The sequence below is a fragment of the Streptomyces sp. NPDC026062 genome, from assembly GCF_055568375.1.
In genome coordinates this window covers 1-44,574 of record NZ_JBVHOQ010000051.1, presented here as the reverse complement: position 1 = coordinate 44,574, position 44,574 = coordinate 1, and the positions used below count along the sequence as shown (strand labels likewise).

Here is a 44,574-nt window from a genome sequence, read left to right as displayed (position 1 = left end):
CCCGTCGAGTACGAAACCAACTACTACACCGAACTCACGAAACCCCAGGTCACAACCACAATCTGAGATCTCTACCGAACCCGGGGCGATTCAGCGCGCTGCCGGACTCACTTGCCACCCCGCTCAAGCGGAAGCGGTTGAAGGCCTGGATGTTGTCGTTCGGGACATCGACGCGGTTGGGGAGCTGGATGCCGCCCAGTTGGACCGAGGGCACCGACACAGCGGTCCCCACCAGGCCGCTGTGATCGATGGTCTTGAGCCAGAGCGACTTCGACCCGTCACCGTTGTCCACGTACGAGTGGCCGAGCTTCCATCGGTCCACGTTCTCGTACGTGGACTCACCGTTGCGGATCTGGGTGGTGATCTCGGTGAGCTGTTTGCGCGTCCAGAAGGTGGGTGAGTTCTGGCCAGGGCACTTGGTGTCGGCCTTACAGTTGCGGTCCCACGGGACATCCGGCCAGTCGGCTGCCGTCTCGTCCTTCAGTGCGGAAGCCGAGCAGTCGGTGAGATCCCCTACACAGCGCTCGGCGGTGGTGAAAACCACGCGTCCGGCAGCCTTGGTCGTGTACGTCTTACCTTCGCGCTGCCCGTAGTCGATGCGCTTGAGATAGCCGCCACGGATGTACGACTTGCCGTTCTCCGTAGTCTTGAGGCCCTGGGTGTAGTAGTTCGTCTCCGTGCCGTAGAAGTACGACATGGTGTTGCCGTGCGGGTCCACCACGTAGTCGAGGTTCCAACGCCACGCCTGGTTGCAGAAGGCATCCGCGAAGGTGGCCTTGTAGCAGGGCTCACCGGCATCGTCGCCATACACCGGTACTGTCCAGGCGGAGTTGGTGGTCTCGTTCCCGGATACGTAGTCGGGGAGCTGGTTGCGACCGAAGAAGTACTGGGTACCGTCGGTGGACGTGACCTTCCAGTACTCGCCGTCGTTGTCGCCGTTCGTGGTCCCGGTGACCTTCTCCACCTTGGAGAAGTCGTCGGAACTGACATGCCACGCGCCTGTGGTGTCGTCCTTGATCAATTCGCCCGAGGTGCCGCCGGAAAGAGAGATGGTGGCATTGTCGAAGCCCCAGCACTGGTCGCTGTTGGTGTCGTCGTGCCCGTCCTCGGCACAGGGCTTGTAGCGGCGTTCGATGAACCCGGGCTCGTAGCTGAAACCCTCACCGATCCACGAGCCCTGGTTGTTGGTGGTGGAGGTCTGCCCGTCCACGGACTGCGAGCTGTAGGAGAGGGAGACCGCCGGAGCCAGACCACCCGGCACCGGCGGAGCGGTGATCGGGTAGGACCAGTTGAAGGCGCCGGAGGAGTTGGAGACGCTCCACTGCGAGGACGGCTGGAGGGAGGTGGCGCCGAAGTCACCCTGATCGCCGGCAGCCCCGGCCGTCGCGGCCAGCACGGTCACCGGCAAGGCGGAGAGAGAGTCCTGCGCGGAACTCGCTGCCGCCGGCGCCGGAGCGGCGGAAACCTTCGCACTCAGTGTGGTGGTGGTCGTGTCGTTGGCCGTGGCCAGTGGAGTCGCCGTGGCGCACTTCGGCCGGTCGGGCGTGGTGAGCACACACTCCGGATAGGTCACCAGGCGCAGCCGGGATCCGTAGCCGCCGCCGTATGCCTCGGCGAAGTCGCCGTAGTCGAGGGACACCTCGACCGGTCCGCTCCTGGCCATGCCGTCGGCGCGGGCGATCGTCATCAGCGGGCCGTCGACACCCGCCGCCGTTGCCTTCCTACGGTCCAGGACCGAGACCCGGACGGACCGGGGGCTCGTGGTTCCGGTGGCTGCTGCCTTCAGCGGCAGGCCATCGGCCTGCGTGCCCTTGGACCCCTTGGCGCCCACGACGACCTCGTCGGTCGCTGCCTTGGGCCAGTGTGTGACAGCAGCCTTCGTCACCTTGGCCTGGGCCGCCTGGTCGGTCCTCGTCCGCTTGCGGACGATGCCGTTCCTGCCGGTGACCGGGTCGTCCAGATTGGTCTGGGGGCCGGGCAGCGTCAGTCCGTCGTGCGCGGCTGCTTGCGGTGCGTACTGCGGGAGCAGGCCGAGAGACAGGGCAACAGCCGCAGTCAGCACCGCACCACGGACTGAACGGGTAGATATCCGGAAATAGCGTCTTCCAAGAGGCGATGCTCGCATGGAAACTCCGTCAGAAATGGGATCGGTGCGCTGAGGACGGGACGCGGTCGGGGCCAGGGCAGGGGCCGGGTTCTGTGGTCCGGCCCCGGCCCCGACCGCGGTGATCTGATCACGACAGGGTCGCCTCGACACTGGTGTCATCGGGGAGAACGGTGACGGTGTTGACGAGGCTGGCATCCAGTGCGCCTTGGAACAGGCGCACTTCATCGACCGCACCGGAGAGGAAGGAAGTGGACGTGGCTCCGTCGAGCTTGCGTCCCACCTGAACCGAGGAGGTGGTGAAGTCCCAGGTGTTGTCCCACGGAACGCGTGCGCTCTCGACTCCGTTGACGTACAGCACCACGTCTCCGAAGACCGCTGAGTAGACGAGGGCAAGATGGTCGCCCTCGGCCCCGGTGCTGGGCAGGAATCCCGTCGCCTTCGCGGTCGTGGTCACGGGTGTGGCCGAGTCCGCATCCGTGGCAGTGAGGACCCACCGGCTGTCAGCGGCGGAGTAGCCGACAGTGATCGCGCTGCCTTGGGTGCCCGAGAGCCCCAGCACGGTTTGGTCCTTCGTGGGTGACACGGAGGACAGCCGGGCACGAGCGGGTCAGCGCGAAACTGTCCTGCTTGGAAAGCAGACCGGCCGGCCGGGCCGCGTAGGCGTCGGTGCCGTTCAACAGCAGATGGCCGTCGCCCCACACAGGCTCCTCGGGAAGGGACTCCACGCAATCGGGATCCGCTTCCGGGTCACAGCCCGGAGCCGGGACATAGATGGATGCTCCGCCGCCGAGCGTGAGACCGGTGCCGCCGTACGCCTCAGGGGCAATTCCGTCCGGCGCGGTGTCGACATCCCAGTAGGCGAGCTGCTGAGCCACGATGCCGCCAAGGTCCGCGCTCTCGGGACCGGTCACCACCCGGTCGTAGACCTGCACATCAGCGATGCCGCCCTTGAGGTGGGCGGTGTAGCCGTCCAGAGCAAGCCGCCGCCCGATCTGAAGCGTGCCTGCCGCATTCCACGGAGTCGTCCGCTTCACGGTAGTGGCGATCGCCGCGCCGTTCACGTAGAGGCGCATCACGCCGGTGACACTGTCGTAGGAGCCGACGAGGTGTGTCCAGGCACCCGGCACCACTCTGCCTCCGGTGACCTGCCAGTCGCTCATGGACTCCATGTCGTTGAACGGCATACGGAAGACCCAGCTACGGGAGTCGGCGTCATAACCCAGGTCGAAGCCTGGCAGGCCGGTACCGTCCTGGCTGATCACCGTCTCGTCCCGGTTCGGCACCTCGGGCAGGTTGACCCAGGCGCTCACCGAGAAGGCGGAGTCGGTGTTCACGATGTGCGCGCCGGCGTCGAGGTACGCGCTCTCAGTTCCGTCAAGTGCCGCGTAGGTGTCGGACGCGCCGAGCGGCCCGGGCTTGGCGCCGAAGGCTACTCCGGTGCCGGGTGCAGCGCTGGGCGAGGAACCGGTGCCGGCCGCTGAGGTGGCTCCCTTGACATCCCCGAGCGTCCATCCGCCCATGGGGGCGCGACCGTCGCTGACGAGGAACTGGTATCCCATGGGCGTCTTCTGCGCATTGCCGGCGGCGTCCACCGCTTTGGCATCCAAGGTCCATGTGCCCTCGGAGGACGGCATGAACTTCACGGTCGCCGGGCCGCCGGGTGTGTCCGTGTTCACGGTCGACCACGCGGAGCTGCCCTTGAACCGGTACCAGTACTGCACGACGTCGGTGGACGGCGAGTCGAAGGTGAAGGTTCCGTAGTCACCGACACCCGGGTGCCAGACGTCATCGTTCGGGTACTGCGTGGAGGTGATCACAGGAGCTTTCGGTGCGGTGGCGTCGTACCTGAACTCGCACCTGGTGGCAACTCCGGCGGAACTCCACGGCCCCCAGGCGGTGCCGTCGGAACCCTGCACATCCCAGCCGATCGTGATCGCGGGGTTGGACGGAAGGCTGAATCCGGCGTCGGAGTCCGTACTGAGGTCGGAGCCGACCTTGTACTTGAACGAGGCCGAGCCCGTCTGTCCGGTGCCCGTCGTCGTATGACTTGCGGTCGTGGCGTAATGATCGACCTGCGTCGTGCCGTTCATCCAGAAAACATGGAATCTGGCCTTCAGGCTCTCCGACTTCCCTGCAGTGTCGTTGTGGTCGTTGTCCTTGATGGTGGCGCTGAGAACCGGGGCCTCGGAGGTGTAGTGCTCGTCGGCAACTCCGTACTCGCATTTGCCACCGGGGGACATGGTGAGATCACTCATGGCGGGCGCCAACGGCGGCCGGTTGTAGTTCACTTCCAGCTGGGCGTTTCCGCAGAATCTCTTCCAGTACGAGTAGTCGACCTCGTCGCCGGCGCGCAGCCGGAAGGTGGTGGTGTCCCAGCCGCTGTCGGCAGCCTTCTGGACAGTGCTCTTGACGTTGAAGCGCACATTCTGATTGGACGACGTGCACGAACCTGCCGGATTAGTGGGCGATTTGCTTTCGATCACCTCCTTCAAAGAGGGCTGGTTGCCCCAGTTGGTCGAGGAACTGATCGCGCTCGCTCCGGTGGAGTTGGCCCGGCCGAGCTGCACGCTCTTGGCCGATGAGCTGTACGTGTGAACCATCGTCACCGCGAACTCCGCCGTGATGATGTCCTTGCCCTCGAAGAACGCGGTGGGCACGGCGAAGAACTGTCGCTTGGTGTCGGCGGAGCTCGCACACATGGTCGAGACGTCGGCCGGGCAACGCCCCACCCCTTCGTCCTTGCCGAACTTCCAGAACTCCGCTGACGCGTAGTGCGACGACACCATCGTCCAGCCACTGCGGCTGGCAGTCTTGAACACCGGGTCGATGTAGACCGGGTATACCGTGTCATCCCCCGTCAGCAGCGAGCTGTCCGGAGTCAGGGTCATCATGTCCTGGCTGACCTGCACGTCCACGTCAGCGAACCGAGTACCGACGGGCGGCGCCGCCGCCAGAGTCTCGCCCGCAGGCTCCAGGTCCGCAGGCGATGCGTCGCCGGGCTCGGTGCCCTCGATTCCACGGCTGTCCCACATCAGTGGGGCGGGCGCTTCGAAGACGGTGCCTCCGGCCGCATCCGTCGCGGTCAGGCCGCCGTCCTCCGACTCCCGCACATCGACCGAGGTGGTACTGATCGGCAGTTGGAGCTGTGCCAGATCCGGATTGTCCGCCGCCTCGGCATCCTTGACGACAATCAGATGTGAGAAGCCCTCGGCACTCGCGGACACCTGTAGGTCGACGCCCGACATCACGTCTGCGTAGGTCGCGGTGGATCCTTCGACCGTGGGCTCGGGCAGCTTCTCGGGCCAGTCCAGCGACAGCACACGGCCGTCCTTCTGGATCGTGCCGAACGTAGTGCCGCCACCGCCGGAGAAGGACATAGCCGTCACGGAAGCCTTCGGCGCGTACGACCCGTCCCTCTGCCTGACGAGCGTGGTGTCGATATCCGTCCACTCCCCGTTCTTGCGGGTGCGTACGGGCTGCACAGCCGTGGTGGTGGTGAACGTCCCGTCGGGATTGGCCACTGTCGAGCTGCGCTCATCACGCAGGTTCAACACCTCAACGGGCGCGTCGGACTCTGCGGCTGCGTCCTGCGCAGCTTCCGCCCCAGCCGCAGTGCGGCTCTCCGCCGACGCTGACGCTGCTGCTGCTGCCGGGAGGTCACCTGGCAGCAGTGGAATGCCGAATGCTCCGGCCATCAGGGCCGTCAGCGTCACCACGAGAAGGGGACCACGGCGGAGCCGACGCCCTTCGACAGCATGTCTCTTCACGTGCGCCTTCTGCTCTCTCTCGCTCTCGTGGCTGTAGCGTCGCTCGTGTTCCATGCCGGTCACCCGAAGGTCGCGAATGCGGTGCCGATGTCCGAGAGACCGCCGACTCCAGGCTGGAAGGTCTTGGTTCCCGTCTGCGTGGTGCCGTCGATGTCGGTCCACGGCATCGTGTACAGAACGCCCTTGGACGTCGCGGGGTCCTTATTGAGAATTGGCCATCGGAGACGGGCTATGCCGTCCCCGCAAGGGCCAGGCAGGTGGACTCGACTCTCCACGCCTCCACACCAGCGCTCCCCCACTCAGAGCCACGACCCGTCCGACGAACTGCTCAGGAGGACGCGTCCACCAGGCCAGCCGAATCCACCAACCCCACGCGATCGAGCAACAGTTGAAGTTCGGGAGACACCCCCCGCAGCCTCCTGCCGCCCGCCCGGCGTGCGATCACGGACAGCCGGGCGACCGCCTCGACGGGGGCCAGGTCCGGTTGCAGGATGCCGCCCACGTCGCAGTCCACGACGGCGGCGCGCGAAGCAGCCAACATTGCTTTCAGGCCGGCGCAGAGGCGCGGCGCACAGGCCCGGGTGACGCGTCGGGAGAGGACGAGTACGGCCGGCGGCAGAGGATCCATACCGGGGAGACCTGCGCCGCGGCCGAAAACTCATCGGGGTGCCGCGGTGCTTTTCAGCTGACGGGGAAGACCCCGGTGTCCAGGTCCAGACCGAACGGTTCGGGGAGCGTCAGCTTCCCGCCGTACTCGACCGTGTCAAGCACCCGGTAGGTGCCGTCTGCGGGTTCCCCGTACAGCGTGGCGGTGGGACGGCCCGAGTGCCAGGGGTCCAGGAGGAGAAAGAGCTCGACGTCCGCCTTCGCGTAGCCGTGCACCTTGCCGATGCGGTCGTGGTTCGCGTTGGCCTGCGAGGTGATCTCGACGACGAGCCGGGCTTCTTCGGCGGGGACGCGGTTGCCCGGGCCGGTGGCGATGGCGCGCGGTACGACGACGAGATCGGGGATGTAGAGACCCGCGCGGCCGGGCACCGGGACACCGAGGGTCTGGTAGATCCCCCAGTCCTCCGGGATGACGGTGTAGAGCCTGCGCTGCAGTAGCTCCGCGGTGGTGTTGTGGTCCTTGGACGGCGGTGGCGACACAGTGACGATCCCCTCGATGATCTCCACCTTGCAGCCCTCGGGCGCGTCCGTCTCCTCCCAGATCCGGACGAGGTCGTCCCACTCCTGGCCGTGGCCCGATGCGGGATCGACGGTGAGTGCGCTCATGGCGGTCTCCTCCTATCGGTGCGTCACCGAGTCCAGCATGCCGAACGGGACCGGCGGCGGTCCACCGATCCCGTTCACCCGTATGAGGAAATCGCAGGTCAGGGCATAGATCAGGCGATACGTTCCCGCACCACCGGCGTGGCGGCGAACGGGGTGCCCGTCGGGGCGATGTCGTACGCGTCGGGCAGGGCGCCCAGCGCGTACTCGAACTTCTCCGGGGTGTCCGTGTGCAGCGTCAGCAGCGGCTGGCCGGCCGTGACCTCGTCGCCCGGCTTGGCGTGCAGTTCGACGCCCGCGCCGGCCTGTACCGGGTCCTCCTTGCGGGCGCGGCCCGCGCCGAGGCGCCAGGCGGCGACGCCGATGTCGTAGGCGTCCAGGCGGGTCAGCACGCCGGAGGCGGGGGCCGTGACGACGTGCTGTTCGCGGGCGACCGGAAGGGTGGCGTCCGGGTCGCCGCCCTGGGCGGAGATCATCCGGCGCCAGACGTCCATCGCGGAGCCGTCCGCGAGGGCCTTCTCCGGGTCGGCGTCCTTGAGGCCGGCCGCGTCCAGCATCTCGCGGGCGAGGGCCAGGGTGAGGTCGATGACGTCCTTGGGGCCGCCGCCGGCCAGGACCTCGACCGACTCACGGACCTCCAGGGCGTTGCCCGCGGTGAGGCCGAGAGGGGTGGCCATGTCGGTGAGCAGGGCGACGGTGCGTACGCCGCTGTCGGTGCCCAGGGCGACCATGGTGGAGGCCAGTTCGCGGGCGTCCTCGATGGTCTTCATGAAGGCGCCGGAGCCGACCTTGACGTCCAGGACCAGCGCGCCGGTGCCCTCGGCGATCTTCTTGGACATGATCGAGCTGGCGATGAGCGGGATCGCCTCGACGGTGCCGGTGACGTCGCGGAGCGCGTACAGCTTCTTGTCGGCGGGGGCCAGGCCGTCGCCCGCCGCGCAGATGACGGCGCCGGTGGTGTCGAGGACGTTCAGCATCTCCGCGTTGGAGAGGTGGGCGCGCCAGCCGGGGATGGACTCCAGCTTGTCGAGCGTGCCGCCGGTGTGGCCGAGGCCTCGGCCGCTGAGCTGCGGCACGGCGGCACCGCAGGCGGCGACCAGCGGGGCGAGCGGCAGGGTGATCTTGTCGCCGACGCCGCCGGTGGAGTGCTTGTCGGTGGTCGGGCGGGAGAGCGTGTCGAAGTTCATCCGCTCGCCCGAGGCGATCATCGCGGCGGTCCAGCGGGCGATCTCGGTGCGGTTCATGCCGTTCAGCAGGATCGCCATGGCCAGCGCGGACATCTGCTCATCGGCGACCGCGCCGCGGGTGTACGCGTCGATGACCCAGTCGATCTGCTCGGGGGTCAGCTCGCCTCGGTCCCGCTTGGTGCGGATGACGGAGATGGCGTCCATGGTCTGGATTCCTTCCGGCCGGTACGTACGTACGCGATCAGTACGTGATGAGTACGCCTGAGCACGCGTGAGTCCGGTTGACTCTACGCGCATAGAGGGGAAAAGAGCCGCCGGGTGGGCCCCTGCGGGCCCACCCGGCGGGTTGCTATCCGAGGTGGCTCGGCCCGAAGGCCTGCGGCAGCATCTCGTCGAGTGTGCGGAAGCCGTCCGGGGTCTCCAGGACGAGTTCCGGTCCGCCGAACTCGTACAGCAGCTGGCGGCACCGGCCGCACGGCACCAGGATCGAGCCGGTGCCGTCCACGCAGGTGAAGTGGGTCAGCCGGCCGCCGCCGGTGGCGTGCAGCTGGGAGACCAGTCCGCACTCGGCGCAGAGCCCGATGCCGTACGAGGCGTTCTCGACGTTGCAGCCGACGACGGTGCGGCCGTCGTCGACCCGGGCCGCGACGCCGACCGGGTAGCCGGAGTACGGCGCGTACGCCCGGGACATGGCCTCCCGGGCGGCCGTGCGCAGCGCCTCCCAGTCGGCCGCGGCCATGGTCTCCGCGGTCACTTGCCCTCGCCCTTGCGGTAGGGCATGCCGTCCGCCTTCGGCATCCTCAGCCGCTGCGAGGACAGGGCGAGCACGAGCAGCGTGGTGACGTACGGGGCGGCGTCGACGAACTGGCTCGGGACCTGGTCGGTCAGCGCGTACCAGGTGAACAGGAGCGCGGAGCAGGCGGCCGAGATCACCGCGGCCACGTACTTCTTCCGGTACAGCTGCCAGAAGGCCGTGATCACGAGCAGGATCGCCAGGAGCAGCAGCATGGCGTGCACGTTCTCCGCGCCGCCGCGCAGCTTGAGGCTGTCGGTGAAGCCGAAGAGCCCGGCGCCCAGGGCCATGCCGCCCGGCATCCAGTTGCCGAAGATCATCGCGGCGAGGCCGATGTAGCCGCGGCCGCCGGTCTGGCCCTCCTGGTAGATGCTGGTGGCGACGATGGAGAGGAAGGCGCCGCCGAGTCCGGCCAGCCCGCCGGAGATGACGACGGCGATGTACTTGTACTTGTAGACGTTCACGCCGAGGGTCTCGGCGGCCACCGGGCTCTCGCCGCAGGAGCGCAGCCGCAGACCGAACGGCGTGCGCCACAGCACCCACCAGGTGACGGGGATCAGCAGCAGGGCGACGACGGTCAGCAGGGAGAGTCCGGTGACGAGCCCTCCGATGATGCCGGCGAGGTCGGGGACGAAGAACCGGTTGTGGTGTTGCTGGAGGTCCTGGAGCCAGTCCGAGAGGCCCGGGATGGTGATCTTGTCGATCTCGTCCAGGCGGGGGGACTGCTTGGAGGAGCCGCCCGGGTCGTCGGCGAAGGTGAAGTTCGACAGGTAGCGGGTGACGCCGACGGCGAGGATGTTGATCGCCACACCGGAGACGATGTGGTTCACGCCGAAGGTGACGGTCATGACCGCGTGCAGCAGACCGCCGAGCGCGCCGCCGATGATGCCGAACAGCACGCCCACCCACGGGCCCCACTGGAATCCGGCCCAGGCCCCGAACCAGGTGCCGAGGATCATCATGCCTTCGAGCCCGATGTTGACCACGCCGGCCCGCTCGGCCCACAGGCCGCCGAGACCGGCGAGGCCGATGGGAACGGCCAGCTCCAGGGCGCCCGCGACCTGACCGGCCGAGGTGATGTCGTCGGCGCCGCTGATCAGGCGGACGAGCGATACGAGGGCGAGCGCACCGGCGATGATCAGCAGGACGACGGGCAGGGAGAGCTTGCGGCGGCCGCCCTTCGAGGGGGCGACGCGTGCGGCGGAGACTTTGCTGGTGCTCACAGGGCCGCCTCCTTCTCGGTCGTGAGGGCGTGGCCGGCGGCGAGCTCTTCGCCGACCTTCTGCTGCTGACGGCGGGTCCCGTAACGGCGGACCAGTTCGTAGCTGATGACGACGGAGATCACGATCAGACCCTGCATGATCGTGGCGATCTCCTTCTCGAACCCGAACTGGTCGAGCGGGGAGGACGCCTTGTCCAGGAAGGCGATCAGCAGGGCGCTGAGGGCGATGCCCACCGGGTGGTTGCGGCCGAGCAGCGCGATGGTGATGCCGGTGAAGCCGATGCCGACCGGGAAGTCGAGGCTGTACGTGTGGGTGTCGCCGAGCAGGGTCGGCATGCCGGCCAGACCGGCGACCGCGCCGGAGATCAGCATGGAGGTGAGGATCATCTTCTTGGCGTCCACACCGGATGCCTGGGCGGCGCTCTCGCTGGCGCCGGTGGCGCGCAGGTCGAAGCCGAAGCGGGTGCGGTTCAGGACGAACCAGTAGACGAGGCCGCAGCCGGCGGCGACGAAGGTGAAGCCGTAGATCTCGCCGGACTCGGCGCCCAGGGACAGCCCCGGGAACCAGCCGGACTCATGGATCTCGCCGGTGGTGAGGTTGTTGGACCCGGCGGCCTGGTCGCCGAAGTTCTTCGGCAGGATCAGCCAGGCGATCAGCGAGGTCGCGATGGAGTTGAGCATGATCGTCGAGACGACCTCGCTCACTCCCCGGGTCGTCTTGAGGATGCCCGCGATGCCTGCCCAGAACGCGCCGACCAGCATCGCCACGATGACGATCAGGGCGATCTGGAACGGTCCGGGAAGGTTGACGCTCGCGCCGACGAGCGCGGCCATCATCGCCGCGAGGCGGTACTGGCCGTCGACGCCGATGTTGAAGAGGTTCATCCGGAAGCCGACCGCGACCGCGAGGGCGGCGAGGTAGTACGTACCGGCCTGGTTGATGATCAGCACCTGCACGTCCGAGTACGACGCCTGCTCGAAGAGCAGCCGGTACAGCTCGAACGGGTCGCGGTCCGACACCAGCAGCACCAGGGTGCTGAGCACGAAGGCTACGACCAGGGCGAGTGCCGGCCCGGCGAAGCCCAGGATCAGCCGGTCCTTGTCGAGTTTCTTCATCAGGCCTCGTCCTCCGGTGCTGCTTCGAGGTGACCTGCGGCGGCACCGGTCATGGCCGAGCCCAGTTCCTCGGGGGTGATGGTGGCGGGGTCGGCGTCAGCGACGAGCTTTCCGCGGTACATGACGCGCAGGGTGTCGGAGAGCCCGATCAGCTCGTCCAGGTCCGCCGAGATGAGCAGGACGGCGAGGCCTTCGCGGCGGGCTTCGCGGATCTGGTCCCAGATCTGTGCCTGTGCGCCGACGTCCACGCCGCGGGTGGGGTGGGCGGCGATCAGGAGCTTCGGTGCGTGGCTCATCTCGCGGCCGACGATCAGCTTCTGCTGGTTGCCGCCGGAGAGGGACGCCGCGGTGACCTCGATACCGGGGGTACGGACGTCGTACTCGCGCACGATCCGGACGGTGTCGTTGCGGGCGGCCTTGGGGTCCAGCAGGAAGCCCCGGCTGTTGGGCTTCTCGCTGACGTGGCCGAGGATGCGGTTCTCCCAGAGCGGCGCGTCCAGCAGGATGCCGTGCCGGTGCCGGTCCTCGGGGATGTATCCGATGCCGCTCTCGCGCCGCTTGCGGGTGGGGACGCGGGAGATGTCCCGGTCGCCCAGGGTGATCACTCCGCTGTCCGCGGCCTTCATCCCGATGAGTGCGTCGATCAGCTCGGTCTGGCCGTTGCCCTCGACGCCCGCGATGCCGAGGACCTCGCCCTTGTGGATGGTGAAGTCGACGTCGGACAGGACGTCGCGGACGACTCCGTCCGGGTCCGTGATGCTGAGGGAGAGCCCCTCGACGCGGAGCATCGGCTCGTCCGTCACCGTGGACTCACGGGTCTCGGGCGAGGGCAGCTCGCTGCCGACCATCAGCTCGGCGAGCTGCTTGGTCGTGGTCTGCGCCGGGTCCGCCGTGCCCACGGTCGTACCGCGCCGGATCACCGTGATGTCGTCGGCGACCGAGAGCACCTCGCCGAGCTTGTGCGAGATGAAGATGACGGTGAGGCCCTCGGCCTTGAGCTCGCGGAGGTTCGCGAAGAGCGCGTCGACCTCCTGCGGGACGAGCACCGCGGTCGGCTCGTCGAGGATGAGGATGCGGGCGCCCCGGTAGAGGACCTTGAGGATCTCCACGCGCTGCCGGTCCGCGACCCCGAGGTCCTCGACGAGTGCGTCGGGCCGGACGCCCAGACCGTACGCGTCGGAGATCTCCTTGATCTTCTTGCGGGCGGCGGAGCCGATGCCGTACAGCTTCTCGCCGCCGAGGACCACGTTCTCCAGGACGGTGAAGTTGTCGGCGAGCATGAAGTGCTGGTGCACCATGCCGATGCCGCGCGCGATGGCGTCGCCCGGGTTGCTGAACGAGACCTGCTCGCCGTCCACGGCGATGGTGCCCTCGTCCGGCTTCTGCATGCCGTAGAGGATCTTCATCAGGGTGGACTTGCCGGCACCGTTCTCGCCGACGAGGGCGTGGACCGTGCCCTTGCGGACGGTGATGCCGATGTCGTGGTTGGCGACGACGCCGGGGAAACGCTTGGTGATGCCGTGCAGTTCTACGGCAGGGGGGCTGCTGGACGCGTTGATGACGCACTCTCCTTGGCCGGACAGGAGCGGGAGCGGAGGGGCAGAAGGGCGGGGTGAAGTTATCGCGCCAGAAGGACGTCTACACGCGTAGCGTTGCCGAATCGTCAAACGCATGCGCACAGCGCGGCCGGAACAACGGGTTCGAGGCCTGTCCGAGAGAGCACTGCATCGGCATCGGGCGGAACTTCTTCCAGGAGTACCCCTCAGGCCCGGAGCAGCGATGCCGCGTGCTCCGGGCCCGAGGGGATCCAGCCGTACGACCGGGGTCGTTACGGGGCGTTACGGGGTGGTCTTGACGGTGATCTTGCCGTCGATGATTTCCTTCTTGGCCTTGTCCACGGCGGCGATGACCTCGGTCATCTTGGTGAACGCCGGGTTGGACATGGCCAGGCCGACGCCGTCCTTGTCCAGGCCGTAGCGGACCTCACCGGACTGGGGCTTGCCGTCCTGAACCGACTTGATCAGGTTGAAGACGGAGTCCTCGACGTCCTTGGTGACGGAGGTCAGGATCGACTCCTTGTAGGCCGCGAGGCCCTTCTGGCTGTACTGGTCGGAGTCGACGCCGATGTTCCACTTGCCCGCCTTGGAGACGGCCTCGATCGCACCGGAACCGGCCAGGCCGGCCGCCGAGTAGATCACGTCGGCGCCCTTGTCGAGCTGCCCCTGGGCCGCGGCCTTGCCGAGGTCGGGCTTGGAGAAGCCGTCGAAGTTCGGCGGCTGGGTCAGGTACTGGGGGACGACCTTCACCGCGGAGTTGGTGTCCTTGACGCCCTGCGTGAAGCCGGCCTCGAACTTCTTGATCAGCGGGGTCTCGACACCACCGATGAAGCCGACCGTCTTGGTCTTGGTGACCTTGGCGGCGGCGACACCCGCGAGGTAGGAGCCCTGCTCCTCGTTGAAGACGATGTTCGCGATGTTGGGACCGGTCACCGAGGCGTCGTCGATGATGCCGAAGGTGACCTTCGGGAACTTCGGCGCGACCTTCTTGATGGCGGGCGCGTACGCGAAGCCGACACCGATGACCGGGTTGTTCCCGGCGCGGGCCAGCGAGGTGAGGCGCTGGACCTTGTCCGCGTCCGACTCGCCGTCGGAGGGCTCGGCCTCGGTGCCCTTGACGTCGAGGTCCTTCTCGGCCTTGGCCAGACCCGCGTACGCGGCGTCGTTGAACGACTGGTCGCCGCGGCCGCCGATGTCGTAGGCGAGGGCGGTCTTGCTGCCCTTCGAGTCGGTGCTGCTGCTCGACGAGGATGAGTCGTTACACGCGGTAACGCTGAGCGCGAGTGCCGCGGACATGGCACCCGCAGCGGCAATCCTAGTGATCCGGCGCAAGGGAAGGCTCCTTCAAACCTGACCGAAGCGCCTCTTCCGGCGCTGGTTTCGCCGCGATCGTAACGCGCGTAGATGTCAGATAATGACCTGTACGACAGCCGTTATCGGATCGTCGTGAACCAGAAGTGACCTGTCCGGTTACGGATGGTTGCCGTCAAGCAGGGCGGAGGCGGTGAAGAGCTCCACCCCGACGGTGATCGCCTCCTCGTCGGCGTCGAAGTTGCCCCGGTGAAGGTCCAGTCCGCGTGTGTCACCGGGCGTGCGCACCCCGAGGCGGGCCATCGCGCCCGGCACCTGCTCCAGGTACCAGGAGAAGTCCTCTCCGCCCAGGCTCTGCTCGGTGTCCTCGACGGCGTACGGACCCCGGCGGGCGGACATCGCGCCGGCGAGGAGGTCGATCGCCGCCGCGTCGTTCACCACCGGCGGGACGCCCCGGACGTAGTTGATCACCGTCTTGGCCCCGTGCATTCCGGCCACCTCGTCGATCGCGGCGTGCACCAGGTCGGGCGCCTCGCGCCACGCCTTCAGATCCAGGCAGCGGACCGTGCCCGACAGCTCGGCGTGCTGCGGGATCACGTTGCACGTGTGCCCGGTCTCCAGGCGCCCCCACGTCACCGCGAGCCCGGACCGCGCGTCGACCCGGCGGGCCAGCAGCGCGGGCACCTCGGTGGCGACCTTGGCGGCGGCGGTGACCAGGTCCGTGGTGAGGTGCGGGCGGGCGGTGTGGCCGCCGGGCCCGTCCAGGGACAGCTCCAGCCGGTCGCAGGCGGAGGTGATGGCCCCGACCCGCAGCCCGATCCGGCCGACGTCGACCTTGGGGTCGCAGTGCACCCCGATGATCCGGCCGACGCCCTCCAGCACCCCGGACTGGATCGCGTCGGGTGCACCCCCGGGCAGCACCTCCTCCGCCGGCTGGAAGATCAGCCGCACCGGGTTGGGCAGCAGCCCCTGCCGGTCCAGTCCGGCGAGCACGAGGCCGGCGCCGAGGACGGTGGTGGTGTGGATGTCGTGGCCGCAGGCGTGCGCCCGGTCGGGCACGGTGGAGCGGTACGGGACGCCCGCCTTGGTGTCCGGGATCGGCAGTGCGTCGATGTCGGCCCGCAGCGCGAGCATCGGCCGCGTCGTCCCGCTCCGCGTCCCGACGTCACACATGAGCCCGGTCCCGGAGGCGAGCACCTGTGGCTCAAGCCCGGCCTGCTCCAGCCGGGCCTTGATGGCCGCGGTGGTACGGAACTCCTGATTGCCCAGCTCGGGGTGCATGTGCAGATCGCGGCGGAAGGCGATGAGCTCGGCGCGCAGGGGGTCGGGCAGGGTGCCGGGCAGGGCCCGGCCCCCGGGCAGGTCGGCATCGGACTCACGGGACATCAACTGGTTCACCCGTTCAAGATTAGGCCCCTCGACCCGTCAACTGACTACAGATCAACAAAAGTTCAGCCGCATAGAGGAACAAAAGACGGCGTCGGCATGTGTGACATGAGAGGGCGACGGGTACACTCTGCGAATTTTTCCCTGTACGGCCCCCGAATCCACGGCCTACGCTGCGTCTTCACCGACGAATACGCATATGGATACACGTTCGTCGTACGAATGAGCGGCATCCGGTCGGGGCCGTGGGACGAGGGGGGCCTCGGCAGTGCTCGACACAGCGGAACAGCACGTTCAGGCGTGCCCGGAATGCGGGTCGGAGATCCGGACGGACCACAGGTTCGTACCGTGGTGTGCCGCCTGCGACTGGAACGTGGACCCGGGGGCACCCGAGGAACCGGCCGGGCGGCTGGACTCCCTGCGGCGCCGGCTGGCCCGGCAGCACGGCGAGAGCCTGCTGGCCGAGGTGACGACGGACGGGCCCCTGCGTCCCCGGCGCGACGCGGCCGGTGTCCTCGCCCTCGTCCTGGCGCTGGCCGTTCACGCCGTCACCGCCGCTCTGCTCGTCGGCGGACTGTTGCTGGTGACGCTCGGCTGGGGCAGCGCGCTCCCCCTGCCCGGCGCCGTGTGCCTCTTCCTCGCCTGGACCCTGCGCCCCCGGTTCGCACGGCTGCCCGAGGACGATCCGGTGCTGCGCCGGTCCGACGCCCCCGAGCTGTTCGCCCTGATCGACGAGATCGCCGCGACCGTGGGGACGACAGGGGTGCACACGGTCGCGGTCACCGGCGAGTTCAACGCGAGCGTCTCGACGTACGGCCTCCGGCGCCGCCGGCTGCTGACCATCGGACTCGCGCTCTGGGAGACGCTCACCACCGAGCAGAGGATCGCGCTGCTGGGACATGAGCTCGGCCATTACGCCAACGGCGACACCCGGCACGGCCTGGTCATCGGCAATGCGCTCGGCTCACTGGACACCTGGCTGTACATGCTGAGCCCGAGCCACCGGCCCACGCTCATGGAGGCTGTCCTCAAGGCCCTCTGGCTGCTGCCCCGCCGCGCGGTCCTGGGTGCCCTGACGGTCCTCGACCATCTGACCCTGCGCGCCACCCAGCGCGGCGAGTACCTGGCCGACTCCTTCGCCGCCCGGTGCGGCTCCACGGAGGCCGCCGCCGGGCTGATGGACCGGCTGCTGGCCGGCGACGCCGCCGCCGCCACGCTGTAGCGCGAGCCGAACGCCCTGCGGACCCGCCGCAACGGGTCCCCGGCACACGATGAGGCCTGGAGCGGCCTCTGGGAACGCCTGGCCGAACGCGTGGCCTCGATCCCGGAGAGCGAGCACGAACGTCAGCGCCGCCGCAGCGCGCTGCGCGGTCACAGCGTCGACGCCACCCATCCCCCGACACATCTGCGCCGGCCCCGGGCCAGGGCCTCGTCCCCGTCCCGGCCTCGCCCCGGACAGCGGCCCCGTCCTCGTCCCCGTCCCGGCCGGCGACCCCGGCCCCCGGGCCCCGGCCCCCGGGCCCCGGCCCCGACCTCGACCGCGAAGACATCCGTCCGGCCGGATCACGCCTCCGTCGTCACCGCCGTAACCCGCCAAGGTGCCAGCCGCTGGACGTCGCGGGCCGTCTCCGTGACCCCGGCCAGGAAGCCCTGGGCCCTCGGGGACGCCGTTTCGCGGAGCCATTCCGGGGCGATGTCGCAGACCGCGACCTTCACCTCGGTGCCGGCCAGGGCCAGCGGCAGGGTGTGGACCACCGTGGAGGGGAAGCTCAGGACCGTGCGGCCGATCGGGCCTCGGCGGGCGATGAGTTCGAGGGGGAGGTCGGGGCGGACGATCTCCAGACCGGTCGCGGCCTCCAGGGCGTGCAGCTTCTCGGTGGATTCGCGGCGGTGGGCGAAGTAGCGGGTGGCACCGTGCGTACGGGCCAGGGCCGCCACCGCCTCCAGGTACTGGCCCCGGTCGACCACGCCCGTCTCGACGAGCGAGGTGCCGACCAGGTCCGCGCCCTTGGTGAGCAGCGGCGGGCCGAAACGGGAACGGGTCCAGGAGAAGGTGTTGGGGATGAGCGTGATGCCGGGCGGCGGGACCACCGGCATCGCGGTGAAGAGCTCGACCTCGCGCGCCGACGACGGGGTGAACCGGCGGCGGGCGGTGGCGGAGACCGGTGCCAGGGCCAGGTCACGGGGGCTCGTGCCGCCTCGGCGGTGCCAGCGCACCAGGCGCTCGCCCCGGGTGATCAGGGCGACGAACTCCATGGTGGCGGTGCCGTCGTCGACCACGGTGAGCCGCCGGGGGCGGACCAGGGAGAGCAGGAGCTGTACGTAGCGGGAGAAGGGGTCCCCGATGACGATGTGGTCGGCGCTGCGGACGAGCCGGGTCAGGGCGCGCAGCGACTTCAGGGGGGTACCCGAGTCGCCGCGCGCCTCCTGCCAGCGCACGGTGATGCCCTCGTCGCGGGCCAGCTCCGCCATCCGGCGCAGCTGACCGCGCGACATCGGGTCGACCGGAGGGAGGACGACGACGGTGACGTCCGGGACGACCCGGCCGCCGCCTCCCTCTGTGTGGGCCCACTCCAGGACGTTCAGGAGCTGGACCGGGCTCTCGACGAAGGCGAGGTTCACCGGTCTGCCCGTCAGACCGCGACCGGCTCGGCGGCCTGGGCCGTCTCGCCGCTCTCTGCCACGACGCCCGGGACCCGGCGGAGCTTCTTCATCGGGCCGAGCTCCGACTCGTACACCTTCTTGACTCCGTCGCCGAGGGACGCCTCGATGGTGCGGATGTCGCGGACCAGGCGGGTCAGGCCCTGCGGCTCGACGGAGGCGGCCTGGTCGGAGCCCCACATGGCGCGGTCGAGGGTGATGTGGCGCTCGACGAAGGCGGCGCCGAGGGCGACGGCGGCGAGGGTCGTCTGGAGGCCCGTCTCGTGGCCGCTGTAGCCGATCGGGACGTTGGGGTACTCCTGCTGGAGGGTGTTGATGACGCGGAGGTTCAGCTCCTCCGCCTTCGCCGGGTACGTCGAAGTGGCGTGGCAGAGAAGGATGTTGTCCGAGCCGAGGACCTCGACCGCGTGCCGGATCTGGCGCGGGGTCGACATGCCGGTGGAGAGGATCACCGTGCGGCCGGTGGCGCGCAGGGAGCGCAGGAGCTCGTCGTCGGTGAGGGAGGCGGAGGCCACCTTGTGGGCGGGTACGTCGAACTTCTCCAGGAAAGCGACGGCCTCGGTGTCCCACGGGGAGGCGAACCAGTCGATGCCGCGCTCGGCGCAGTGCTCGGAGATGGCCCGGTACTCGGTCTCGCCGAACTCGACGCGGTGGCGGTAGTCGATGTACGTCATCCGGCCCCAGGGGGTGTCGCGCTCGATGTCCCACTGGTCGCGCGGGGTGCAGATCTCCGGGGTGCGCTTCTGGAACTTGACGGCGTCGCAGCCGGCTTCGGCGGCCACGTCGATGAGGGCGATCGCGTTGTCGAGGTCGCCGTTGTGGTTGATGCCGATCTCGCCGGTGACGTAGACGGGGTTGCCGGGGCCCGCGGTGCGGTTGCCGAGGGTGCGCAGTCGGGAGGTGCTCATGAGGGTGTTCCTTACTTACTTGGCGGGGGTGGGAGTGATGAGGGCGGGGCCGAGCAGCCAGGCCGCGATCTCGCGGACGGCGCCGAAGCCGCCGGGGGTGGTGGTCACGGCGCGCGCCGCGGCGCGTACCGAGCCGTGCGCGCTCGCGACGGCCACGGGCCAGCCGGCGAGTGCGAAGCAGGGGAGGTCGTTGACGTCGTTGCCGACGTACAGGACGCGTTCGGGGGCGATGGACTGTTCGTCGCACCACTGCTTGAGCGCGAGGTCCTTGCGGTCGATGCCGTGCAGGACGGGGACGCGGAGCTTGTGGGCGCGGGCGGCGACGACCGGGTTCTGTTCCGTGGAGAGGATCAGGAGGGGCAGGCCGGCCTTGCGCAGGGCGGCGATGCCGAGTCCGTCGCCCCGGTGGACGGCGACGGTCTCGCGGCCGTCGGAGTCGATGAGGACCCGGTCGTCGGTCTGGGTGCCGTCGAAGTCGAGGACGACCGCGTCGATGTCCTCGCGGGTGGGCAGCGGGGCCGGGTCCAGGAGCGGGGCCAGGGCGCGGGCGCGGGCCAGGTCGTGCGGGTCGTCGATCTCCAGGACGCGGGCGGGGTCGGTGCGCACCAGGGCGGTGTGGCCGAAGAAGCGGTGGCGGTGGGTGCGGAATCCGGCCGCGTCCATCGCGTAGGCGGCGCCCGTTTCGAGCAGGTCCTCCGGGCGGTCCTGGCGGCGGGGGCGGACCTTCTTGTCGTGGTTGACGCCGTAGTTGTGGTCCTCGACCGCGCTGCCGTCGCGCCAGAGGAAGCCGTGGAAGGGGGCGACGGTGACGGCGGTGTCGGCGCCTTCGCGGGCGACCGCGGCGGCGACGCCGTCGATGTCCTCGCGGGCGACGAAGGGGCTGGTGCACTGGACGAGCAGCACCACGTCCACGGTCCGGCCGTGCTCCGCCTCGTACGTGTCCAGGGCGTGCAGGACGGCGGCCTCGCTGGTCGCGGTGTCGCCCGCGATGGCTTCGGGGCGCTGGACGCAGTGCAGCCGGGACGCTTCGCCGAGTGCCTCGCCGGCCGCGCGGGCGGCCTCGGCGACGGCCGGGGCGTCGGTCGTCACGACGACGTCGGTGACCTCGCTCGACGCGAGGCAGGCGCGGACCGCGCGCACGACCAGCGGTACGCCGCCGACCTGGGCGAGGTTCTTGGCGGGTACGCCCTTGGATCCGCCCCGGGCGGGGATCACGGCGAGCACGGTGGGCTGCTCGGTGGGCTGCGTCATCGCTGCTCCAGGAGGTGTGTGGGTGGAGGGGACGGCTGCCGGCCCCTCTTCGTGGGTGTTCACAGCTCGCCCATCCGCCGGATGACGGGGGCGACCCGCTGGACGCCCTGGCGGTACGCGCCCCGGGCCGCGTCGCGGACCGCCTCGCGCACCGCTCCCCTGACCCGGCCGGTCTCCCGGGGCGCCGCCGCGCCCGGCAGCGGGTGGCCGTCGGGGGCCAGGTGGTGGCGGGCGAGGATGCCGGGGAGGTAGCCGGGGGCGGTGGCGGGTGTGTAGTACGGCGCGAGGTCGGGCAGCCGGTCCCGCGCCAGCAGGGCGGTGACCCGGGCACGGGCGGCGTCGTAGGCCGTGGCGTAGCCGCCGTCGGCGGCGACGCCCTGGCCGGCCAGCCATGCGGCGTCGGGTCGCGGATGGGCGCCGCCGTCGAGGTGGTCCCAGGAGGTGAGCAGGCCGGAGCCGACGAAGTGGTGGTTGCCGAGGGCCTCGCGCACCCCGAGGTCGGTGAGGACCGCGGTGGGGATGCGCCGGTGCAGGGACTCCAGGGCGGCGGTCGAGGAGACGGTGACCAGCAGGTCGGTGCGGTCCAGGACCTCACCCATGTGCCCGTACACCAGGCGGAAGTTGGGCGGGAGGCCGCCGGGCAGCCTCTCGGCGAGGCGCTGGTACGGAAGTTCCTCGATGTGCGTGGTGTGTTCGCCGGGCCTGGAGCGCAGCTTGAGCAGCACCTCGCGCCGGGGGTGCAGCCTGGCGTGCTCGACGAGCCTGCGCAGCAGGTACGTACGGTCGGCGCGGGAGGCCGGTACGGAGGGCTGGGCGGCGAACACGACGGTGTCGCGGCCCTGTTCGGGGGTGTGCGGGGCGCCGCCGAGGAAGGGCAGGGCGGCCTCCGTGACGGCGGACGCGTCGGCGCCCACGCCCTCGTACACCGCGCGGAAACGGTCTGCGTCGTGGCGGGAGTTGGCGAGGACGACGTCGGCGCCGTGGCGCAGCAGCAGGCCGTCGGCCAGCTTCTCGTAGACGACGCCGACGTAGCCGGTGACGATCACGGGCCGGGTGGGGAGCCGGAGTGCGGCGAGGCCGTGCAGCATCGCCTGGACGGCGCCGCCGACGAGGGCTAGGACGACCAGGTCGTATCCTTCCTCGCGCACGGCGTGCAGGAACTCGACGGCCGTCACCTCGCGCACCCGGCCGCGGTCGATGCCGACGTCGCCGACCTCGGCGAGCTGGCGCGGTGTCGGGGTCGCCCGGCCGCGCAGCAGCAGTCCGCTGATCTCCGTACGGGGTGTGGGCGCGCCGCCGTCGCCCGTGGTCAGCCGGCGCGCGGTGAGCGCGCCCCACTTCCATCGGGTGTCGGAGTCGGCGAGTACGGCTACCCGGAGGGCGGTCGTCTTTTCGGTACGTGGGGGCACGTCCAAGACGTTAGGAAGGCCCGGGGGTCGGCAGCCCAACGCGAAAGCAACAGGGGGTTAACAGCCCGCCGACGATTGCCGAACCGGCCGCCCGGCTTGTTGGAAAGACCGGCGGAATTCCCCTGCGGGCCTCTCGGTTAACGAATTCGACGGGCGTCGTTCACCTGCCGTCCGCACAGCCGACAGGACTCATGCGCGGCCCGGAACTAGCGTGATGCGGGTGGTCAAGCTCTCCGTCATCGTGCCGTTCTACAACGTGCAGACATACGCGCCCGACACTCTCAGAAGTCTGCTGGCCAACGCCCGCGACGACTTCGAATTCATCCTCGTCGACGATTGCTCGACCGACGGGACGGCGGACCTTCTGCACCGCGCCCAGGAAGAGATTCCGGGGGTGGTGGTGCTCAGACACGAACAGAACGGCGGACTGGCCACCGCGCGCAACACCGGCCTGGACGCGGCCCGCGGCGAATACCTCGCCTTCCTGGACGGCGACGACTGGCTGGCGCCCGGCTACTACGCCGAACTCGTGGCCCGCGCGGAGCGCCTGGCCTGCGACTTCGTCCGTACGGACCATGTCCAGGCCACCGGCCGGGCGCGGACCGTGCAGCGCGCGCCGCACGGCCTGAGAGACGTGGTCCTGGATCCCCGCGCGGCGATCCTGCCCGCCACCCGGTCCACGATGGTCGACTATCCGTACGCCTGGGCCGGGATCTGTCACCGCCGGCTGCTGGACCGAGGCCTGCTGCGTTTCACGGACGGGCTGCGCACGGCGGAGGACCGGCCGTGGATCTGGCGGCTGCACCGGGAGGCGGAATCCTTCGCGGTCACCGGAATGCTGGGCCTCTTCTACCGGCGCGGGGTCTCCACCTCACTGACCCAGATCGGGGACGTGCGCCAGCTCGATTTCATCCGGGCATTCGACCAGGTCGTACGGGAAACCACCGATGATCCCGACGCGGATTCCCTGCTGCCGAAGGCCGTACGGACCTATTGCGCCGTCATCGCACATCACCACAGCTCGATCGAAAGGTTCGAACCCTCCGTGGCCCGGACATTGAAATCGCTCAGCTCGGCGGCCCTGAAGCGTATGCCGCAACAGGTCCTCGACGAGGCGCTGGATTCGATGGACGGGCAGCGCGCGACGCTGCTGCGCCGACTGCGCCGCCGGCCGCACACCGCGAAGGAGGCCGCTGCCGCATGAGCACCACCGTGCGCACCACGCGCGTCTTCGTCGCCTCCACCCTCTACGGCGTGGCCACACTGGCCGCCGCGATGGACGCGGGCCGCTTCGGGGCCGCCGACCGCTCGCTCCTCCTGCTCTCCAACAACGCCTCGATCCCCGAGACTTCGCCGTCCGTCGACACGATGCCCGGCTTCGGCGCGTTGCGCGGGCGCTTCGACGGCGTGCTGTCGTGGAACGAGGCCATCGCGCCCTTCCACCCCGGTGCCTGGGAGCCGAGGGAGGACGACGTGCCGCTGTGGGAGCGCCATCTGCGGCTCGTCTGGGGTCTGGGTGAGCACCGTGTCGAGCTGGTCGTGGAATCGATCCAGGTCAGCCCGGCCCGGTCGATCTGCCAGATCTTCGCCTCGGCCCCGATCGACGTGTACGCGGACGGCCTGATGAGCTACGGCCCCACCAGGAACAAGCTCGACCCGCTGATCGGCACCCGGGTCCGCCGGCTGCTCCACCCGGATCTGGTGCCGGGTCTGACGCCGTTGCTGCTCACGGAGTTCGGCGTCGAGCCGGAGACGCTGAGCACGGACCGTCTGCGGTCGGTCTTCGCCGAGCTGGCCGATGTGCCGGCCGGGATCCCGCCCGTGGAGGCGCCGGCCCTGTTGCTGGGCCAGTACCTCTCGGCGCTCGGACTGATCGGGGCCGCGCAGGAGGAGGAGCTGCATCTGCGGATGATCCGGGGCGCCGTCGCGCTCGGGCACACCCGTCTGGTGTTCAAGCCGCATCCCACCGCGCCGGAGCAGTGGGCGCACGCGATGGTGACCGAAGCGCGCGCCCTGGGCGCCGAACTGACCGTGCTGGAGAGGGGATCCGGCCGCGCCGGTGCGTCGGGGGCATCCCTGCTCGCGGAGGTGCTGTACCAGCGGATGCGGCCGGCCCTGGTCGTCGGCTGCTTCTCCACGGCCCTGCTGACGGCGGCCGTGTTCTACGGGCTGCCGGTCGCCAGGACCGGCACGGACCTGCTGCTGGACCGGCTCGCCCCGTACGAGAACAGCAATCGGGTGCCGGTGACGCTGGTCGACGCGCTGCTGCCGGACCTGGACGACGCGCAGGCCGTACGCGGATGGTCGCCGCCCTCCGAGGAGCAGGTGGCCGAGCGTGTCTCCCCGCTGCTCACGGCGGTGGGCTTCGCGATGCAGCCCCGGATCCACCCGGAGCTGCGCCCGGCGGCCGAGCGCTATCTCGCGGAGCACCTGGACGACCGCACCTGGCGCTACTTCAAGCGCCGCCGCCTGACCACCCTGGCCCTGCCGGGGGCGGTCCCCGCCCAGCTGGCCTTCATCCCCCGCAGCCCGGCCCTGCGGAAGGTGGCGCGCCGGGCAAGGGCGTTGAAGCGGGCAACGCTGGGGTGAGCGCGAGGGCCGGGCGCCGCGACGGTGGTGGTGCCCGGCCGTTCCTCGCAGGACACGCGAGAGGCCCCGTCCGGTCGCTGGAACCGGACGGGGCCTTCGCTCGGGTGTCGTGGCGGAGGCACGGGAGAGCCCCGTGCGCGGCGGCAGGAGCGGGAGCAGCCTGCCGGCGCGCCCCGCCCCTCTCCTCCCCTCCCCCGTACGGTCAGACGGGGACGCCCGCGCGGATGAACCGCAGGTCCGCCGCGTTCGCCTCGGTGACCTTCCACAGCTCCCGCTGTCTGCCGTGCACATCGGCCACCGCCGCCGCGTGGTCGTCGAGCAGCCCGGCCGCCCGTTCCACCAGCCGCGCACCGAGGTGCCGGTCATGGACGGAGATGCCCCACTCGGGCCGCTCGATGTCGGCGAGGAAGTACGCCATCTTCGGGTGCGAGATCAGGCTGATGACAGGTGTGCCGCAGCCGAACGGGATCATGCCCGCGTGCCCGCGCATCCCGATGACCAGCTTCGTCCGGGCGTACGTGTCACGGATCTCGTCGTTGCCGAAGTCGTACATGGGGATCACCGGCAGCGAGATGCCGTGCTCGCGCCGCAGGTCGAAGGCGATCCGTTCGTCGTCGAGGGAGTGGGCCACGCACTTCACCTCGGCATGGGCGCCGAGTCCCTTCACGGCGGTGGCCATCTCGGCGAGGAAGTGCCCGTAGTCGTGGCCGAAGCGGAGCCCCGCGCGGTCGTACGCGGCGTTGACCAGCACGGTGTTCTCGCGCTCGGCGGGGTCGGTCCAGCCCTCCACCAGCTGCCGGGTGACGGTGGTCGGACAGGGCTGGAAGCGGACCTTGTCGTGCAGGGACGGTGGCAGCAGCGCGCGGACCTTCTCGATCGAGCCGTGGTTGCGCAGCCCGAAGAACGAGGCGCGCTCGACCAGCTTGCGCAGCGAGGAGAGGAACCGGTCGCGGCCGTGTCCGTAGGCCTGGCCGTCGAAGGCGTTGAACCCGACCGCGTACACCATGACGGGTACGTCGATCCGCTCCAGCATCTCGTCGGGGACGTTCCACTGCCAGCCGCTGTTGCCGTTCGGCGCGGTGTCCGGGATGAAGAGCCCGCCGCCGCCGATGACCAGTCCGCGACGGGCGTTGACGCGCTCCAGGGCCGCCTCGTCGAACAGCCGGTGGGCGTGGACGGACTGCCAGCGGGCCGGCCCGGTGTCGCGGCCGAAGGCCAGCCGGACGCTTTCCGGGAGCAGCTTGTCGCCGGCGTTGCCCTGCCGGTCCATGTAGAAGGCGACATGGGCGAGTTGCTGGTCGGCCGGTGCCTCGGCGGGTGTCTCGGCGTCCTGGGTGCGCAGGTGCATCAGCCGGTTCGCCCGGTGGGTCGGGTCCACGCCGAGCCCGTCGAGGGCGTACCGCGCGGCGGTGGTGTCGTCGCCGTGGATCCAGGCGATCTGGGCGAGGCGCGAGAAGGCGGTGGCGGCCCGGTTGGGGGCCGCGGCGGCCAGCAGGAGCTGGATGCGGGCCTCTTCGTAGCGGGAGACGCTCAGCAGGGCGTTGCCCAGCACCTCGTGCGGCCAGGCCTCGTCGACGGGGATGTGGACCCCGCCGAGCAGGTCGGCCGCCTCCTGGTACTCACCGGCGGCGATGTGCGCGGCGGCGACCTTGCGGGCGCTCTCGGGGTCGGCGGTGCGCCGGACGTGCGGGGTGCCGTAGTGCACCAGCAGGTCGTGGTGCTTGGCGCCGGGCAGCGCCAGGTAGGCGGCGTGGAACGCGGCGTCGGACAGCTCGAACTCGTGCCAGCGTTCCTCGGCCCTGCCGTAGCCGGCCTCGCCGCCCTGCCACGGCTTGTGCCTGCCGGTGAAGTGCAGGATCGCGGTGGTGTCGGGCACCGGGAGGTCGCCGGAGAGGCGGCGCTTGACGAAGTTGTAGCGGGCGTCGAGCTGGACGAAGTCGCCGTCGAGCACGGCGTTCAGGATGCCCTGGTCGTGCTTGTCGAGTTCGTAGGTCCCCTTGCGGCCGACGTCGTCGATCCTCGCGCAGAACTCGTCGCTCAGATACTCGCGCTGGATGACCAGCAGCCCGCTGTTGAGCTTGTGCTGCCCGTAGAAGAACTGAGGGACGGCGGCGAGTCCGTCGCGCAGCTTCAGCAGGTCGCCCAGGTCGCCGAGGACCACCATGTCGGTGTCCAGGGTGATCACGGTGTCGTAGTCGCGCACCCGGAAGACGTCGAGGATGAAGTAGGCCTTGCGTACGAGGTAGTTGTCCTGGTCGCCCTTGGCGTACGTGTCGTAGTGCGCGGCGTCGACCCGGCGGAAGTCGGTGCGCGGGTGCAGCGCCCGGATCTGTGCGACGGACGCGGGGCGCAGCCCGTCGTGCAGGACGATGAAGTCCTCGCAGACCGCCGGGTTGGACAGGGCGAGGCTGCGCAGCAGGGTGAGGAAGCCGGGCAGGTAGTTCTCGTCCACGAAGCTCGCGAAGGCGACGCGGCGCTTGCCCGTGAGGGCGTTGGCGGGGGCGCGTGGTGCGGGCGCGGTGGCAGGGGGCGTCGTCGTCATCGCAGTCGGATCCTCGTATCGGTGACGCTCTGGGCGCGTTCCATGACCCACGCCTTTTCGCTGGTGTACTCGTGGACGGAGGTGATGGGCATCTTCATTGCGGCGGGCAGCCGGTAGGCGCCGCTCTCGTAGAAGTCGAAGCCGATCAGGTCCAGTTGGGTGCTGACGTCCAGGTGGTCCAGCAGCCACAGCATGTTGAAGCCGCTGGTGGGGATGGCCGGCCAGACATCCGTGCCGACCCTGCCGATGTTGCGCAGCGGCCAGCGCAGGGATTCGTCGCCGAGGTACTGCTGGGCACCGGGCACCAGCCGGTTGCGCAGCGAGTACTTCCAGTCGCCGGAGACCCCGCCGAAGACGAGCCGGGTGTGGACCTTCTGGTCCCAGTTGAAGCCGTGCTTGTGGATGGTGGCGTGGATGTCGGTACGGCGGCCGGTGGCCTCCGGGTCGATCCGGTACGAGTTGAAGCGGACGACCAGGTCGTACGCGTCGATCTCGGCGCCCATCGAACCGGTGCCGACCCGTTGGGAGTTGGCGATCAGACAGATCGACTTGCCCGCGATGCGGTTACGGAACTCGCCGAGCGTCGTCCATGCGACGCCGCCGAACGTGGGGTCGTCTACCGGGCCGCGCATCCGGGCCCTGCGCTGGCCGGCGTAGAGCGCCACGATCTCGGTGAGGAGGGTGAGATCGCCGCCGCCCGCGCCTGCGCCGCCGGCTCCCGGCACGCCGCCGGCCTCCAGCGCGAGGCCGACGTACTGGCTGAGGGCCTCCTGGATCTCCGGCACGGGCGCGCCGGAGCGGTCCTGGGCCAGCAGCGCGCCGATCAGCCGGGACCGCGCCCGGTTCCAGTCGCCGCGCCCGTGCAGGGCCAGGCCCTCGGCCCAGGTGTCGGTGACGGATCCGGCGGCGAACGCCGCCGCCTCGGGGCAGCTCTCTTCCAGTTTCCGCAGCAGTGCGCCCTGGCGCTCCGCGCCCGCCCGCAGACCGGCCGTCTTCGCGGCGACCCCGAAGCCGTCGTCGTCGGTGAGGTCGAGGTAGCGCCCGTACGCCTCGGCGGCTTCGCGCTCGGCGCCCAGGGCCTCCAGGACCCGGGCGCGCAGCCGCCAGGCGGCCCGGGACCTCCGGCGCTGGGTCAGCACGGTGTCGGTGATGAGGACGGCGAGCTTCAGCTCGTCCTCGTAACCGCAGTCCAGCGCCTTGGTGCCGACCGCGAGCAGCGGGTCGAGCAGTTGGTCGCCGAGGACCTGCGCGGAGCCGGGCCCGCCCTTGCCCGATCGCCGCAGCAGCGGGAGCGGGGAGGCCGGCTCGGAGGACGGCTGCTCCATCGTCGCGTGGGTGGCCAGCAGATTCCGCAGGGCCTCGGCGAGCGCCGCACGCCGCCGGTCCAGCCCGGCGACCAGCTTCCCGCTGTGCGCGGCGCAGGCGCGCAGACAGGTCTCCAGTTCCGTCGGGCGGACGGTGGCGAAGGAGGAGGTGCCGCCGTCGGGCGGTGTCGATTCCTCCGCGTCACGCTGCCGTGGCCAACGGGTGCGGGCTTTCGTCATGGCGCTCCAAGCGTCTGCTGCCCGTGGGGGAAGGGGCGTAGGGAGTGAGTACGGATGTTCGTCGGGCGTTCGTGGTTCCGTGGCACGCTAGGAAACCTGAACGGCCGAGAGATGAACTCGTCCTGTCAGCACGGAAAACTGCCGCCCTCCGTCCGTGGGCGCCGGATGGCCGGGCGGGGACCGCTGCGTGAAGGCCGGCGGACCATCGGGTGAACCGCCTTGCAGGCAGCGGGATTTGGCGATGCTCGATGGCATATTCGACCCATCATGAGGACTCCGCCGACTCTCCGATCGCCGCGCGCCCTGGGCGCCTCCCTGGGTGCCGTGCTCACCGTCGTGACCGTCTGCGCCGGTGACGCGGTGGCCCGCGGCTACCCCTTCGGGCCACGCACCCGCAGCGTCAACGACCTGGGCAATCAGTTCGTACCGTTCCACGCCCGGCTCTGGGACCTGTTGCACGGGCGGGCGGACGGCGGGCTGCTGGTCAACTGGCGGTCGGGGTTCGGCACGAGCTTCCTGCCGGACCTCGGTACGTATCTGACCAGCCCGTTCGCGCTGCTCGTCGGGGTGTTCCCGAGGGACCGGATCGACCTGGCCGTCTATGTGGTCACGCTGGTCAAGACCGGTGTGGCGGCGGCGGCCATGACCTGGCTGCTCACCTCGTTGCGCCGGGGCCGTGGCCGGGAGTGGCTGGCCGCCGTGCTCGGCGCCTCGTACGCGCTGTGCGGCTGGTCGGTCGCCGAGGCCGCCTACAACCCGATGTGGCTGGACGGGCTGATCGCCTTCCCGCTGCTGTGCCTGGCCGGCGAGTGGGCGCGCACCGGGCGGCGGCCGGTGCTGGGGACGCTCCTGGTGACGCTCGCCTGGGTGTCCAACTTCTACACCGCGTACATGGCCACGCTCGGGGCGGCCCTGGTGCTGGTGGTACGGCTGTCGCTGGAGGACGGGACGGCGCGGGAGCGGGTCCGGGGACTGGTGCGTGCCGTGCGGACCGTGCTGATCGGCGTCGGACTGGCCGCGCCGGTCCTGGTGCCGGTCTTCCTCGGCACCCGGCACGCCTACCCGGGCTGGACCCGGGAGTTCGCCCCGGCCGCCTGGCCGGACGTCGCGGCCCGGCTGCTGCCCGCGACGTACGGCTTCTTCAGCCCGGCGGTCTTCCTCGGCACCGGTTCCCTGCTCCTGGCCTGCGCGCTGGCCCCGCACCGTGCGGTGCCGCGCGCGGAGCGGTGGGTGTGGCCGGGGCTGGTGGCGGTGGTGGCGCTGTCGTTGCAGTGGGGACCCACGCATCTGCTGTGGCACGCCTTCGCGACGCCGAACGGGAGCCCCTTCCGGCAGACGTTCGTGCTCTCCGGTCTCGTGGTGATCGCCGCCTGGACCGCCGTCGCCCATGGCTGGCCGGACCGGCGTGCGCTGCTGGGCGGGGGCGGGGTGCTGGTGCTGATCGCCGCCGCCGCCGCGCCCAGCGCGCTGGTCACGCGGTGGACCTATCCCCTGTTCGCCGCCGGACTCGTGGCGGCCCTCTGCGCTCTCACGCTGGTACGCAGCCGCAGATTCGTGCTGCTCGCGGCGCTCCTGCTGGTCGGGGCGCAGGCCGGGCAGGCCGCCGCGACCACCGCGTACGCCGACCGGCAGCGGCTGAACCGGCTCGACGACTACGCCCCCTGGGGTGAGCGGCAGAGCGTCCAGGCCGCCGCGGTCGCCGCCGCGGACGGCTGGCCGCGCTACCGCACCGACCCCGGTCTCGAACAGAGCACCGCCAACGATCCGATGCTGGTCGGCGGAGAGGGCGGGGCCTACTACAGCAGTCATACGCCGGACGTGACGACCCGCACCTTCCTCGCCCTGGGCGCCGGCTGGACCTCGCGCGGCCGGGCGCTGCAGAGCCTGGACAACCCGGTGACCGACGCGGTGTTCTCGGTCGGGGCCCGCGTCCACGTACCGCGCGATCCGCACCAGGTCTGGAACCGCCCCGACCGGCGGCCGGTGACCGTGACCCGGCAGGACGTCCCGCCGCTGGTGACGGTGCGGCCCTCCGGTTCCGGTGCGTCCGGGTGGGGGCCCTCACCGTTCCGCAACCAGGAACGGCTGCTGGGCGCCCCGGTGTACACGCTGCCCACGACGGAGCTGCGTTCCGAGGACGGCTCGGCCGCCACCGACAGGAACACCAGCGCCTATGCGGTGGAGCCCGGCACCTACACCTTGAGTGCGGACTGCCCCGCGAACAGCCAGGTGTTCCTCTGGGCACCCGACCTGTTCGGCACCGCCCGGCTGGGCACGGGCGGCGAACTCAGCGATGTCCGGGGCGACATGCCCGCGCGCCGGGCCGGAATCCTGCCGCTGGGCGCGGGCGCGGGCCGGATCGCCGTGACGCTGCGCGCGGAGCGGTCGGGAACCCTCCCGCACCGGTCCGTCGGCTGCCTGGACCCGGGACGCCTGGCCTCGGCGGTGGAGCGGCTGAAGGGGACGGGTGCGACGCGGGTCACCGTCTCCGGCAGCGGGGTGCACGCCGAACTCCCGCCGGGGACCCGCGGGGTCGCCGTGCTGGCCGCGCCCCGGATCGCGGGCTGGAGCTGCGACGGGCGTCCTGCCGGCTCGTACCTCGGCCTGGTGGCGGCGCCGGTCGGCGGCGACCGGACCTCGGTGGACTGCTCCTTCAGGCCGCCGGGGCTGCGCGCCGGGACGGTTGCCGGGGCTGCCGCGCTGGCGGCCCTGCTCGCCGTGGCGTTCGGACCGGCGGCCCTGGTGCGCGTACGGCGGAGGAGGCGCGTGCGTACGTAGGGACGGCGGCACCGGGCGCGCGACCTCGGCCTCGCGCTTTCGCGAGTGAGGGACCGCGAGGCCCCCGCATCTCCGCCTCGAACGTCTCCAGCACAAACCCCGCAGAGCTGAGGCGAGCCACCACTGGTCCGGACGCACAGCGCGCCCTCACCGGTCCCGAGCCGCGCCACGGTCTCGGCCCGCGCGGGCACCTTCGCGCCGGTCCGGCTCTCCCAAGGCCGCCGCGGCCGACGGTGCCGCCGCTGCCGCTTCGCTCGTGAAGGGCCCGCAGGCTCTGGAGTTCCCGCTGATCGGCCGGGTCGGGGCCCGCACGGACCGGCTTGCGACGGAGGCGGACGCCGCCGGTACGCCGGCCGAACACCGCAGTCCTCGTCCTGCCCTTGGACCGCGGAGGGACATGAACCACGCCTCCGTTTCCGGCTACGGCCTGAGGCGGGGGCGTTGTCGTGCCTTGTCCACGGCATTCAACGCCAGCTCCCACGGGTACGGCCGGCGCTCTCCCGACGCGTTCGGCTCGAACCCGCCCGCGCCGTACAGCACGCTGACGCCCATCGCTCGCAGTTCGGCGATGCTGCGGTCCAGCGCGCGATGCCGCGCGTAGGCGGCGTTCACGCACGGCATTGCGACGAGAGGGATGTCCTTCCCGATCGCCTCGGCCGCGAGGCCCACGACAAAGCTCGACGTGAGCCCGAGCGCCCATGAGTTGAGGCTGTTGAACGTGGCCGGAGCGAACAGCGCAACATCAGCCCCGGGCCACGCGTCCCCGGCTGTCGGCGCCTTGTACTGCGACCGCACCGGGTGGCCGGTCAGTTGCTCCAGGTCGGCCATCTGCGGGTCCAGCCATCGGGCGGCAGACGGCGTGAGGCCGAGGCACACGTCATAGCCGCGGCCCTGCGCATCCTCGATCACCGAGCCGATCTCCAGAACTGGCGGGGCGGCAGAACCGAGCAGGTACAGAATCGTCATGCCGCCATCCCATCCGTCCGATGCAGGACATGCAACCGCCCCCGAAACGAATGGAATCGGGGGCAATGCGAGGTCCAGCGCGCGGAGTCCTGGGTACCGTTCAGATGACGAGTCAGGAACGGAGACCAGTATGCCCACGCTGGACGACGACCGCACGGGCGCCCGCATCAAAGAGCAGCGGAAGCTCGCCCACCTCAGCCAACGCCGGCTTGCCGAGCGCCTTCCGTATTCCTACAGCCTGCTCAACCAGGTGGAGTGCGGAGCGAGACCAGCTACGGACACCTTTGTCGCCGCTGTCGCTGCCGCACTCGGCATCGACCCGGCTCTCCTTCGGGGACCGTCCCACGTGACGGGCCTGCAAACGGGGCGCCTCGCCGCCCTGGTCAGCCCCATCCGCGAGGCGCTCGACCTGTACGACCTCGGGCACGCACCCGCCACCAGTCGGCCCGTGACACAGCTCGCTGCCGACGCAGACCGGATCTGCCGACAGGTCCGCGCCACCCACCTGCGGTCAGCGGCCCGCGACCTCCCTGTCTTGATCACCGATCTGACACGTGCGGCAAGGACAGCGCCGACGATCGCCACATGGCAGGCCCTCGCGTCCACGTACCGAACCGCACACGACATCGCCCTCAAGGTCGGTTTTCCCGACCTGGCGATCGTCGCCCTCGACCGGATGGGCTGGGCCGCCGAGCGCGCCTCGGACCCCTGCCTGGCCGCGATCCGCCAGTACAAGCGCGCCCTCGGGCACTCGGATTCCGGGCAGGACCTCGGCCGCCGCCTGGTCGCCCCCGGCCACGCCCTCATCGAGGACCAGTCGTCACGCGAAGCTCTCTCCGTGGCCGGTCAGCTCCACCTCGGCGCCTCGGCGGTGGCCGCCCGAGCCGGCGACGAGAGCGCCGTGGCACAGCACATCACGGCCGCCCGGGAGCTCGCGGCCCGCGTCGGGGGCGAGGCACCCGAGGTGCATTGGCTCAGCTTCGGACAGGTGAACGTGACCCTTCACGAGATGGGCGCGGCCATCACCATGCGGCGGTACGACGACGCGCTGCGCCAGGCCCGCGCTGTGAAACTGCCGACGGCGACGCTGACCTCACGGCGGGCCCGGTTCCTCGTCGACCGCGCCACCGTGGAGATGGAGACCGGCCACAGGGACTCCGCGCTGCGCCACCTTGTCGAAGCACGGCGGACCGCACCCGAGCAGACCCGCTATCACCCTCGCACCCGAGAAGCCGTGCTCGGGCTGCTCCACACTGCCCGACGCCCGCCGGACAGCCTCGGCCACATGGCTGCGTGGATCGGCTTGTAGGCCTGCTCACACGCTCACAGATCTGTGAGCATTGCGTCCCACGTCACCCTGCACTCTCGTCGTACCTGATCAGCGACGAGCCGGGGACCGCCATGACCGTGAGAGACCTACCACCAGTCAGAACGCTGACGGTGCAGCAACAGCGCGGGGGGCGCTGCGTGTGGTGCGGCCACCCGCTCACGACTGGCGCGGTCGTCGACCTGGGGCAGCAGCGTGCGCGGCCGACGACCGGCGCCGCGTACTCCTGGTTCCCGAGAGCTTGCGCGGTCCCCGGCCCGTGCGGGGAGCGGGAGGCGGCGCGATGAGCGTACGTTCCGTGATCCGTAACGCGGACTGGACAATCGGCGTGGACACCGCGCCCGGCGCGTCAGGTCCGGTGTACGTGATCGAGTGCATCACCTGCCTCGACCGGTCCGACGCCGCCGAGGAGAAGACAGCGCCCGAGGACTGGGCGCTGCGCCACACCGGCCGGTACACCGACCACCGCAGCCACCGGGCCATCATCACGTCGTTCGTCCGCGTCACCCCCGCCCCCGGCAACCCCCTCCACGGCCGATGACCGCCGAGGACGGGCGCCCGCAGTGCCTCAGCTGCGGCACCACACGCGAACTGATGCGGGTCGACGGGCGGCCGGGCGGTGCGTACGGATGCCCGGACCACCTGCGCGGGCTGTGCGGCCAACTCGACGACGACCTCGACGCCCTGATCTGGTTGCAGGAGACCCGGACCCAGCGCCTCCGAGACGGTCGGAACCTCTGACTCCCTGCCCACGACCGCCACCGACACCCCCATTTGGTCGCGGCGCGGGGTCACTCCCGGACGAGAACGGCCCGAGCGGCACACCAACAGCGTCGGCAACGAGGAGCAGGTGATCGAGGAGCGGCGAGGTGTGTCCCTGCTCCAGCCGGTTGACGGTCTTGCGGTCCAGTCCGCTCCGACCGGCCACTGCCTCTGGATGAGGAGGTGGGCCGCGATGCGGGCGGCGCGGATCGGTCCCCGATGTCCCGTCGACGGGCGGGTACCAGCCGGGTAGGGGGTCGGGCGGCAGCCCGTCACGGCGAGGGCACCGGGCGAGCTCCGGCAGCCGAGCGGGCGCTAGCCCGGTCCGTACCGCGCCTCGATGCCCGCGATGATCAGCCGCAGGCCGTCCTCGAAGCGTTCGTCGTAGTGGGCGAAGATCTCCGCGCCGGCCGCGGCGGCCAGCGGGTAGCGGGCCATGCGTTCCGCGCGCTCCTCGATGTCGAAGCCCTCGCGCTGCTGGTCCGGCATCGGGCGGACGCCCTGCTCCTCGCTGACGAACCCCATCGTGTACGCGTACACCGTGGTGCCCGCGCGGACGGCCTGCCACAGCTCGAAGCCCGCGTCGACCATGGTCCGCAGATGGGTTTCGAGCCCGTCCGCATGGTCGGTGCCGGTGAATCTCGCACCGCCGTAGACCTTGGCCCCGTCGCGGTAACGCAGCAGCGCGTTGCGCAGCCCGCAGTTGTACGCGAGGAGCTGGTCCTGCCAGCTCTCCGGGGCCGCCCCCGGCAGGCCCTCGTCGAGCATCCGGCGGTACATCACCGTGGCCATCTCGTCGAGCAGCGCCTGTTTGTCCTTGAAGTGCCAGTAGAGCGCGGGCGCCTTGACGTCCAGTTCCTTGGCGATGGCGCGCAGGCTGAGCCCGTCCAGGCCCACCTCGTTCAGCAGCCGCAGCGCCGTGTCGGCCACCCGGGACCGGTCGATCTTCGTCGTACCCACCTCGACAAGTTAACAGCCCCCGCTCTTGACAATTTAACAGCGTTAAGCACAGACTCCCCCCATGGGACTTAACAGCGTTAAGGAAACGGTCACGGAGACCTCGGTCCTCATCGTCGGCGCGGGCGCCTGCGGCCTCGCCCTCGCCTGCGACCTGGCCCGTCGCGGCGTTCCCGCCCTCCTCGTCGAGCAGGCGCCCGCCCTCTTCCCCGGCTCGCGCGGCAAGGGGATCCAGCCCCGCACCCGGGAGGTCCTGGACGACCTCGGCGTCGGCGACGCGGTCCGCGAGCACGGCGGTCCCGCGCCGGTCGGGATGGCCTGGCACAACGGTGAGCGGATGGGCGAGCACCAGATGTTCCGGGTCGCGGCCCCGACGGACGCGGAGCCGTACGGCGAGCCGTGGATGATGCCCCAGTGGCGCACCCAGGAGATCCTGCTGGCCCGGCTGCGCGAACTGGGCGGTGACGTGGCGTTCTCGACCGCGCTGACCGGCCTCGCCCAGGACGCCGACGGGGTCACCGCGCAGCTGAGCACCGGCCCGGTCCGCGCCTCGTACCTGGTCGCGGCGGACGGCGGACGCTCCACCGTGCGGCGGGCCCTGGACATCGCGATGACCGGGGAGACGGTGGACCCGGCCCCGATGCTGGTGGCCGACGTGCGGGTCGCGGAGGACGCGCTCGACCGGCTCAACTGGCACATGATGAACACGGACGCGGGGTTCATCACGCTCTGCCCACTGCCCGGCACGGCCGACTTCCAGCTGGTCGCACAGTTCAAGGAGGGCGAGCCGGACCTCTCCTTGGAGGGGGTGCGGGCCGTCGTCGCGGAGCGCACCCATCTGGAGGCGCGGGACGTCACCGAGGTGCTCTGGTCCTCCGACTTCCGGCCGCGCGCCGCGCTCGCCGACCGGTTCCGCGACGGACGGGTCTTCCTGGCCGGGGACGCCGCCCACGTCCACTCCCCCGCGGGCGGCCAGGGGCTCAACACCAGCGTGCAGGACGCCTACAACCTGGGCTGGAAGCTCGGCCAGGTGCTGGGCCACGGGGCGCCCGCCGCGCTGCTCGACAGTTACGAGGAGGAGCGCCGCCCCGTCGCCGCCGAGATGCTGGGCCTGTCCACCCGGATCCACCGAGGCGAGCAGGAGCGGGGTGCGGCCGCCCAGCAACTGGGCCTCGGCTACCGCGAGGGACCGCTTTCGGCGGGCCGCGCGGGCGTCCTGGAGGCCGGCGACCGGGCCCCCGACGGACCTGCGGGCGGGCAGCGGCTGTTCGACGTCTTCCGGGGCCCGCACTTCACACTGCTGGCGGTCGGCACCGAAGCGGAGCTGCCGGAGTCCACCGGCTCACCGGTGAAGGTGGTGCGTGTGGACGCCTACGAGGCGTACGGCAACGGGCTGTTCCTGGTCCGGCCGGACGGCTACGTCGGCTGGGCGGGCGAGGACACGACCGGACTCACGGAGTACCTCGCACCGCTGGGCCTCGGCCTCGGCTCCCGCTGAGCCCGCCGGCCCCGGCCGGACGCTTGAGGCCTCCGACCCCACCGGTCCCACCGGACCCACCAGTCCTATTGGTCCCACTGGCCCCACCAGTCCTACCGGTCCCACTGGCCCCAGCGGTCCCCCGGGACGCTTCGGACCACCGGCCCGGCCGGACGCTCGAACGGCCCGCCTTCCGCTTCTCAGTGCTCGCCGGGCACGGTGCTGCCCCGCACCACCATGCTGACCGGGACACGCGTGCGGTGCCCGGACAGCACGTTTCCGTCGAGCAGCAGGCGGGTCGCCTCGACTGCCATGTCCTCCACGGGCATACGCATCGTCGTCAGGGGCGGATTGGCGCACTCCGCCGCGATGCTGTCGTCGAAGCCCACGATGCTGACGTCGTCGGGAACCTTACGGCCCCGCTCCGTCAGCGCCTGCGTGGCACCTGCTGCCATCAGATCGCAGGCCACGAACAACGCGTCGACCTCTGGACAGGAGGCCACCAGGCGATGGGCCGCCCGGTGGCCTCCTTCCCGCAGGAAGTCTCCGTCCTCACTGAGCTCGGTCAGACCGAACTCCCTTGTCGCTCGGAGATATCCCTGCCGGCGGGCCCGTGCGTCCGCACTGTGGTCAGGGCCGTGCACTGCCCCGATACGTCGCCTTCCCGACCGGTAGAGGTACTCCACGGCCGCGAATGCGCCGCTCTCGTTGTCGGCCTCGATCGCCGGCACGGACGACGATGTCGCAGCCAGTGAGACCACTCGGCGGCACTGCTGCTGAAACCGCTCGGCCATGACAAGGGGAACGTCGGCCAGCACCGCGCCGACGGTCGCGCGAGCAGCGATCGCGTCCACCGCTTCGCGGCCGTCGGACCGTGAGAGCGCGTGAACACGGACCTGCACGTCAGTGCCTTCCAACGCCGAGATCACCCCGGCAAGCACCCGGCTGTAGTACGGGTGGGCGCCCAGCCAGCCGATGACCGGGCCGTCCGTGACAGCGACGACGTCGACCGTGCGCTGCCTCCCGGAGGCCAGTGCCCGCGCCGTCTGGTCGGGCTCGTAGCCCAGGTCGGCCATGGCGCGGCGTACCCGCGCCCGTGCCGGGGCGGCGACCGCCGACTCATGGTTCATCACCCGGGAAACCGTCGAACGGGAAACACCCGCCCGCACCGCGACGTCCTCGATCGTTATTCTCGGCCTGCCCACAGAGCCCCTCATTTCCTGCTGTACGAACGGTGATCGATCCACATCGTGACGCTGTGCGCGGCTGTGGCCGGCCGGCGGCGGCCCGCAGCCGCTCCTCCGGGACAGCGGTCCCGGTGCGGTCGCGACCGGCCCGGGCCACGCCCGAAAGAGGGCCGGCCCGGCCGGTATGGGTGGGTCCCTGGGCGTTCGACCGCCCGATCGGGCCGGCTGCGAGGATGGGGGCATGTCGGATGAAGCCAAGGTACCTGCGTCCTCGGAGGGGTATGCGAAGGGGCGGGCCCGCCGCGAGCAGATCGTGACGGCGGCTGTCGAGGTGTACGCGGACAAGGGGTTTCACGGCGCTTCGTTGCGGGAGATCGCGAAGCGGGCAGGGATCAGCCACGTGGGCCTCCACTACTACTTCCCCAGCCGTGAGGCACTGCTGGCGGCGGTGCTGGAGCGCCGGGACGAGGAGGACTCCGCGCAACTCTCGCCGAAGGTGTTCACCCCGAGGGCGGTGGTGCGGCATCTGCTCGACCTGGCCGCTCACAATGCCCGGCGTCCGGGCATGGTGGAGCTGTATGTGCGCCTCGCCGCGGAGGCCGTCGCCGAAGATCATCCCGCGCATCAGTACTTCAGGGAGCACTACAGGACGACGCGGGAGTATGTGCACCGGGCGCTGCGGGAGCTGGCGGAGCAGGGGGCGTTGCGGGACGGGGTCGATCCGAGGGTGGCGGCGGACGGGTTCGGGGCGCTGATGGACGGGCTGCAGGTGCAGTGGCTGACGAGTCCGGATGCCGTGGACATGGCCGAAGTGCTGGGTTCCTACGTGGGGCAGCTCCTCAGGGAGCCTGTGGCGTAGTGCGGTGCAGACGCCGCAGCAGCAGAAGCGCGACGGCCGCGGTGGCCACTTCGCCCGCGGCCAGTGCGGTCCACACGCCGGTGGTACCCAGTCGGCCGAGGGCCGCCACGAGCGGGACCTTGATCAGGAGCAGGGTGCCGAGGGAGGTCAGGTACGCGGATGCCGGGCGGCCCAGCGACTGGGCGTAGGCCCCTACGAGCGGACCGATCCCGGCGACCGTCATCCCGATCGCGATGACCGGCAGTGCCTGTCCGGCGACGGCGATGGTGTCGGTGTCGTTCAGGAAGAGACCGGCCAGGGGCCCGGCAAGTGCGGCAAGGGCCGCGGCGGTGAGCAGTCCGTACAGGAGGGAGGCGGAGAGCGCGTAGTCGCGGGCTTTGAGCGCACGGGCGGTCAGGCCGCGCCCCGTGTTGTAGCCGACGATGGGCTGGAGTCCCTGGCTGATGCCGGTGTGCGGCATCATCACGAAGGTCTGCAGACGGGCACAGACGGCGTACGCGGCGAGCGCGGTCGCCGAACCGGTGGCCGCGAGGGTGGCGAGGACGGCCAGGAGCGTGACGCCGGTACCGGCCAGGAACGAGGGCAGACCGATGCCCAGCAGCGCTCGCAGCGTCGGGCCGTGGGGCACCAGGTCCCGCAGGCCGATGCGGTACGTGCGGCGCCTCTGTACGAAGAAGAACCACAGGCTCATCGCCGCGGAGACGGCCTGGCCTCCGACCGTGCCGAGCGCGGCGCCCCGCACTCCCATGTCGAATCCGAAGATCAGCAGGGGGTCGAGGGTGATCTGTACCGCGACCGGCACCAGCCACAGCAGGGTGGAGAACCCCATGCGGCCTTCGGCTCGCACCAGGCTGGAGAAGCCGGTGGACACCAGGGCCCCGCAGAGCAGCACCACCGCGTAGGGGCGGGCGGTCGCGCCCAGTTCGCCGGTTGCGCCGAGCAGGGTGAGCAGCGGGTCCAGGAAGGCCAGGCCGAGCACGGTGGTGCCGGTGGCACAGGCCCAGAACAGGACGAAGGAGTTGCCCGCGGCACGGGCGGCGGCCCGGTGGTCTCCCGCACCCAGGGCGCGGGAGATCAGGGAAGCGCCGCCCGCTCCCACGGTGGTGGACACCGCGCCCAGCAACAGCAGCAGCGGGGCCACCAGGTTGACCGCCGCCATCGCGGTGTCGCCCACTCCGCGGCCCACGAACCAGGCGTTGGTCAGGGCGTAGACGCCGTACACGCCGACCGCGGCGGTGGTCTGGCCGCAGGTGCGCCACAGCAGCCGTCCCACCGGGTCGGTGCCGAGCCGGGTGGTGTGGTCACTGGCGGAGACCGGTTGCGCGGACGTCACCGGCGGGTGCGGCCGAGCAGAGCCATGGCCTCGTCGAGGTGGGGCCGCGCCCAGTCGTACTGCTTGGTGTCGAGGTGCCCGCGGTACACGGTCTCGATGACCATGATCAGCAGCAGGTGCAGGCAGTACAGACGGCGGCGTGTCCGCTCGGTGTCGCTCAGCTCCCCGTACCCGTAGCCGCGCATGAAGGGCGCCGGGTCACCGAAGGCGGATATCTCGCTTCCGGCGAATCCGGCCTCGATCAACGGGTCGCCGTAGAAGGCGCGTTCGTGGTCGATGATGCAGACGATCCCGCCGTCGCGGACCATGGTGTTGCTGTCCCACAGGTCCCACTCGACCAGGCGGGGTTCGGTGACCTCGTCGAGGCTGCCGGCGTGTTCCGCCACGACCGCCCGCACGGTGTCGTACTCCCAGCCGATGTCGACGCCGCGACGCTCGCCGTCGGCCAGGACGTCCTCGATCATCGCGGTGAACGCCTGCCGCCAGCCGGCATGGCCCGGCCCGGCCAGCGGCCCGAAGTGCCCGCCGCGGATGGAGTTGATCTCCCGGTTGGCCGCGCCGAGCTGCTCCATCAGGGCATCGCGCTCGGCCGCGGGAAGCGTCTCGGCGATGATGCCCAGGTTGTCCGCGTCGATGTACGGCATGAAGAAGTAGTCGGCGTTGCACAGTTCCCGGCTCCGGTCGGCGAAGTCGACTGCGGGGACCGGCACGGTGGTCCGCGTACGGAGGAGGTCCAGCGTGTTCAGTTCGATCGACATGGCGCCGCGCTCGTAGGACATCACCTCCACTGCGGCCGGTGGGGCGATCTTCAGGACGACCTCGGCACCGTCGCGCAGGCGGATGCGGTAGGCGACGTTGAACCAGCCATGACCCAGCTCGCTCACCCAGCCGTCCTCGACCGGGACCTGTTCGGCACCGTAGGCGCGCTCGATCATGGCACGCAGCACCTCGGCCGGCTGCCTGTTCTTCGTGATGCTTTCCATACCAGGTCCCTTCATCGGTGGCGATCGCGCGGCACCCGCAACGAGCGCGGCGGGCCCCGCGCAGGCCGGTCCCACGTCCCGCGCAGGCCCGCTCGCACGAATACTTACCACGTGTTCGAAATCTTCTCGGGTGGAGTGTACGCCCGTACGCCCTGGGTGGACATGCCCGCGCGACTGTCGGCATCTCCTGCCGTCCGGCCGGGCATCGCACCCGCACCCGAGCCGCCGGACCGGCCTCCACCGGGGCACCGGAACCGCGTACGCCCTGCCCGACGGCGGCGCGGGCGTCTGCGGAGGCCGGCACCCCACCAGGGGACAGCCGCTTCCGGATCAAGGGGAGGAGCTGTTCCGGGTCCGTGAACCAGACAGGCCCGAAGAGGGACAGGACCACATCGAGAGGGCCGCCTGTGCGGCTCGGGCAGTCGGCGGCCTCTGCCGTGTGGAAGGTGGGGCCGGGAGGTGACCCCATCGGGCTACGGCCTTCCCGTGCCGGCTGGGGCGATGTCCACACCGATGCAATCGGCCCCGAGCGTGGAGAGGGTGGGCGAGGTTGCACCCCGCGCCGCAGCCCAGCTCCAGAACGGTCCGGCCCTGACGTTCTCCGAGGATCGATTCATCAGGGCCGTGGTCGGCGTACTACGTCCAGTTCAACCGCGTCGTGGCCCCGGAAGCGTTGGTGTCCCTCCGTGGCGTCCATCCCTGGGGGTACCGCTCCCAGGCGTCAACGACCTCCATGCGGAACCTTTCCTCACGGCGACAACTCCCCACGCCTCCGGGGGGAGTTGCCATGGTCCGCGCGGTGCCGCTTCCCGCTGTTGGGGCTGTCCGGGCTGTCCGTGCACCCGGCGTGGCACCGGGAGCAGTCGGCCGCGTCCTCCACGGTCCACAGCTCCGGGTCGACCTCGAAGCCGGAAGCCTTGATGGCCTTGACCGTGTCCCGCAGGGCGGGCGACTCCCCATGCGGTTCGGGCCGCATCGAGATCCGCGGAGGATCCGCCAGGGCTTCAGGCGGGCGACGCCGCGTTCGACCGGTGCCCGCGCTGCGGGCCAGGCCCGGTTGACGGTCTTCCCGGTGGGGGTCAGTTCCCGCAGGGGCCTGCGTTTGATGCCCGTGGTCAGCCCGGGGCCGCCGCCCTGGCAGGCGAGGCCAGCCAGGACGGGGACGGCCTGGACGTCACCTGATCGGTGACCCGCTCCGAAGCTCAGTGAGCGGGGCGGGGCAGTACAGCAAGGGCTGTCCCGGCTATGCCGGTCAGCGTCTCCTCGCTCACTCCGGCCTTGCCCAGCGCTTCAATGCCGCGCAGTACGGCGAGCACCAGCGCAGCCAGCTTTCCCGGGTCCGCGTCCGCGGCGATATCACCATTGCGCTGACAGGCTGCGATGTCGCCCTCCAGCAGCGCCTGCAGCGCCTCGACGGCCGCGCGCGCCCGCCCGGCCACCGTCTCGTCGTGTTCGGCCAGCTCGGCGGCGCCCTTGGCCAACAGACATCCTCGGTGGGCGGTGTCTGCGGCGGTCGCCGCCGCCACCGCGTACACGTGGGCGGACAGCCGGGCGTAGGCGTCCGCGTCGCCGCCACGCAGCTGTCGGCTCACAGCGTCGACGACGGAGGTGCAGTAGTCGTCGAACACGCGGTGGAAGAGTTGCTGCTTTCCGCCGAACGCGCCGTACAGGCTGCCTTTGCCGAGCCCCGTCGCCTCGGCGATGTCTTCCATGCGCGTGGCGGCGTACCCACCCGACCAGAACCGCTCCCGGGCAGTGTCCAGCACCTGCTGCTCGTCGAACTTCCTAGGTCGCGCCATGGTGACAGCCTAGCCATTCTTGACTGGTTCGTCCATAACGGTTAGCGTTATGGACGAACCAGTCAAGAATTGGGGAGTGGGCGCGTGATGACGGAAGTACTTGCAGGCAAGGTGGCGGTGGTCACCGGAGCCAACAGCGGTATTGGGCTTGCCGTCGCCAGGCGGTTCGCCGCGGAGGGGGCACGGGTCTTCCTGGCCGGCCGCCGCCAGGAGCCGCTCGACGCGGCCGTCGCCGAAATCGGGCCGGCGGCCACCGGCGTGAGGACCGACGTTTCGGTACAGACGGACCTCGATGACCTCTACTCGGTCGTGCGCGAGGAGGCGGGCCGCATCGACGTGCTTGTCGCCAACGCCGGCAGCGCTGCCCCTCAGCGTCTCGGTGACATCACAGAGGAAGCCATCGACGCCACCTTCGGCACGAACGTGAAGGGCACGATCTTCACCGTACAGAAGGCGCTGCCCCTGCTGTCGGACGGCGCCTCGATCGTAGTGACAGGATCGACCGACGGCCTCCGCCCCGCACCGGGCATGGAAATCTACGGCGCGTCGAAGGCGGCGGTGCGCAACCTGGTGCGCAGCTGGGCGCGCAGCGCGCAGGAACGGAAGTTCCGGGTGAACCTGCTGAGCCCCGGCCCGACCGAGACCCCGGGCCTGATCGGCGCCGTAGGCCCGGACCACCAGCTCGCCTCGGAGGTGCCGCTCGGCAGGATCGGCCACCCGGACGAGATCGCCGCCGTGGCGACGTTCCTGGCCTCGGACGCCTCCAGCTTCGTCAACGGCGCCGAATGGTTCGTCGACGGAGGCCAGGCCCAGATCTGACCGCACCCCCATCAGCGCGAGAGCGCTGCTCATTTGTTCTACCCAAAGTTCGGCATCGCGAGGGGGAAGGCGCACATCGGAGCGTTCGCTCAGAGGGACTACGTCATGGTCGAGGGCGCGGAAAGGGACGGTCCGGGGCAGGTGGTCGGGGCAGCTGAAGCGGCATGCCGGAGCTGCTGAGGCTGCCCGGCACCCCCACGTGAAGACCCACGCCAAGATCCGCTGCCTCGGCGAACAGGCCATGGCCGCCCTGAAGGGCTGGCGCCTTCTGCGGAAGCTCCGCTGCAGCACCAACCGGATCACCGACATCGTGAAGGCCGTCGTCGTCCTTCACCACGCCTCAACCTGAGGTTGGAAAAGGCTCAGTGGGAATGAATTTACTTAGGGGGTGGGGTAACAAGTGTTGTCGAATTGAGAAGAGAACCGGCGGAGCGTGGCTCTCCGATAACGTACGCTTCCAGGGTTTCAGAATTCTTCATAAAACCTTTTCCTTTATTGACCCCCATTCTCCATTGAGTGATTTATGTCACCTTTGAAAGGGTGAGTAAAAGAGAATCCCCCCACCCATAAGGCAGGGGGATTCGAGCAATTCCGGATCTTATGCGTCGGCCCTTACTATTGATCAGAAACTCATTGGGTTCACTCGTCGAGGACGTATCGGACGTGCGGGGCTTTGAAGTAGCCGGTGACGATGTGGGGCTGGCGCTGT

At 70.3% G+C, this 44,574-nt stretch carries 35 protein-coding genes and 3 pseudogenes; 11 read left to right on the top strand and 27 right to left on the bottom strand.

Annotated features, from left to right (window positions below):
- Positions 1-49: 49 nt before the first annotated feature.
- The 12 genes from ACZ4LX_RS33135 to ACZ4LX_RS33080 all read right to left on the bottom strand — a co-directional run bounded on the left by ACZ4LX_RS33135 (position 50) and on the right by ACZ4LX_RS33080 (position 15,714).
- Complete coding sequence (locus tag ACZ4LX_RS33135) at positions 50-2,062, bottom strand: hypothetical protein (protein ID WP_467650677.1); 2,013 nt, start codon at positions 2,060-2,062, stop codon at positions 50-52.
- Between the two features lie 172 nt (positions 2,063-2,234).
- Positions 2,235-2,666: a LamG-like jellyroll fold domain-containing protein gene (locus ACZ4LX_RS33130; protein WP_467721342.1), complete on the bottom strand. Its 432-nt coding sequence runs from the start codon at positions 2,664-2,666 to the stop codon at positions 2,235-2,237.
- A complete protein-coding gene (locus tag ACZ4LX_RS33125) occupies positions 2,608-5,628 on the bottom strand; it encodes a LamG domain-containing protein (RefSeq protein ID WP_467650679.1) in 3,021 nt (1,006 codons plus the stop codon). Before ACZ4LX_RS33125 ends, ACZ4LX_RS33130 begins: the two co-directional genes overlap by 59 nt.
- A 574-nt stretch (positions 5,629-6,202) precedes the next feature.
- Positions 6,203-6,502 (bottom strand): STAS domain-containing protein, encoded by a 300-nt coding sequence (locus tag ACZ4LX_RS33120; RefSeq protein WP_467650680.1) that lies wholly within the window; start codon positions 6,500-6,502, stop codon positions 6,203-6,205.
- A 53-nt stretch (positions 6,503-6,555) separates the two neighbouring features.
- Complete coding sequence (locus tag ACZ4LX_RS33115) at positions 6,556-7,146, bottom strand: Uma2 family endonuclease (RefSeq protein ID WP_467650681.1); 591 nt, start codon at positions 7,144-7,146, stop codon at positions 6,556-6,558.
- Positions 7,147-7,256: 110 nt separating this feature from the next.
- Positions 7,257-8,534, bottom strand: a complete 1,278-nt coding sequence (locus ACZ4LX_RS33110; RefSeq protein WP_467650682.1) for a thymidine phosphorylase — start codon at positions 8,532-8,534, stop codon at positions 7,257-7,259.
- A 145-nt stretch (positions 8,535-8,679) separates the two neighbouring features.
- Positions 8,680-9,069 (bottom strand): cytidine deaminase, encoded by a 390-nt coding sequence (locus ACZ4LX_RS33105; protein WP_467650708.1) that lies wholly within the window; start codon positions 9,067-9,069, stop codon positions 8,680-8,682.
- An 11-nt stretch (positions 9,070-9,080) separates the two neighbouring features.
- Positions 9,081-10,346, bottom strand: a complete 1,266-nt coding sequence (locus ACZ4LX_RS33100) for an ABC transporter permease (RefSeq protein ID WP_467650683.1) — start codon at positions 10,344-10,346, stop codon at positions 9,081-9,083.
- Positions 10,343-11,461: an ABC transporter permease gene (locus ACZ4LX_RS33095; protein ID WP_467650684.1), complete on the bottom strand. Its 1,119-nt coding sequence runs from the start codon at positions 11,459-11,461 to the stop codon at positions 10,343-10,345. The genes ACZ4LX_RS33100 and ACZ4LX_RS33095 overlap by 4 nt, the downstream gene beginning before the upstream one ends.
- Entirely contained in the window at positions 11,461-13,044 is a 1,584-nt protein-coding gene (locus ACZ4LX_RS33090) for an ABC transporter ATP-binding protein (protein WP_467650709.1), read from the bottom strand. Before ACZ4LX_RS33090 ends, ACZ4LX_RS33095 begins: the two co-directional genes overlap by 1 nt.
- A 255-nt stretch (positions 13,045-13,299) precedes the next feature.
- Positions 13,300-14,349, bottom strand: a complete 1,050-nt coding sequence (locus ACZ4LX_RS33085; RefSeq protein ID WP_467650685.1) for a BMP family lipoprotein — start codon at positions 14,347-14,349, stop codon at positions 13,300-13,302.
- 138 nt (positions 14,350-14,487) lie between these two features.
- Positions 14,488-15,714 (bottom strand): amidohydrolase, encoded by a 1,227-nt coding sequence (locus ACZ4LX_RS33080; protein ID WP_467650710.1) that lies wholly within the window; start codon positions 15,712-15,714, stop codon positions 14,488-14,490.
- A gap of 268 nt (positions 15,715-15,982) precedes the next feature.
- On the opposite strand from ACZ4LX_RS33080, the gene ACZ4LX_RS33075 reads away from it, so the two are divergent.
- Positions 15,983-16,936 (top strand): M48 family metallopeptidase, encoded by a 954-nt coding sequence (locus ACZ4LX_RS33075; protein WP_467650686.1) that lies wholly within the window; start codon positions 15,983-15,985, stop codon positions 16,934-16,936.
- 341 nt (positions 16,937-17,277) lie between these two features.
- On the opposite strand, the gene ACZ4LX_RS33070 is transcribed toward ACZ4LX_RS33075, so the two are convergent.
- From ACZ4LX_RS33070 to ACZ4LX_RS33055, 4 genes are read right to left on the bottom strand one after another with little or no spacing between them, the layout of a single operon-like run.
- Complete coding sequence (locus ACZ4LX_RS33070; protein WP_467650687.1) at positions 17,278-18,336, bottom strand: hypothetical protein; 1,059 nt, start codon at positions 18,334-18,336, stop codon at positions 17,278-17,280.
- Between the two features lie 11 nt (positions 18,337-18,347).
- A complete protein-coding gene (locus ACZ4LX_RS33065; RefSeq protein WP_467650688.1) occupies positions 18,348-19,283 on the bottom strand; it encodes an N-acetylneuraminate synthase family protein in 936 nt (311 codons plus the stop codon).
- Between the two features lie 15 nt (positions 19,284-19,298).
- Positions 19,299-20,534 carry a cytidylyltransferase domain-containing protein gene (locus ACZ4LX_RS33060; protein ID WP_467650689.1) on the bottom strand — a complete coding sequence of 412 codons (1,236 nt, stop codon included), beginning with the start codon at positions 20,532-20,534 and terminating at the stop codon, positions 19,299-19,301.
- 59 nt (positions 20,535-20,593) lie between these two features.
- Positions 20,594-21,943: a DUF6716 putative glycosyltransferase gene (locus ACZ4LX_RS33055; protein WP_467650690.1), complete on the bottom strand. Its 1,350-nt coding sequence runs from the start codon at positions 21,941-21,943 to the stop codon at positions 20,594-20,596.
- A 220-nt stretch (positions 21,944-22,163) separates the two neighbouring features.
- Here ACZ4LX_RS33055 and ACZ4LX_RS33050 point away from each other — a divergent pair, with 220 nt between their 5' ends.
- Together ACZ4LX_RS33050 and ACZ4LX_RS33045 are read left to right on the top strand one after the other, a co-directional pair.
- Positions 22,164-23,147 (top strand): glycosyltransferase family 2 protein, encoded by a 984-nt coding sequence (locus tag ACZ4LX_RS33050; protein WP_467650691.1) that lies wholly within the window; start codon positions 22,164-22,166, stop codon positions 23,145-23,147.
- The gene (locus ACZ4LX_RS33045; protein WP_467650692.1) at positions 23,144-24,532 is read left to right on the top strand and encodes a polysialyltransferase family glycosyltransferase; all 1,389 of its coding nucleotides are present in this window, start codon (positions 23,144-23,146) and stop codon (positions 24,530-24,532) included. Before ACZ4LX_RS33050 ends, ACZ4LX_RS33045 begins: the two co-directional genes overlap by 4 nt.
- 202 nt (positions 24,533-24,734) lie before the next feature.
- Here the strand turns inward: ACZ4LX_RS33045 and ACZ4LX_RS33040 are convergent, their stop codons facing one another.
- Together ACZ4LX_RS33040 and ACZ4LX_RS33035 are read right to left on the bottom strand one after the other, a co-directional pair.
- A complete protein-coding gene (locus tag ACZ4LX_RS33040; protein ID WP_467650693.1) occupies positions 24,735-27,074 on the bottom strand; it encodes a glycosyltransferase in 2,340 nt (779 codons plus the stop codon).
- Positions 27,071-28,618 carry a MalT transcriptional regulator family protein gene (locus tag ACZ4LX_RS33035; RefSeq protein ID WP_467650694.1) on the bottom strand — a complete coding sequence of 516 codons (1,548 nt, stop codon included), beginning with the start codon at positions 28,616-28,618 and terminating at the stop codon, positions 27,071-27,073. The genes ACZ4LX_RS33040 and ACZ4LX_RS33035 overlap by 4 nt, the downstream gene beginning before the upstream one ends.
- A 267-nt stretch (positions 28,619-28,885) precedes the next feature.
- Between ACZ4LX_RS33035 and ACZ4LX_RS33030 the strand changes: the two genes are divergently transcribed.
- The gene (locus ACZ4LX_RS33030) at positions 28,886-31,396 is read left to right on the top strand and encodes a YfhO family protein (protein ID WP_467650695.1); all 2,511 of its coding nucleotides are present in this window, start codon (positions 28,886-28,888) and stop codon (positions 31,394-31,396) included.
- A gap of 420 nt (positions 31,397-31,816) precedes the next feature.
- On the opposite strand, the gene ACZ4LX_RS33025 is transcribed toward ACZ4LX_RS33030, so the two are convergent.
- Positions 31,817-32,362 (bottom strand): flavoprotein, encoded by a 546-nt coding sequence (locus tag ACZ4LX_RS33025; protein ID WP_467650696.1) that lies wholly within the window; start codon positions 32,360-32,362, stop codon positions 31,817-31,819.
- Positions 32,363-32,492: 130 nt separating this feature from the next.
- On the opposite strand from ACZ4LX_RS33025, the gene ACZ4LX_RS33020 reads away from it, so the two are divergent.
- From ACZ4LX_RS33020 to ACZ4LX_RS33010, 3 genes are all read left to right on the top strand, one after another.
- Positions 32,493-33,671: a helix-turn-helix domain-containing protein gene (locus ACZ4LX_RS33020; RefSeq protein ID WP_467650697.1), complete on the top strand. Its 1,179-nt coding sequence runs from the start codon at positions 32,493-32,495 to the stop codon at positions 33,669-33,671.
- A gap of 301 nt (positions 33,672-33,972) precedes the next feature.
- Positions 33,973-34,230 (top strand): DUF7848 domain-containing protein, encoded by a 258-nt coding sequence (locus ACZ4LX_RS33015; protein WP_467650698.1) that lies wholly within the window; start codon positions 33,973-33,975, stop codon positions 34,228-34,230.
- Positions 34,227-34,430: a hypothetical protein gene (locus ACZ4LX_RS33010; RefSeq protein ID WP_467650711.1), complete on the top strand. Its 204-nt coding sequence runs from the start codon at positions 34,227-34,229 to the stop codon at positions 34,428-34,430. Before ACZ4LX_RS33015 ends, ACZ4LX_RS33010 begins: the two co-directional genes overlap by 4 nt.
- An 82-nt stretch (positions 34,431-34,512) precedes the next feature.
- On the opposite strand, the pseudogene ACZ4LX_RS33005 reads toward ACZ4LX_RS33010, so the two are convergent.
- Positions 34,513-34,617: pseudogene (locus ACZ4LX_RS33005) on the bottom strand (helix-turn-helix domain-containing protein); the annotation flags it as partial.
- A 149-nt stretch (positions 34,618-34,766) separates the two neighbouring features.
- Entirely contained in the window at positions 34,767-35,411 is a 645-nt protein-coding gene (locus ACZ4LX_RS33000; protein ID WP_467650699.1) for a TetR/AcrR family transcriptional regulator C-terminal domain-containing protein, read from the bottom strand.
- Between the two features lie 61 nt (positions 35,412-35,472).
- Between ACZ4LX_RS33000 and ACZ4LX_RS32995 the strand changes: the two genes are divergently transcribed.
- A complete protein-coding gene (locus tag ACZ4LX_RS32995) occupies positions 35,473-36,906 on the top strand; it encodes an FAD-dependent monooxygenase (RefSeq protein ID WP_467650700.1) in 1,434 nt (477 codons plus the stop codon).
- 179 nt (positions 36,907-37,085) lie between these two features.
- Here ACZ4LX_RS32995 and ACZ4LX_RS32990 read toward each other — a convergent pair whose 3' ends face one another.
- A complete protein-coding gene (locus ACZ4LX_RS32990) occupies positions 37,086-38,102 on the bottom strand; it encodes a LacI family DNA-binding transcriptional regulator (protein WP_467721339.1) in 1,017 nt (338 codons plus the stop codon).
- A gap of 211 nt (positions 38,103-38,313) precedes the next feature.
- On the opposite strand from ACZ4LX_RS32990, the gene ACZ4LX_RS32985 reads away from it, so the two are divergent.
- Complete coding sequence (locus tag ACZ4LX_RS32985) at positions 38,314-38,931, top strand: TetR/AcrR family transcriptional regulator (protein ID WP_467650702.1); 618 nt, start codon at positions 38,314-38,316, stop codon at positions 38,929-38,931.
- Here ACZ4LX_RS32985 and ACZ4LX_RS32980 read toward each other — a convergent pair.
- The 5 genes and pseudogenes from ACZ4LX_RS32980 to ACZ4LX_RS32960 all read right to left on the bottom strand — a co-directional run bounded on the left by ACZ4LX_RS32980 (position 38,912) and on the right by ACZ4LX_RS32960 (position 43,046).
- On the bottom strand, positions 38,912-40,264 hold the full coding sequence (locus ACZ4LX_RS32980; RefSeq protein ID WP_467650703.1) for an MATE family efflux transporter: 1,353 nt from the start codon (positions 40,262-40,264) through the stop codon (positions 38,912-38,914). The genes ACZ4LX_RS32985 and ACZ4LX_RS32980 overlap by 20 nt on opposite strands.
- Positions 40,261-41,247 (bottom strand): phosphotransferase family protein, encoded by a 987-nt coding sequence (locus tag ACZ4LX_RS32975; protein ID WP_467650704.1) that lies wholly within the window; start codon positions 41,245-41,247, stop codon positions 40,261-40,263. The genes ACZ4LX_RS32980 and ACZ4LX_RS32975 overlap by 4 nt, the downstream gene beginning before the upstream one ends.
- A 748-nt stretch (positions 41,248-41,995) precedes the next feature.
- The gene (locus ACZ4LX_RS32970) at positions 41,996-42,223 is read right to left on the bottom strand and encodes a hypothetical protein (protein ID WP_467650705.1); all 228 of its coding nucleotides are present in this window, start codon (positions 42,221-42,223) and stop codon (positions 41,996-41,998) included.
- A pseudogene (locus ACZ4LX_RS32965) lies at positions 42,199-42,417 on the bottom strand (IS5/IS1182 family transposase); the annotation flags it as partial. The gene ACZ4LX_RS32970 and the pseudogene ACZ4LX_RS32965, both read right to left, overlap by 25 nt.
- A gap of 32 nt (positions 42,418-42,449) precedes the next feature.
- Positions 42,450-43,046 carry a TetR/AcrR family transcriptional regulator gene (locus ACZ4LX_RS32960; protein ID WP_467650706.1) on the bottom strand — a complete coding sequence of 199 codons (597 nt, stop codon included), beginning with the start codon at positions 43,044-43,046 and terminating at the stop codon, positions 42,450-42,452.
- An 87-nt stretch (positions 43,047-43,133) separates the two neighbouring features.
- Here ACZ4LX_RS32960 and ACZ4LX_RS32955 point away from each other — a divergent pair, with 87 nt between their 5' ends.
- Together ACZ4LX_RS32955 and ACZ4LX_RS32950 are read left to right on the top strand one after the other, a co-directional pair.
- Positions 43,134-43,865: an SDR family NAD(P)-dependent oxidoreductase gene (locus ACZ4LX_RS32955; RefSeq protein WP_467650707.1), complete on the top strand. Its 732-nt coding sequence runs from the start codon at positions 43,134-43,136 to the stop codon at positions 43,863-43,865.
- 94 nt (positions 43,866-43,959) lie between these two features.
- Positions 43,960-44,214: pseudogene (locus ACZ4LX_RS32950) on the top strand (IS5/IS1182 family transposase); the annotation flags it as partial.
- Positions 44,215-44,574: the final 360 nt, after the last annotated feature.

Bases quoted from the DNA above. Each gene is read 5' to 3' on its own strand.
- ACZ4LX_RS33035 (WP_467650694.1), bottom strand. From the start codon at position 28,618: ATGACGAAAGCCCGCACCCGTTGGCCACGGCAGCGTGACGCGGAGGAA.
- ACZ4LX_RS33110 (WP_467650682.1), bottom strand. From the start codon at position 8,534: ATGGACGCCATCTCCGTCATCCGCACCAAGCGGGACCGAGGCGAGCTG.
- ACZ4LX_RS33095 (WP_467650684.1), bottom strand. From the start codon at position 11,461: ATGAAGAAACTCGACAAGGACCGGCTGATCCTGGGCTTCGCCGGGCCG.
- ACZ4LX_RS33020 (WP_467650697.1), top strand. From the start codon at position 32,493: ATGCCCACGCTGGACGACGACCGCACGGGCGCCCGCATCAAAGAGCAG.
- ACZ4LX_RS32960 (WP_467650706.1), bottom strand. From the start codon at position 43,046: ATGGCGCGACCTAGGAAGTTCGACGAGCAGCAGGTGCTGGACACTGCC.
- ACZ4LX_RS33080 (WP_467650710.1), bottom strand. From the start codon at position 15,714: ATGTCCCGTGAGTCCGATGCCGACCTGCCCGGGGGCCGGGCCCTGCCC.
- ACZ4LX_RS32995 (WP_467650700.1), top strand. From the start codon at position 35,473: ATGGGACTTAACAGCGTTAAGGAAACGGTCACGGAGACCTCGGTCCTC.
- ACZ4LX_RS33120 (WP_467650680.1), bottom strand. From the start codon at position 6,502: ATGGATCCTCTGCCGCCGGCCGTACTCGTCCTCTCCCGACGCGTCACC.
- ACZ4LX_RS32975 (WP_467650704.1), bottom strand. From the start codon at position 41,247: ATGGAAAGCATCACGAAGAACAGGCAGCCGGCCGAGGTGCTGCGTGCC.
- ACZ4LX_RS32970 (WP_467650705.1), bottom strand. From the start codon at position 42,223: ATGCGGCCCGAACCGCATGGGGAGTCGCCCGCCCTGCGGGACACGGTC.
- ACZ4LX_RS33040 (WP_467650693.1), bottom strand. From the start codon at position 27,074: ATGACGACGACGCCCCCTGCCACCGCGCCCGCACCACGCGCCCCCGCC.
- ACZ4LX_RS33105 (WP_467650708.1), bottom strand. From the start codon at position 9,069: ATGGCCGCGGCCGACTGGGAGGCGCTGCGCACGGCCGCCCGGGAGGCC.
- ACZ4LX_RS32955 (WP_467650707.1), top strand. From the start codon at position 43,134: ATGACGGAAGTACTTGCAGGCAAGGTGGCGGTGGTCACCGGAGCCAAC.
- ACZ4LX_RS33015 (WP_467650698.1), top strand. From the start codon at position 33,973: ATGAGCGTACGTTCCGTGATCCGTAACGCGGACTGGACAATCGGCGTG.
- ACZ4LX_RS33060 (WP_467650689.1), bottom strand. From the start codon at position 20,534: ATGACGCAGCCCACCGAGCAGCCCACCGTGCTCGCCGTGATCCCCGCC.
- ACZ4LX_RS33030 (WP_467650695.1), top strand. From the start codon at position 28,886: ATGAGGACTCCGCCGACTCTCCGATCGCCGCGCGCCCTGGGCGCCTCC.
- ACZ4LX_RS33010 (WP_467650711.1), top strand. From the start codon at position 34,227: ATGACCGCCGAGGACGGGCGCCCGCAGTGCCTCAGCTGCGGCACCACA.
- ACZ4LX_RS33065 (WP_467650688.1), bottom strand. From the start codon at position 19,283: ATGAGCACCTCCCGACTGCGCACCCTCGGCAACCGCACCGCGGGCCCC.
- ACZ4LX_RS32985 (WP_467650702.1), top strand. From the start codon at position 38,314: ATGTCGGATGAAGCCAAGGTACCTGCGTCCTCGGAGGGGTATGCGAAG.
- ACZ4LX_RS33115 (WP_467650681.1), bottom strand. From the start codon at position 7,146: ATGAGCGCACTCACCGTCGATCCCGCATCGGGCCACGGCCAGGAGTGG.
- ACZ4LX_RS33025 (WP_467650696.1), bottom strand. From the start codon at position 32,362: ATGACGATTCTGTACCTGCTCGGTTCTGCCGCCCCGCCAGTTCTGGAG.
- ACZ4LX_RS32990 (WP_467721339.1), bottom strand. From the start codon at position 38,102: ATGAGGGGCTCTGTGGGCAGGCCGAGAATAACGATCGAGGACGTCGCG.
- ACZ4LX_RS33045 (WP_467650692.1), top strand. From the start codon at position 23,144: ATGAGCACCACCGTGCGCACCACGCGCGTCTTCGTCGCCTCCACCCTC.